The sequence below is a fragment of the Candidatus Kapaibacterium sp. genome, assembly GCA_023957315.1.
Classification (GTDB): domain Bacteria; phylum Bacteroidota; class Ignavibacteria; order Kapaibacteriales; family UBA2268; genus PGYU01.
Map to the genome: position 1 here is coordinate 57672 of JAMLHE010000012.1, position 41295 is coordinate 98966.

Consider the following 41295-nt stretch of genomic DNA (forward strand, 5'->3'; position numbering starts at 1 on the left):
GCCACCTGACCGCGCCATCATCACAAATTGGCAAGGACTTAATCATGCTGTAAGAATTGAATGGGATAATACATCTGAGATGTCACATGATATCTATGAAAAGGGTTTAGATTTTATGGGCTATAGGATTTATCGTGCTCGTAGAACAAATCTTGATTCATTTTTCACAGTCCCCGTACCACCTGCCGGTAGATTCCCGAGTGGTTTAGGTCCATTTGGTTGGAAACAAGTGGCACAATTTAATTTACGTACACCGTTTTATAAGTCTCAATACAGAGCAGGAACTGATGATGCCGATATGGCTATGCCACTGATTGATGATTTACGTATAGTTGGACCATATACCGATGCAAATGGTACTATAATTGATTCGATGGCTATTAGAGTTATGAGGATAGGTAACGGACTTTTTGCATATTCCGATTCTGCCGCAATGCGTAACAATTTCGGAAGTGTGACTCCTATTCTAATGGGTCTAGACACCTCTGCTTTTAGAGACCCTTGGGGTAAATACTGGGCTAAAGTAATTGCACGAGACCCGAATATAGGATTCGATGAAACAGGGCAGGTCTTTAGAGTTACTCCACAAGGACCAAGTTTGTTAACTTATGATCCGAATATCAGAAATGAATTATTCGACTCAATCTTAGTCGGAGTTGCATATTTAGATAGAGCATTACTTAAATTCAACCCATTACTTTTTAGTCGTTCTACATATAGTAAATCAAGAGAAGAAATTGACAGCGTTTTCAATTTATTCCCTGATGGTGTAGTCGGCCAATGGCGTAGAGTTTGGGACGATAACCTCCAAGACTCTGTAATTGAAAGATTGACAACAGACGCTATTTGGGTTAAAAGCTCTGAAAAATTAGCTAATATTGATGGCCAAGTCAAGAGAATAATTGATATTTGGCTACCTAAAGCCGCAAGTACGGTAATGAATGATTCAAATCATGTACAGCAAGCTTCCGATGCTCTTTATGCGTTCATTAAATTAGGCTTGGTCAAAATTGACTTTCCTGAATTTGAGCAAAGTTTAGAAGTCAGGCGTGATGTAATTGGTCCTTATATGGCAGGTATTACCAATAATAGGACTTTCTACGATGTAGGTGATGATAATAGAGATGGGTATATTTTACCGGATGCTGACCCGACAAAAACAGAAAAACTAATCAATAATGTTGATTATTTCTATAAAGTTTTAGCATATGACGAAGGAGATTATCAACAACCAACGCCTTCAAAGCTAAATACTTCCGCTCTCGGACTGACTAATATGGTTAAAACATTCCCTGCTGCTGCGCCTACAGGAGATTTGCCGTCAATTCAAATAATTCACGTTGATTCGAATCTGATAGGTGGCTTATATAACTTCAGATTCTTTGCAGTCGATAATGACAGATTGATTCAAAGATTTGCAGACGATGAACTTATTCTTAAATTCGAACCATATTGGTTTTTAACAGGTATTGCATTCGATTCGAAGGCTCCAACCGCCAGAACTGAATTTGGCTTATATCGTAATTTGATTACTTTATGGAGCAAAAATACTGGCGATACTCTATATCGAGGTTTTGCAAGCTATGAATCGAAACCATGTGATTTGAGTTTTTATGAATTTTTCACAGAAAACTCCGCTTCATATGTTCTATCTGATACGGCTGTTTACGACCGTGTAACTGATAGCTATATGGATTTTGGCTTGAGAACGGCTAAGGGAATTAAAACAAGAACCGGAAGATTTTCGTCCGGTGATTTTACTTACCCCAATTATTGCTATACCAACAGCTGGTTGCCAAATGCATATGGTATATTAGGATTCAGTTTTGATTTTACTATTAGTCAATATGCAGGACGTTTCCGTCCGGATTCTTTGACCTTAACTACCGCTTATGGTCCCGGTGTCAATGCAAATACTCCTGTCAATTTTAAAACTGATGATAACTTAAGTTCATACATCAAGCAACCTTCACAAGCAATTGTCCAGAGAACAATGCCTGTTGGTATTGATTTCAATACTCATAGCATTATATATGGTAGTTTCAATAATGGACCCGGTATTTATGAAGTTGAATTCTTAAACGGTGGCTCAGTCAGCGAAGAATTAGCTTGGCAAAATGGAGCAGCGTCAAACAATTTTAACATCGAATATTTGGATGTGAAAGTAAAAAACATCTTAGAATACAAGCGACCTGCTGTAGGTTCCGATTCTGTAATAGTTGATTTTCCGAACGAAGTGCAACATTTAGCTATTCAACCTGTCCAAAGTAAGACAAAATATGGCTTTAATTTAACAGGAAGTAACGATTTTGCCGGCATTTGGGGTGAAGATATTCTTTACCCAAATCCTGCTAATTTAGCTTATTATGGTGAATCAACCAACGATTTTATCGGCAAATTCAATATTCATGCTTATGGTTGGATATCTAATACTTCACTCAGAAGAGACCAAGCCTCAGGTTTGACTATTCCTAACCAAATTGCCCGACCAAAATCAGGTATTTTGAGTGGAAATGTACGATCATTTACAGGATTGCCTCAACAAAGCGATAATGGTTTAGGTAGATATTACAAAACTGCTATTTCTGTCAATGGTTCTGATACATTAGACTTTACTCATGTGGTAAATATTGGTGGCGTTCAATTTGCTTTAGATTATGCTAACAAAGGTAGAACAAACCAAGCCGGTGCAGAATGGGAACGTAAATCAGCGAATGACTATAATATCTGGAATGCCGTTGATTTCAAACCCGGTGATAAGATTTATCTCAGAACTTATGGAGGTGCATTAGGTTTACCGATGCCCGGAGCTACTGTTATTGCTAAAGTTGGTAAAAGCGCTCCTGACAACGAACAATATACAGATGGTCAGTTAGACGGTGTTAGTGTTGTTCCGAATCCCTACTATGTTTCGCACGAAGGTGTCAAATCACCATACGATTCGAAAATCTACTTTACTAAATTACCTCCACGTTGCACAATTCAGATTTATACTGTAGCAGGAGACTTAGTAAATACGCTCGAACACGATGAATACCAAAATGAAGGTGACGTAACAAGAAATGCAGTGCATGTATGGGATTTGCTTTCAAGCAATCTTCAACGTGTACAAAGCCAAACTTTCGTTGCTGTAATTACTACTCCAAACGGAGCTCAAACAGTGAAGAAATTCAGCGTTATCGTTGGTGGATTCAGAATAATTGAACAAAACTAATTTTAATAACTCCCGCTTCAGATAAAGCGGGAGTATTTAACGAAAAAATGGAGTTAGAAAACAATGAAAAAATTTATAATTATATTAGCATTATTCTCGTTGCCTGTTTTTGTTGCAAATATTTACGCTGTCGGTGATGTCAATCAAGGCACTACTGCTGGTGAAACATCGAAAGTTGGTGCAGCAGGCGGACAATTCCTCAAAATTGGTATAGGCGCCAGAGCTAATGCCATGGGCGGTGCTTTTTCTTCAATGGCTGACGATTTATCTTCAGTACATTGGAATCCTGCCGGATTGGCAAGTATCAAAAGCATGGCTGCAGATTTCTCTTATACTCAATGGTTCGCAGGTTTTTCGCATAATTTCGCTGCTTTAGCGATGCCGATTTCAGAAGATTTTACCTTTGCCGCAAATGTTACATCGTTCACAAGTGGTGATATCCCTATTACAACTATGTATCGTCCCGACGGAACAGGCTCAAGCTATTCGGTTAATGATATTGCTCTTGGTGTCAGTTTATCAGGATTTTTGACTAACGAATTCGCTTTTGGTATAACTGCTAAATACGTTCAGAATGCTTTCGCATCTGTCGCCAGTACAGGTATAGCCTTTGACATTGGTACTTTGTATGATTTCGGATATTATGGTATCAAATTAGGTTTTTCTATTCATAATCTTGGCACTCAGCAAGCTTATGACGGACAAGATTTGAGAACTACAAGGAAATTATATGACGCCATGCACTCAACACCCTTAGATGCAACTTATTTAGCATACCCATATAATTTACCGATAATTTTCCGTGCCGGAATATCTGGTGATGTTTTGAAATCAGGAGATAATCACTTACGTGTAGCCGCTGACTTCAATACTTTGACTGACGTCCCCGAACAATTTGCTCTTGGTGCAGAGTACATCTGGAATGATTTTCTTGCTTTCAGAGCAGGATACGTTCTTGGACATGACCAATTAGGTTTCTCCGGTGGTGTTGGCTTGAAATATTTTGGAGGCGGATTTGGCGGTCAAGTTGATTATGCTATCACACCTACCGTCAACTTAGGCTTACTTAACAGATTAAGTGTTTCCATGAATTTTGGTTCCTAATCTGCGTATGTTTATTATTCAATTGCCGTTAAGTTAATTATGCTTAACGGCAATTTTTATAAAAAAATAACAGGTATTACAATGAAAAATATTGTGCTTTTGTTAATTTTTGTTTCGTATGCGGCTTATTCTAATCCGCTATTTGTTGCGATTGACCATACATCTTTTATGGATGAATCCGGAAATTATTCTTGGGAATTGACATATTCATTTCAAAATAATATTTTAACTTATATTGACCAAGACAAGTTAGGATATTATTACGGAGAATTGTTTTTCGATATCGAAATCAGTAGCTCTACCCAATCTATTTTGACAGAACAATGGGTTGTGGCTTCAAAAGTTGAATATGTCAATAAAGACAAAGTTATGAATTTATTAGGTAGGAAGTCATTTCAACTCCAACCCGGACAGTACAAAGCTAAATTAAAAGTTCTCGATGTATATGATGATGAGAGGAATATCGAGACTGAAATTGTCTTTATAGTTGATAAAGTTGATGCTAATAATATTAATTTAAGTATGCCTGTTTTTGCTTATGATATTGATAATGCCGTCAACCCGAAAACTAATTGGGATATGATGTTTTTACGCGGGAACTACTACATATTGCCAAATTCGGCGTTGGAATTCGTTGGAGAATCTCATAATATTAAAGGTTTTTTCGAAGTTTATAATGCTGATAAATTCGCCCAAAGTGGCTATAATATTAGCTATCGTATTTTTGATGGTGCCAAACGTGGTTTGAAAAGTTTTAATGCTGAAATCAAAGATAACAAAACAGTTCAAATGATTCCATTTGATTTAGCTTTGGATACTGTTGCATCAGGTGTTTATTATTTGCAAATTGTACTTTCATATCCAATAGATTCTCCGGTTGATTCGATTGAAGTTGAAAAGAAATTCTATATTAATAATCCAACAAAACCACCTGTTCATAAGATTTACTTTACCGAAAATGAAATGTTCCAAAAAAGCGAATTTGCTACTTTAGATAAGTGGGCGGTAGAAGATGAATTCCGAAAAGCATCTGTTATTGCTGAACCGGCAGAAAAGGATCAATTTGAATCTCTTTCAACTTTACAAGCAAAGCAAAGATTTTTGTTTAGGTTTTGGTACATTCGGGATTCGGATACAACTACCAATATCAATGAAACGCTCATCGAGTTCAGAAGAAGAGAAGAATACGCCAACACTTACTTCAATACAGGCTATGTAAAAAATGGTTGGGGCTCTGACAGAGGTAAAGTATTATTAAAATATGGAATGCCTTCTCGTAGAGAACAATATGACGGGCATTTTGGTTATAATTCTTACGAAGAATGGATGTTCGAAAATGTTCAAGGTGGCGCCAAATTCTATTTTGTTGACCGAGTCGGAAATGGGCATTTTAGATTGGTACATTCTACAGCAAGAGGTGAAATTTATAATGAGAATTGGTATAATGATTACGTACCATCAACTCGTGATATAAAGTTAGATGATGCGCATCCAACACCGAGCCCTGTCAGATAATGAAGCGTTTAAATATCATAATTGATTACCTCATATTGTTAATTGTGATGTGCTTAGGCTTTATTTCAAGATTTTTGACTATTAAATCTCGGGGTAAATTCGGACAGTTCGTTGGTCGCTTTCTAATGATTTCGAGACGGCGAAAAAAAATCACTTTTGATAATATAAAGACTGCCTTTCCGGAATATACTGAAGAGCGGATTCAGGAAATTCTTGTCGGTTCATATCATAATCTCGGAATTACTATGATGGAATTATTGGCTTTTCCCTATCTCAAGATTGAAGGGTTGAGGCAATATATGAAATATGAAAATGAAGATTTATTCAGGCAAATCCACTCTTGTGGAAAAGGGATGATATTATTATCCGGTCATTACGGAAATTGGGAAATGTTGGCTTGCACTGCCGGTGCTTTCTCAAAAATCCCTATCACCATTGTTGTCAAACCACAGCGTAACAAATTTATAGACCATTACCTGAATCAATATAGGACTATGTACGGAAATTCGGTAGTTCCAATGTCTAAAGCTGCAAAAAGCATGATAAAGGCTATCAAAAACAACGAAGCTATTGCATTGCTTGTTGACCAGAGTGCTGATGCAAGTAAGGATATTTTTGTTGAATTTTTTGGAAGAAAAGCTGTTACTTACGAGGCACCGGCTTCGTTAGCTTTACGCTTAAATGTACCAATAATAATTGGATTTGCTGTAAGAACTTCTGATTTCACTTATAATGTAGAATTGATTGAATTGAAGCATGATGATTTGAGTAATGACAGCATAGGCATTGCCGAGCTCACCAAACGCCATGTAGCTATATTGGAGAATATGATTAGAAAGCATCCGCATCTGTGGGCATGGCAACACAATCGTTGGAAGCATAAAGTACCAAATTACGCAAATGAATAATCAGTTTCAAAATATTGCTGTATTGCAAACTGCTTTCCTTGGTGATGTTGCTCTTGCCATGCCATTGTGTAATGCTCTGAAGAGAATTTATCCTAATTCTCGGCTGACATTTATTACTACAAAAGCTGCAAGTCCAATTGCCGAAATTGTATCAAGTATTGATGAAGTCATCGAATTCGATAAACGAAATTCTCATAGTGGATTCAAAGGGACTCTCGCTTTTGGCAAATTTCTGAAAGTGTTCAAATTTGATTTATTCGTTTCCTTACATCGTTCCTTTCGTTCTTCATTGATTGCCAAACTTGCCAAAGCAGATTATTCGATTTCTTATGACACTGCTGTGCTATCATTTTTATTTGACAAAAAATGCAAGTATCGGCTGCACGAACATGAAATCAGAAGGAATCTGAATTTTTTAGGATGCATAGGCAAAGGTGAGTTCATTGATGAAAATGATAATCCCGCTGTCAATCTAAATTTCCCCGATTATGACACAAACTATGTCGAGCAATATCTAAATCAGATTGGCAAGAATTCTAATAAAATTGCATTAATTGCCCCAAATTCTGTTTGGGAAACTAAAAAGTGGACAAAAACCGGCTATATCAATTTAGCTGAAATTTTGACAAGTAGGGGATTCAATGTACTGATTATAGGCTCACATTCCGATAAGGCTTATTGCGATGAAATAGCTCAAAAAACCGGAGCTATAAATACTTGTGGCAATTTCACTATTCCTCAGACTATTTATCTGATGAAAAAATCTCAATTTTTAGTTTGCAATGATAGCGCCCCTATTCACTTTGCAGGGATGGTTAATTGTCCGGTTGTTGCCATTTTCGGACCAACATCTCCGTTGTTCGGCTTTTATCCACGCTCTCAGCAAAGCACTGTCATCGAAAGGGCGGAGCTTAATTGCAAGCCATGTGAAATTCATGGAAACAAAAAATGTCCCATAGGGACATTTGATTGTATGAATCTTATCAAAGCTGAGGAAGTAGCCCACGCTACGATGAACATCACTTCGACTCAGACAACTCAATAATTCGCTCATATTGTGCCATACTTAACGGCATCACAGATAATCGAGTATGCCTTATAAGAGGGACTTCGGAAAGCGACTTATCAGCTTTAATAGCTGTCAAAGTTACGTAATTTTTCAATTCTTTAACGAATGTTAGCTCAACTGCTACCCATCTGTCATCTTCAGCTGTCGTGTCCTTAAAGGCTTGTTTAGTAACTTTTGCAATTGCCCGAACGTCTTTATCTGTCTGGCTATGATAAATCAACACTAAGTCGCCGGTTTTCATCGAATTCAAATTAATCCGAGCTTGATGATTTGAATACCGTCCCAATTCGTTTTCTTTCTCTCTTCAGGTCATCAACTGAATGAGGTTCCAGGGTCACTTTTAACTAACCAATAATTCATAACTTATTCCAATTAATAATTTTTCAAAGCATCTTCTATGAATAATTCGACAGGGAAATTTGGGTTAAGTTCATATTCAATGGAAGTTTTTGTAAGCATTGTATCAGTTATCGAATAAATCGGCTGTCCATTTTTCAATATTATGAACGCCGGTAATTCATTCAATGTAAATAAATCTGAATAGTGATAGGCGTCTCTATTGGAACGCATGGAATAATACTCGATATTTGCATCTGGAATACCCGATAAATCAGCGCCTTTCACAAATGCAGGAAATAATTTGTGAGTTCCGGGACATGAACAAGCAGGTTTCAAAAACACAAGAAATTTGTGAATTTGTGGGTCGAAATTATTTTTGATTTCGTCCAACATTTGTTGATTTGGCTCATACGCATTGTATTCAATATCAAACCAACTATAACCCGGTGTGCGCACTAAATTATCTAATTGCATTAGTTGGGCAGTATGCTGAGTAGATGAATCCTCGCACGACATTATAAATGCAACAGAAAGCAAAATCAATATATATCTTTTCATAATTCTATCCGAAATTTTAATTAACAATTATCAAATTTACTAACGAGCCAAAACAAAATTCAATCTAAAATTTTAAACAAAAATTGTACTTAAATCTGTTCCGGGTTCAATTTCATACGGTTTTTTGCCAAATTTGAAAATACGAGCTTGTTTAGAACCGAGAAGTATATGTTTATCGCCATTCACATGAATGATACTTCCTTCTCTCAATCCAACAACGTATTTGTCATGATTCAATACCAAATATTCCTCAATTCGCTGCTCACGAGTTTCACCATGATGCCCTTCGGGATGAGCATCTAAATAATGAGGGTTTATTTGGTAGTCAACCAAATCTAATGCTGAGAAACTTCGAGGCTCTACAATAGGCATATCATTTGTTGTTCTAATTGTCGGGCACGCCAAATTAGCCCCCGCACTCCAACCGATATATTGGAAACCATTTTCTACTTTGTTACGAATCAAATCCAACAATTCATATTCGTAAACAGTTCTCAATAATTGAAAAGTATTCCCGCCACCTACCGCTATTGCATCTGAATTTTCGATAATATCTCTTGGATTGCCATTATGAATTGAATTGATTGAATAGCCTAATGAACTGAATACATTTGCAACTTTAGCTTCGTAATCGTCATGACTGAATGTCACTCCCGCATAGGGTATAAAAGCGATTGCTTTGTGGTCTTCTCCAAAAAAATCTTTGATAGATTCCAATGCATGTTCTAAATAGGTATAACCGTGAGTTGTTGAATTGCTAAGTAAAAGTAAGTTTTTCATGTTTTTTGCCATATATTGTTATTTCATCTTACAAATATCTGATTTTTTTCTCATTTTTTCAAGAATAATCCAATAAAATATTAAATCAAAAAAAAAGAGGCTGTTTCGAGCCTCTTGAGTATAAAAAATTTTCGCGTTTTTAGAAAAGCCCTTTGACAAGGTCAATCAGATAAGTAGGGAAGATGCCTAATAATATGACGAATATTGTCGAAATTACTAAAGTTAAAGTTGCTTTGCTGAATCCGAATTTTTCAGTCATTGGTGTTTCGCTATCTTTGAAATACATAAAGACAATCAAGCCGATGTAGAAATAAATTGAAATAATAGTCGAAATTACAGCCACAATCGTTAGCCATGTAAAACCTGATTCGATAGCTGCAATAAATAACATGTATTTCCCGGGAAATCCTCCAAATGGCGGTATTCCTGCTAATGAAAACATGAAGATACCCATCATTGCGGCAAGCATCGGGTTAGTCTTGGATAAGCCTGTGTAATCTTTCAAATCCATCCGACCATCATTTTTTTCTATTATACCGACTACAACAAAAGCTCCAATTTGCATAAACATGTAAGCCATCGAATAAAAAACTATACCACTCCAACCATTTATCGAATTGGATACTATACCCATCAATAAATAGCCCGCATGAGCTACTGAGGAGTATGCCAACATACGTTTAACATTCTTCTGCACTACAGCACTAATATTGCCTACAAGCATAGTTAAAGCGGAAATAATTGCTATTAACCATCTTGCATCGGATGTGAAGTCAGTCATTTCGATAATTTTATCAGATATAAGTGCAGGGTCGAAGTTCATAGGCAACATCGCTTTCGTAACCAGAATTAAAGCTGCCAAGGCGGCTGCTTTTCCGGCTGTACTCATGAAAGCCGTAGCCATAGTTGGTGCTCCTTGATATACATCAGGTGCCCATTGATGAAATGGAAATGCTGCAACTTTAAAAGATAGCCCAACAATAAGTAGAGCAAAGCCGATTTTCAAGTATAAGAAATCTACATTTCCGGTCAACATCTTGGCGCCGATAGCTTCAAAATCCAACAATCCTCCGGTCGCACCATAAATCAGTGCCATTCCGTAAATTAAAAATCCGGTAGCGAAAGCCCCGAGCAAGAAGTATTTCAAAGCAGCTTCGACTGAAGTAAAACGTTCGCGGAAAAATCCAGCCATGATGTAAAATGTTATGGACATTATCTCTATGCCGACAAATAATATCAACATATTGTTTGCATGAGCAATCGTGGACATACCGCAAACCGCAAATAAAATCAAGGAATAGAATTCCTTTCGCTCAACGTTTTGCGCCCTCATATAAGATTCCGAGGCGAATAAAGTCAATATCCCGGCTATTACAAATAATATATCAAAAACTGCCGAAACTCCTCCGTAGGCTATCATTCCGTTCGAGAATGCACCTTCGGGAAGCGGCTGTCCGTTCATATTGATGGTATAAGCTGACATAATGCCGACTGCTATCAGCGATACTAATGCGAAGTAAAAGGTTAAGGATTTGTTCTTTCCGGAAAAAGCATCAACCAAAATTATTATAATCGCCAAAGCGGCGGATAAATACACCGGCGAACCCATTAATAAATCATTCCACATCTTAGTCAAACCTGCTTGTTTGTTTACAATATTGTAATTGCATCCCTGTTATTCCGTTTCCTGCTTTTCAGCGGGGTTTTCATAACCGGGTAATTCATAAGTACTTTTACCAAATTTCAATAATTCTATTTTGTTTACTAATAATCTTGTCGAATTTTCTGAAATTTTCAGAAACGTTGAAGGATAAACACCAATCCAAACGATGAATATTACAATCGGGACCATCATAGTCCATTCGCGTTTGTTCATATCTTTCAAATTGTAGTTCTTGGGATTGTCATTTGTGCCGAACATAACTCTTTGGAACATCCACAACAAATAAACTGCTGCAAATATCACCCCTGTTGTACCAATGATTGTGTACCAATAGGAATTTAGAATCGGAGATTTGAATGCACCGATAAGAGTCAGATATTCACCCACAAACCCGTTCAAGCCGGGCAATCCCACCGATGCTAACATTGCAATTGCGAAAAACACAGTAAAGTTAGGCATTACACGCGCTATTCCACCATATTCGGAAATCTCCCTTGTGTGGCGACGCTCGTAGAGTACGCCAACGCAAAGGAATAACATACCTGTCGAGAGACCGTGATTTACCATTTGAATTACTGCACCTTGAATGCCCTCGACTGTCATCGAAAATATCCCAAGCACAACAAATCCCAAGTGAGAAACCGATGAATATGCCACAAGTCGTTTGACATCTGTTTGGACCATAGCTACTAATGCACCATAAATAATGCCTATGACAGCAAATACGGAAATAATAGAAGCAAAACTCATGGATGCTTGAGGGAACATTTCAAGATTGAATCTAATCAAACCGTAAGTACCCATTTTCAGTAGCACGCCTGCTAATATTACTGAACCAGGTGTAGGTGCTTCGGTATGAGCATCAGGAAGCCATGTATGCAAGGGGAATATTGGAACTTTTATCAAAAATGATAACGCAAATCCCCAAAAGAGCCATTTTTGTACATCATATGGTATTGCACTTCCTAAATCTTTAATAATCAGGAAATTGCTTGTGAAACCACTTTCCATTTGCAATATTTCCGAACCTACATAATAGCCCAAATAAACTACCGCCACAAGCATGAATAAAGAACCCACAACTGTGAACAAGAAGAATTTGATAGCTGCATACAGTTTGTCTTTTCCACCCCAAATACCAATGATAAAATACATCGGAATGAGTATGATTTCCCAGAAAATGTAGAATAAGAATAAGTCAAGTGCTACGAAAACACCTGTCATGGCGAACTGCAATAACAGTATCATGACATAATATTCTTTGTGTCTTTTTTCAATCGAGCCAAATGATGAGAGAATCGCGATGGGTGTGATGAAAGTTGTCAGCATGACCAAAAGCATGGACATACCGTCAACACCCACTCTGAATCCGGCGTCAAATGCCTGTATCCAAACCATTTCAACTACAAATTGAAATCCCGGATTTGCCGAATCGAATGAAAAGAAGAGGAACAGTGAAATTAGGAAAGTGAATAGTGAAATTCCCAACGCAGTATATTTGATGGCTTGTATATTGTCCTTTTTGAAGAACAATAGAAGCAAGGAACCTGCTAATGGTATAAAAAGTGTCAATAATAGTGTTGCCATACTTGATTATCTGCTTATAATACAAAACGTTGATTAATTAAACATGAGCCACGAGATAATCGAGATAATCCCGACCATCATCAAAATAGCGTAATTCTGAGCTATGCCTGATTGCATTAGTCTTATTCTTTCGCCAAATTGTTCTACGAATTTAGCACTTCCGTTAATCAGACCATCTATGATTTTAATATCGGTAAATCTCCAAAAGAAACTCTTGGACATTGAGTATATAGGGTCAATTATAGTTGCATAATAAAATTCATCTAATTTATATTTATTGAAAAGCAATCTGTGTATGCCTTTCATGCTAACAGCAATACTTCTCGGGGCGCTCCATTGCGGGTCTGAATACCATTTACGAGCCACGTACCACATGAAGAGACCAATTGAAGTGGCAATCGCCATCAGAATGTACATCATAGGTTCGATACCGTGAGCATGTTTGCCCATTATCATATTTGCATCCGCAAAGATTGGCTTTAACCAGCTTTTGAGCAATGGGTCTGCATGAGACCATGGTGCTAATGCCGGAGGCAAATTCAAAAATCCGCCGAATGCCGAAAGTATCGCCAATGCTATCAATGCAAATGTCATCGTCTTTGGTGATTCGTGTGGATGAATGTGTTTGTGGTCAAATCTTTCATTTCCGGTGAACGTCAGATAATACAATCTGAACATGTAGAACGCTGTGAATAATGCTGCAATTGCTAAAATAGCCCAAAGCCACCATCCACCAAGATGTGATGACCAAGCATACCACAAAATTTCGTCTTTGGACATAAATCCGCTAAAGAATGGAATCCCTGCTATCGCCAATGTACCGATGAAGAATGTTTTGCTCGTTATTGGCATATATTTTTTCAATCCGCCCATTACCTTGATATTTTGCTCGTTGTGCATCCCGTGTATAACACTACCTGCAGCCAAGAACAATAAGCCTTTGAAAAAGGCATGAGTCATAACGTGAAATATACCGATGTAGAATGCTCCAACACCGAGTGCAACAAACATAAATCCTAATTGGGAGACGGTGGAATATGCCAAAACTTTCTTAATGTCATTTTGGACAAGACCTATCGAAGCAGCCGTCAATGCAGTGATTGCACCAACTACAGCAACTACCATCATTGTACTTTCGGAAAGCGAAAACAGAACGGAGTTTCGCGCTACTAAGAATATACCTGCTGTGACCATCGTTGCGGCATGGATAAGTGCTGAGACCGGTGTTGGACCAGCCATCGCATCAGGGAGCCAAACCGATAGTGGCAATTGTGCCGATTTACCTGTGCAACCCAAAAACAACATCAGAGTGATAATCGTTACGATTGCCGAATTCATATAGAAATCGTAATTTGCAGCCGCAGTCTCGCTTACTGAAACATAATCCAAACTGTTGAATGTAACGAAAATCAAAAACATTGCGATTAGGAAACCAAAGTCACCAATTCTATTTACTACGAATGCCTTCATTCCGGCATCGCCATTCCAAGTGATTCTGACACCTTCAAACTTTTTGTCGTACCAAAAGCCGATTAAAAGGTATGATGCCAAGCCAACGCCTTCCCAACCAAGGAATGTAAGCAAATAATTGCTTGCCAAAACAAGGTTGAGCATCATGAAAATAAACAAATTCAAATAAGAGAAAAATCTGTAGAAACTTCTGTCCCCGTGCATGTATCCTATCGAATAAACATGTATCAAGAAGCCAATTCCGGTGATGATTAAAGCAAACGTCACGGAAAGTTGGTCTAATTGGTAAGACACGCTTATATCCAAAGAACCCGTAGCTATCCATGTGAAAACATGAACAATCTCGGGAGTTTGGCTACCGGTGCTCAATAAGTGATAGAACAACATTATTGATAGGATGAACGGGATGCCAACCATTAACGAGGCAAATCCACCTATTAACTTCTCATTTTTGATTTTTTTTCCAAAAATGCCTATTAATACGAACCCTATTAGTGGAAACAGAGGTAAAAACTTTATCAATTCTTGCATAATCCAGCTACCTTACTGACATTATATGATATTCAATATTTCTTAAAATTCAATCGTCAAAAATAACATTATTTTTTTTAAAGAGTGACAAAAAGTTTACTTTCGTGTCACTTTTGCAAAATTATATTCCAAACCAGGAATAACATTCACTTACCAAAATACGAAAGATTAACGTGTTTAACAACGAAAAATGTGAATTTTTTAAAATGTTTCTTATTTTTGTAATCAACTATGGAAATTAAATACAAAACATATAGATTCATTTCGGCTTCAAATATGCCTTCGGAGGTAGAAGAAGTCGTTGATGATGTGAATACGGATATTGAGCAACCCGCGAAAGTAATATTGTTCAATGATGAGTGGCACACTTTTGACGAAGTTATCAACCAGATTTTGAAAGCGGTGAAATGTACGCGTGACAAAGCCGAATTGCTTACACTCGAAGTCCACAATACCGGAAAGGCTTGTGTTTTTGAAGGAGAAATGTCTGATTGTCTTTCGGTAAGTTCAATTCTTGAAGAGATTGCTTTGCATACTCAAATCGAGTTTTGATTTTACTCAGTATCGTCCAATAATTTTCTGATATTCAGGCTTGGAACGTTCATCGGGGCGACTGAGCTATGGTCTTTGATGATTTGGGTTTGTTCGGCATCTGTCTTTTCATCATAATCAAATCTGATAAGCGTTTTCTCGCCACATTTGCAATAAACAACGATGTTTTCGATGTCACCCTCGGCAGAGCGAATAATTTCAATCGTCGAACTGTGGGTTTCGTCACCGAACGAGGTATCATCGCTTATCTCGACAAGTTTTTTCCTATCGTTGATATTTTCTTTTGGGATGAATTTTTTATCGAGCCCGTATTTATCCTTGCCGCTTAGCTTGGGTAATTGCAAAAAATCGTGGAAATGCTTGTTTAGATACTCGTTTCTTTCGCTTTGCTGTTCTTCACTTGACTCCTCAAAATCAGCTTTTTTGATTTCCTCTGATTGAATATTCAAATATGTTTCCAATTCTTTGGAACTGATAATTTCCTTTTGCAAGGGCGAATTTTTCTTGATGACATTTGAAGGACTGTCGGGCGGCGTAAAAATATTGTTGACTTTTTTATAAATGCGATGTTGATCATTGATTTTTGCAGATGAACTAAGCATTTCATTTACGTCGGATTTCTCAAAGAGTGGTTCGCTATCGGCTTGTTTGGAATCGTTCTTTTCCAATTCATCAAAAACGAAATTTTCTGATGATGAATCGTTGAATTCGTCATCTAATTCGTAAAAATCTATTTTTTTATCATCGGAAAGTGCCATTTTAATAAACCGTTGTTGATAATTTTCTTGAGACATCTTTTCAAAATCACGAATAATTTTGAAAAATGTTTAAAGAGCATACAGCTATTTTATTTCTTTGCCCGAAATATTGATGCCAAGCTGCTCAATTCTGTACCGCAGCTTCGCTCTTGAGATACCAAGCAACTTAGCCGCCTTAATCTGATTGCCGCCTGTGATTTTGAGTGTTTGAATCAATAAATCCTTCAAAACATTACCCATCGTAACACCGGTTTCCGCAATTTTCAGAAAATGCTCGCCATCGTTAAGATATATTTCGGCTTGATTGGACGAAACTGTAACTGTGTGGTTAATCTTGATGAAACTTAATGATTCCCGCGAGATAATTTCGTTTTGTTCGAGCAATACCACTCTTTCGATTACATTACGAAGCTCTCGGACGTTACCTTTCCAATAATATGTACGAATCAAATTGACGGCATCGGGAGTGAAACCTTTGATGCTTTTGTTGAATTTTTTGTTGAATTCGGTTACAAAAGCAGTTGACAGCCTCATTATGTCTTCACCTCTGTCACGAAGTGGAGGAAGGTGCAAACGTGCAACATTTAACCTATAGAATAAATCTTCACGAAACTTTTCTTCTTCTACAAGCGTTTCCAAATCTTTATTTGTAGATGCAATTACCCGTACATCCACGGAAATTTCTTTCGCTCCGCCAAGTCTGTAGAATCGCCTTTCTTGGAGAACTCTGAGCAACTTCACTTGGAGTTCCAAACTTAGCTCTGCAATTTCGTCCAACATGATAGTACCATGTTGGGCTTGTTCAAATTTTCCGGGTTTAATTTTTTCTGTGGCGCCTGTAAAAGCACCTCTTTCGTAACCGAAGAGTTCATTTTCAGCTAATTCTCTCGGGATAGCACCACAATTTATTGTTACAAAGGGACCTTTTGCTCGTGGGGAATTTTCGTGAATGTATCTCGCCAATAATTCCTTGCCTGTGCCCGTTTCGCCTAAAATCAAGACTGTTGTATCGTCTGTAGCGGAAATAATTTTAGCCATTTCAAGTGCCTTTTTCATCTCGGGTGAATTGCCCAAAATTTCACTTGGCTGCTCTTTTTTCAACTGTTCCGAAAGCAAATTGACTTGTCGTCGTAAATCAAAATTTTTCAAGGAACGTTCGATTGAAACTTCTAATTGCTCCAAATCTAATGGTTTGACTATGAAATCTTCTGCTCCGAGCCTCATGGCACGAACTGCCATTTTAATGTCCGAAAAAGCCGTCATCATAATCACCGGCATATTATAGCCCTGCTTACGGAGTTGCTCCAAAATATCCAGTCCGTTAGCATGACCCAAGAATATATCTAAAAGGACTAAATCCGGCGATAAAAGATGCAACTCATCTAATCCGCGAACGGGGTCGGTAAAAGTTTCTACACGAGAGTATTTGGACGATAAAATGCTCCTTATCGTTGTATTGACTAAAGGGTCATCTTCTATAACTACGATTGTGTAATTTTGTTTCGACAATTGTTTCCTTTGTTTTCATTTCGACTTATCACTCTAAAATATAAAAACAAATTGATATTTCACAATTTTATTTTATTTTATTTTTATTTTCCACGCGGAATTGGCAGTTTTACATAGATAGTTGAGCCTTTGCCCAAGGTGCTTTCAACATCAATTACTCCGCTATGCTGGTGCATTATCCGTTGTGTAATGGGCAAACCGAGCCCTGTACCGTCAGGTTTGCGAGTAAAAAAGGGGTTGAAAATTTTCGGCAAATCTTCCGGCGGTATTCCTGCGCCATTATCGGTTACCGAAATTACTGCATATTCACCATCGCCCTTCCGTGAGCCATGTTCAATATAGGTCCTAATCTGTATCAAACCGTATTGGCTTACTGCGTCTGATGCATTCGTGATTAGATTTATCAATACTTGTTGAATTTGTTTGGCATCAAGCGGGATTTTGGGCATCTTGTCTGCTAATTTCAATTCAATTTTGATTTCTTTGCGTTTCAACACTGAAGCAACAAGTTCCATCGAGGATGCTACAATAGTGTTTATGCTCGAATCCTGAATATCGGGCAAGGCAGGTTTGGAAAAGTTCAGCGTAACTTCTACTATCCGCGCAATTCGTTCAACGCCTTGTAATGCCGTGCTTATGTATTCGTATTCGGGAGTATCGGATTTGGTATTGCGTTTTAGTATTTGCAGATTTAGATTGATTGCAGCCAAAGGATTTCTGATTTCGTGAGTCACACCTGCGGAAAGTTGTCCAAGAAGGACAAGTTTGTCGGCTTGGACAAGTTTATCAGTCAATGCGTGCTGTTCACTAACGTCGCGTGCTATTGCCAAAATTAGTTCTTGATGTTCGTGATTCATGAAGCGGGCACTAACTTCGAGCATTATTGATTTTCCGGCTGAAACGTCAAGTGACATCTCACTTAGCACTATTGGAGAGGATGATTTGTTGAGTAATTTGAAAATGCGTCTAAATTGGGGTAGAATTATACCAAGAATATCCTCTTTGGTCGAATCCAAGAGTTGTGCAGCATAATCATTTGCATCTAAAACGCACCATGTTTCGGGTTGGACAACAAATACAGCATCAGTTGCGTTATCGAAAAAGGATTTGTACCATGAAAGTTGCTTTTCGACTTGGTGATACAATTCCAACAATTCGGATTTTTTCAGTTTATTGATTTCCATATTCTATTTTTAATGATTTTGAAATTTCTAATAGATTTCAGCATCATTCGGGAGGTTCAAATTTAATTACATTAGTTGTATCGGTCGGAGTTTCACCTTCTTCAGTTGGACTTAGCAATTCCATAGGAGACGTAGGCAGTTCGAAGTTTTTGATTACTTCTAAAGGATTTTGGATAAGCCCTTCGGGATTGTTCAAAATGCTCCCCGGGTCTCTCATTATTTGCATCGGGTCTAAGCCTTTGCGTTCCGGTATATCTAATTTTTGAGTAGGACGATTTTGCGGGTCTCTTCCTTTGACGGGCATAGGCACAGGGATTGGGTTTATAGCCTGCCGCTCTTTGAGCGAATCAGGTATTTCTTCACCGCTGCTCAGAACTAATTTATACGATACCCCAAGCCTAACGTCTTCCGCATATTCCGTTAATGGATAGTTGTCTATCAATAATTTGTAATAGTACAATGCCGAATCTGCCAATTCAAAATGCTTCTCGAATATCCAACCGATGGTATATAATGATTTTGGTGCATATTTCGAGCTTGGGTAAAAAGCAAAAACATTTGTAAATTGGTTGATTGCATATTTGAAATCGCGAACTCGCATCAGATTGACACCCGAAGAGTATAAATCTGCAACTGTGTCTATCACAAAGCTGTTTGTGTAACCCAACTGCAATTGTGCGTCTTTGCCGTATTCGGTTAGTGGGTGCGTTTCAACGATGACATCCAATAAGGAATCCGCCCTGAATGGGTCGCTCTCGCGTATTACTCTCGCATATGCATAAAGATACATTGCTGACCTGGACGAACTCAACGGAGCATTTTCAGCAGCATATTGATAATATGTGATGACTGAATCAGGATTGTTTAATTCTTCGTGCACTCTGCCGAGTTTGAAATAATTATCACACAATTCCACTTCTAAGGAATCCGCCGGAACTTTGACAGAATCAGCCGCCGCTTCAGCAGCACTAATTTCTTTTGTCAATCTATTCACTTTGGTATGAGCCAAATCCCAATTATTCATCAATTCGAACATTCTGTCCGCAGTTCTGAATACCGGTGTTCGCTTTACCTTAGCTTTGGCAAAATCTTGGCGAGCTTCTTTCCATTTATTATTATTGTAATTCAACACACCTTTTTCAAAGTGATGCGCTAACATCAATCCATTGCCCTGAAGTAGTGAATCTGCTAATTTTTCGGCTTGTACGAGTGGCATGCTTTCAAAATCAGTCGGTTTAAGAGGTGCCACATAAGTTGAATCATTATCACGCAAATGAGTCGCTACAGCCAATTGTGCAGCCGTGAATGCCTGCCATTCTTCATATTTCCCGTCATTGTATAGTCTATTCAACAAATCGAATGACTCGTCAAATCTACCAAGTCTGGCTAAAGAGCCTGCACGGTATAGGTGAGCTTCAAATCTTTGCAAATAATTTGGACTGAAGTCCGCTACTTTTCGGAATGCTTCTTCCGAACGGACAAAGTCTCCCTTTCTGTAGAGCAAAGCTGCCATATCTAATTGCCAGCGAGCTTTCAGTGCGCCCTCTTCAGATTGGACAATAGCTTGACGATATGGTCTGAGAGCCTTCTCCAAGTCATTGTTCATCAAAGCTAATTCGGCTTCGATTCGGAATGCTTCCGAAAGTATGTCGTATCGCTTCTTTTGCCAAGCAATATCAACGGTTCGGGATAGCATCAAGGCTCCGGCTTCATATTGACGTTGAATATGTAAATTTTTGGAATAAAGCAAATGTGCATCGGGGGAGAGTTCGCCATCTTGGAATTTATCTATCAATTCGCTGCATTTTACTTGCGAATTCAACCAATCCTCTTGATAAAAGAAAGTCTTTGCCATTAGCCATAATGAACCTTCGATATAGCTTCCTCTTGGCTTATGAGCTAATATTTTTGACCCTTTGATTACAATCGAATCAAGTTTGATTCGGACGGGTTGGCGTTGTTGTTTGTTGATTATGAATTCTGTCAAAAAGGGCGGAGGTCCCATCGTATATTCTTCTTGAACGTAGAATTCCGGTTGTGGAACGAATATTCGGGGTTCGATGCGTTTTTTGTCTTCTTGGAAATCAAATTCGTCCTCACATTCCCACATCAACCGCTCCATGTTGTAGAAGGTGTTGTAGTAGGTGGTGAAGTCAGAAAAGTTCGATACCTTAGAGCACGATGCGATTAGAAGCACCATCATTAGTGCAAGAGGTATGTGCAGATATTGACGAATTTTCATGTTTTATTTGTATTCCTGAATAAGAACATTATTCAAATATATTAAAAGCATTACAAATCGAAAAACATTTTCCGATAAATGTATAAACGGATTAAGGAGGAGAATGTTTCTATATGTCCGTTATTATTACTGTCCAATGAGTTTTGTTTTGTTATCGGCAAGTTTTTGTTTGATATAGGCTTTCAATTCGTCAAAAGTCATATTCTGAGTTTCAGAACTAATTTTGGTCCTGATTTCCCTCATCATTTTTACAGCATCAAACTGTTTCTCTTTTTTAGTCGTTTCCATAATTTACTAAGTCTTTAGGGCTTCTAATTTCAATCATTGAATAACCAAGTCGTAAATTCACAGAATTGTAGCCCTTAATTCTGTCAAGATTTACTATATGTTTAAAATTCCAACTTGCTAAAACATCCACTTTATGAATGGTCGCTAAAGCTATATGACGGCAGTCTTCCAAACTTGTTACACCAACTACTTTTTTGTCAATATATGCATCCGCTAGTTTTATAGCTTCTTCGGTCAGTTCCACTCTTTGAAATTTATCTGCCGAGTATTTTAATAGGTGTTCTCTTACTATTTTTGGTGCGTTAATTAATTCAAGGTCAAGTAAGTCGGAAATCACAAAAATAATTTCTTTGTTGTCGAGTCGCTCAAATAGCTTTATGGTCGCCTCTTTGAATTCTTCGTCAAAGTAACCGCCAACTACTGAAGTGTCTATGTATATTCTCTGTTTCATTTGTTTTCTGTCGTGTATTTTTGGGTTTTATTTTATATACCCAAAAATCCTGACCCGATTTCATTGCTTAGAAAAGAAATTTGGCGTCGTGTTTTCCCAAGAAAGAATTAGTTCGTTTTTTTAAATTTTAAAAAAGTTAAGATGAAATTGTTCATAATGCAAGAGATAGTATCCCTTTGGTAACGTAGAAATGTTTATCTCCTGATAGAATTCACCACCTAACATAACTTGTCCAAGAATATTTGTAATCGTAAATTTTCGTTGTCGCATCACAATATCTGAAACTGTTATGATTTCACTTGCAGGATTTGGATAGATGCGAGGGGATATTTCACTTTTTTTTCTGAGTACTTCTTCTACATTTGATGGCAATAGCACTCCACCTTCATTGTAAACTTCAAGAACATATTCATTGCCAGCAGCTTCATTTATATTAATTATCCATTTGTTATTATATTTATCAACTGATATTGAACGAACATCATTGGCTGTTAAGCCCGAATTTGAACTATTCAAGTTTGTCCAATTTTCACCATCGAATCTATATAATCCGCTGTAATAACTTCCTGTCCATATTATATCATTACTGTCAATGGCAAGCGCTACAAATTGGTGGTCAGAAATTTCCGAATTATGCTTATCATAGATAGACCAGACATCCCCATCATAAATAATCAATCCACCTAATGAATCGGATTGTCGAATTCCGGCAACAAACCACTTGTTTCCTTTAGAATCAATATCAATATCCCATGACCAATTGATACTTGTAATACCTGTATTTTCACCGTTATAAGGGGTAAACTCACCATTATTAAACTTGGCAATTATGTATGGGGAATAATGATTTATTACCCAGATTGAACCGTCTTTATCAATCGCCAAACGATAAATATATCCGTTGGTTTCAAGATGTTCAAAATGGTAAACCTCCCAATCAGTACCGTCATATTTTGCAAGTCCTTGTCTTGTAGCACACCAAATATTATTATTATTATCAACGGCTAAATCATAAACTCTGCTATCAGGAAGCCCCGAATTGCTTGAAGTAAAATTTTCAAGATTGCCATTTGAGTATTTGTAAATCCCATTGAATCTGGTTGACATCCAAATATTTTTCTCTTTATCATGTACAATGCCACTTACAGCAGAAATATGTGCTATTGTATCAATTTCTAAGTTTTCTAAATTGATTCTAATAACTCTATTATAGTCCTCAGTCAAATATATACTATTGTCAATTGCTGTAATTTCATCCGGATCCAGTATATCATGAAAATACATCCATTCAGGATTTTGGGACTTCATTTCCGGTGTGAATATAGATAAAAGACTTATCATGAAAATGATACAGATGTTTAGTATGCTTTTTTTCATATAAATACTCCCTAAAAAACTTTATAAAAATGTGGCACAATCCCAAACGGAATTTCCACTGTTCATACACTAAACACTATTCTATTTGTGTAAAGCCCTGTTTTTTAAACATAAATAATTTTTGCAAATCAACCAAATTTAAGCAAAAAAAAGCGGCTGCCCTTTTGGGACAGCCACTTTCACTAATTATAAATCCAAGTTTACACTCTCTCAGCTGCTTTGATTTCGTTCAATATCTGTGATACTTGTTGCGAAACGACGTTGCTGTAAACGCGGTCGTTGATTGTAACTACCGGAGCCAATGCACAAACACCGATACAACGAGTGCCTTCGAGCGAGAATAGCCCGTCTGAGGTTGTTTCGCCCATATCAATACCCAATTCGCTCTTGAAAGATGTCAAGACGCTATCTGCACCTTTGACGAAACATGCTGTCCCCATGCAAACGGAAATGGCAAATTGCCCTCTCGGTTTGAGTCTGAAGTAATGGTAGAATGTTGCAACTCCGTAAACGTTGGCTGTTGGCACTTGCAATAGATGCGCTACTTCGTCCAAATGTATTTCCGACAAGAATCCGTAAATCCCTTGGACTTTGTGCAAAATTGCAATCAAATATGATTCGGGATGTTCTTTGACCAAACATTCGTTGATATAGTCAACGATTTCATCACTTAGCGTATATTTTTTATTTGTACACATTATTTTATCCCCTTCGGCGATTTTTCTGAATAAGTTGTATGTAAAAGTTCGTGTGCAATATGGCTACCGGGCGCTTCTAAGAACTCCTTGTATAGCTCAAGAATTGCAGGGTTCTCGTGTGATTTGCGTAATGTTTTCGCTTCGTCAATCGAATATAGTGCTTGTTGGCGCTTTTTGACAAGGTCTTTATCCAATGGATAAATGAATTTGTTGACATGCGGAATCGGTTGACCGCCACCGTTGACGCATCCACCTGGGCAAGCCATGATTTCAATCAAATGGAATTGCTTTTCGCCCGATTTGACTTTTTCCAAGATTATCTTTGCGTTATTCAATCCGTTTGCCACAGCAACGTTGACCAAAGTTCCCTTAATGTCAATTGTCGCTTCTCGCAAACCTTCAACTGCTCTGACTTCGGTGAATGTTAAGTTTTCGATTGATTCGCCTGTGATTTTTTCGTAAGCTGTACGCAAAGCGGCTTCCATAACGCCGCCTGTTGCTCCGAAAATGTCACCTGCACCGGATGAAGTCCCTAATGGAACATCGAACTCATCTTCGTGCAATTTTACGAAATCAATTCCGTATGCTTTAATCATCCATATTAGCTCGCGAGTGGTTATCACAGCGTCTGTGTATGGGTAACCGTTTGGCGAAAAATGCTCGGGGCGTGTAGCTTCAAACTTTTTGGCTACACATGGCATTACCGCGACTACATAAATGTCTTTCGGGTCTCTATGAGTCTTTTCGGCATAATATGTTTTTGCTAATGTCGAAAGCATTTGCATCGGAGATTTGCAAGATGATACATTTGGCAATAGTTCAGGATAAAAATGTTCTACAAAATTTATCCATCCCGGCGAGCAAGATGTAATCATCGGCAAATTTTCGCCGCTTTTCAATCTTTCCATGAGTTCATGTGATTCTTCAATAATAGTCAAATCCGCTGTGAAATCAGTATCAAATACTGCATCAAATCCTAATCTGCGAAGTGCTGCGACTGTTTTGCCTGTCCAGCTTGTAGAATACGGCATGTCCCAACCCTCGCCGATAGCAGACCTAATAGCCGGTGCAGTCTGAACCACAACAAATTTGCTTGGGTCATTGATTGCTTCCCACACTTTGTCAGTTTCATCGCGCTCGATGAAAGCAGCCGTTGGGCAAACATTGATACATTGTCCGCATTTGATACAAACAGATTCATCCATGGGAGCCATAAAAGCCGGAGACACAACGGTTTTTACGCCTCTAAACATTTGGCTCAAATTATGAACACCTTGAACTTCGGAACATACTCGAACGCATCTTTTGCATAAGATACATTTTTCGGCATCACGAAGCACCGAAACGTTAGAATCATCAAATTTGAATTCTTTTCTCCAACCTTCGAACAAGCGTTCTCGGACACCTAATTTATACGATAAATTTTGTAATTCGCAATTGCCGTCACGTTCGCAAGTCAAGCAATTTTTTGGGTGATTGTCTAATAATAACTCGACCAAATCTCTGCGAGTTTCGCGGAGGCTTGGGCTGTTAGTTGTGATAATCATTCCGTCTTGAAGCTTAGTAGCACAAGCCGGTAAGTGATTATTATAGCCTTCTACATCAACAACGCAAATTCTGCAAGCGCCTTCAGTCGAGAGTACCGGGTGAAAGCACAATCTCGGAACGTGTGAGCCAATACTGTCAGCGGCTTCCATTATGGTTTTGCCTTCTTCAACCGATACCGATAATCCGTCAATAACTGCATTTATATATTTCATTTCATTTTCCTTCTTAATTATATTTTTTGAATAGCATCAAACTTGCATACATTAAAGCATTCGCCGCATTTTATACATTGTGATTGTATGATTTCGTGCACTTGCTTACGTCCACCTGTGATGCAAAGCACCGGGCAACGTCGGGCACACAAAGTACAGCCTGTACATTTATCCGCTATAACGTGATAGCTAATAAGTTTCGAGCATTTTTGTGTTGGGCATCTATGTTCTTTAATATGTATTTCAAATTCTTCACGGAAATTTTCGATAGCACTCAATACGGGATTTGGAGCAGATTGCCCGAGCCCGCAAAGAGATGTTTTCTTAATCATATTTCCGAGACGATACAATTTATCCAAATCTGCCATGACGGCATGTCCTGAGGTAATGCGCTCTAAGATTTCGAGCATTCTAAGCGTACCTTCGCGGCATGGGAGACACTTTCCGCATGATTCATCTTGAGTGAATTCGAGGAAAAATCTTGCAGTTTGAACCATACAGTCAGTATGGTCTAACACTATCATACCACCGGAACCCATCATAGAGCCGACTTCTTTTAGTGATTCATAGTCAATCGGTGTATCAATAAGATGCTCGGGAATACAACCACCTGATGGACCACCGGTTTGAACGGCTTTGAAATCGTTATCGCCAAATACGCCGCCGCCAATATCGAATATTACTTCTCTAAGTGTGGTTCCCATTGGAACTTCAATCAATCCGGTATTCTTAACTTTGCCCGCAAGAGCAAAAACTTTAGTTCCTTTGCTTCCGGCTGTACCGATTCTGTTGAACCATTCAGCGCCATATATAATAATAGGAGGGATATTTGCCCAAGTTTCGACATTGTTAATACAAGTCGGGTGTCCCCATAAGCCCGAAAGTGACGGGTATGGAGGGCGAATTCTCGGTTGACCTCTTAATCCTTCGATTGAGTGAATCAATGCAGTTTCCTCGCCACAAACAAATGCACCTGCACCAAGTCTGATTTCCAAATCGAAATCAAATCCCGAGCCTAAGATGTTTTTACCCAAAAATCCATATTCTCTCGCAATTTTGATTGCATTTTCAATTCTTGCAATTGCAAGCGGATATTCAGCTCTAATATAAAGGTAACCTTTGCTTGCTCCCATGGAAAAAGCACCGATTGTCATACCTTCAATAATCGAGAATGGGTCACCTTCGAGTGCACTTCTATCCATGAATGCTCCCGGGTCGCCTTCGTCAGCATTGCAAATCACATATTTAATCGGGTCTTGCTTCAATGTACGCGTATTGCGCCATTTTGCACCGACCGGAAATCCGCCGCCGCCTCTGCCACGCAGCCCGGATTCCAAAATTTCGGTTATAATCCATTCAGGGTCATTCTTTTCGAGTATTAAGGCAAGTGCCTTATATCCTTGTGCATGGATGTAATCTGTGATATTTTCAGGGTCAATTATGCCGCAATTGCGTAGCGTAATGCGTGATTGCTTGTTAAAAAATGAAACGTCACCGTAGAATTTCATGTATTCTTCGGTCAATTTTTCAGTATGAATGAGGTGTTTCTGGCTGATACTTTTGTCAATGATATGCTCTTTGATTATTTCATCCATTTCATCTACAGTTTCATATCTGTAAATCACATTTTCAGGGAAAACTATCATAATAGCATGTTGGTCATCATCTTCAAATCGAGATAAACCAATATTGCCGCCTTTCAAAACCCTGACGCGTTCATTGCTTATGCCGTGATGTGCTAAGCGTTCTTGGAATAATTCACTTAATTCTAAGTGGTCGGGTCTTTTTTCGTAATTCGTTTCACAAAAGGTTATAATGTGTTCGTAAATTATATTTGTGTTTTTGTCTAACATAAGCGAAACAACCGGAGTACCACCTAATACGTGGCTCTGAAAAATTTCTGCTACCTTGTCAACTGTTACTTGCTTGTACTTTACCGGAAAATTATCAGGTGCAAACACACCAACTATTGGTTCTTGTGAACATCTACCAGTGCATCCTGTTTGTTTGATGACGATATTATCTCTTCCGGAAGCATTGATAAGCTTTTGGAATTCAAATTTTACTGCTTCTGCTCCTGCAGCATTTTCACATGTTGCAGACCCAACTTGAATTACGGTAATACCGGTAGATTTCACATCAGTAGAGGCATAGTCGAGTGTCTCTTTGATTTTGCCATATTTTTTTAGAATTTCAGGCATGTTATCCTCTAATCATAATCTTAATATATTTTTAATAAATTCACGTATAATGATAATAAAATCACATAAAACTAAATATCATACTACAAAAATAGCGAAATGAAGTAATATAAAAAAGCAAAATCGTACAGAAGGAGCTATTTAATGCAGTTTATTGTTACATAAAATTAATATTTGTAGTGACTAAATTGTTGTAATAAAACTTATTCAATTTTATACATTATTATATGTGCCAAAGTCAGGCATTTAAGTTTTTTTATTAGTTTTGCTATTATTATTTTGTTGGAGTTTTCATAATGAAAGTTGGATTTGGTTACGATGTTCACAAACTAGCACCAAACGAATCATTTATACTGGGCGGAATCCCAATCGAGTCCGAAATAGGCACCGTTGCCCATAGTGATGGCGATGTGCTCGCTCATGCTATTATTGATGCAATACTTGGTGCTGCCGGTCTCGGTGATATTGGCGACCATTTCCCCGATACAGACACGAAGTACAAGGATTGCGATAGTATGGAATTACTCGCAAAATGTGTAGAATTGATTCGTACAAAAAATTATGCTATCGGCAACATTGACGCTACTATCAATCTCGAAAAGCCAAAGCTATACTTATATAAAGAAGCTATGAAAAATAGTGTTGCGAAGGTTTGCGAGATTGAACCGGCGAATATAAACATCAAAGCAACAACAAATGAAAAGATGGGTTTCGTTGGGCGAAATGAAGGAATTGCCGTATATTGCGTTTGTTTGATAATCGAACGTAGCTAACTTAAAATGAAGATGTATTACTTTATCATATTTTTGCTTTTATCAGCTAATTCGGTCTATTCAAATGACCGGATTTATCCTTTTAAGCTGGAAATTGGTGAGTTTTACCAATCAAGCGAACTAATTTCAAATGCTAATGGAGATTCAACTTCCGTTACTTTTCAAATCAAGTCTGATTTTGCCGAAGCTGACGAGATGATTTCCGTCTTGAAAAGTGCCGACAAATCTGAGTCACAAAGTATCACTCTCCAAAATCGTAGAATTATGAACAAAAAGTTGCTCGACGAGCATCTTTTTATGCTGACTATCTCCGATTTCCAATTCTCCTTAGTCATTATGAACAGCAATTTGGAATTTAATATTTATCCGATTTTTGATTTGCGAGAGGGCATTCAGTCTCAATTTAATACTGAAATTCTCGGGAAAATTGATGATGATTTGCTTTTTGTTTTTGCAGGGAGATTGTATCGTTTCAATTTGGGTTTAAATTCATTATCAAAAATTGAATCAGAAAGTGAATTCACTCAATCTTTTATATTATCTCCAAATGTACAAAATATTGAAATAGTAGGCGTAGTCAAAGAGCGAAACAGCGCCGATGCTCTTTACATCACCGGCACTGAAATACTTCAGTCGCGAAATAAGTTTGTTTCATTCGACGAAAATTTAGTTCTCAACAATAATCATCACCTTTATTTTATCAGCTCTGAGCATAATTCCAATCAAACTTTCATCCAATCCGTTGCTTTAGAATCTTTTGCGGCACTATCTGCATTTTGGGTGAATACTTCTATGCGGCTGCTAAATTTCAATTTTGATGAAGAGAATCTTCAAGTGACTTACGTTACGAACCAATCGGACAAATATGAATTTGTGATTTCAACAATCAATACCAATAATAATCTTACGGAAATTTCGCGAATCGAATTGCCAAGTTATATGTTATTCCCACGAGCTTTATTGAAAAGCCTTGATTCATATGTAGTACTTTTTGCGAATGGAATTGTAATGATTGATTCTTACGGAAAAATTATTTCAGTTGCCACATTCAATATCAAATTTCCTGAAAACGAGGAACTTCAACTTTATGATTACGGCAATCATTTCATAATTTCATCCAATTCACTATCGGTTGCTTTCAATATTAAAGAAAATAATTTATGGCTGTTCAATCGCGTTGTCGAAGGTGTGAAAGAATATCTTGTCGCTTTTTTGTTCATATTAACATTGATAATATTTGTACAATTATACAGGCATCAGCGCCGACTATTCCGCGAAATGATTGATTTGCCGGGTATCGGATTTATGATTTTTATTGACAAAAATGGCAAATTGGTATTATACAACGCTATGGCAAGGGATATACTTGGCATTACGAAAGCTACGCCTAAGAAAAAATATTTCGAATTCTATTTCAAAAATGAAAGCTATAAAGAGATTTCGAGTTTGCTGAATAGCAGCTTCGAATCTCGAAGCAACCTAACTGAACGCATTAACATCGAAATTGGCGCTGATTCTCGGGAATGGATGTGTAAGACGATTATTTTACGAAATATAGCCGGAAGATTCCGTGGCGTATTTTTCACAGGCGTTGACATCACTGAGCAACTACAACGCAAGAGGATTTCGAATTGGGCGCAAATTGCTCACGATATGCAAACGAATCTTTCGACCATAAAACTGAATGCGGAGCAAATCGAATGTGATGATTTCCCCGATATGGTCAAAAAGAAGACTCGGATTCTGCACCAAGTCAAGCTCTTGATTCATAGAGTTCGTGATATAGTAACTGTGGGTAGAAGCGACAAAGTCGATTACTCGAAGCACGACATAAATGTCATTTGCAACGAAGTTTTGAGCGAGTTCGATGATACAATGTTTCCAAATGTAACAATCGAAAATCACACTCCATCTATCATGTTTTATTGTGATAAAGCAAAAATCATCAGGGCAATTCGCAATGCAATCGAAAATTCTATCAAGGCTACCGATAGCAGAAATGGATTGATACAAATTAATGCAATTCGAATTAATGCAAATGTCGAAATCAGTATCAAAGACAATGGCAAAGGAATGACACCCGAAACTTTAGCAAAAATGATGATTCCATATTTCACCACAGGACGGAAAACAGGCGGAAGTGGCATCGGTACTATGATTATGCAACATGTTGTCGAATTGCATGGTGGAAAGCTCGAAATTAATTCCGAAATTGGAGTCGGGACTGAATGCAAGTTCATTTTCCCGATAATTCCCCCCAAAACATTACTAAAGCTAAATGAAAGAACAGATTAAGCCAAATATTATCGGTCACAGAGTCGCAGCGATTGATTTCGGTTTGAAACGAGTCGGACTTGCATATTGCGACGAACTCCATATCAGCATCACACCTTCGGATACTCTTGATTATACTTCGCCCAAATTTTGGGAGCTTTTGACTTCAAAACTTGCTGAATTGAAAATTAAGCATATTGTAGTTGGTGTTCCTGTTTGGCATACTCAAAATGAAAAATTCAGCAAAAAGTTATCGAACTTCATAAACAAATTGTCACAAAATACTGACTTTGACGTCTCTACGATTGATGAATCTTTTACTTCACAAAGAGCTACAGAAACTATGATTGAAATCGGAAAAAAGAAAAGCACTCGCAGTGAGAAAGGACAAAAAGATAAAATTGCTGCTGCTTTAATTTTACGAGATTTTCTGGATGAATACGGAGCATAATAATGAAACTTATAATAAGCATAATATCAATAATATTTTTATTCCAACTGCATATCAATGCCCAGGGTTTTTCCGATAGGAGCACATACTATTCATACGGTACGAAAATGTATGCTGAATCATTCTATCAACCTATCGCAGGCAATGATTCGATTGAAATAACATTGATGTTCAAAATCGTTCATCATACTCTTAGCTTCGTCAAAGCAACTGAGAGCGATAGAGAGAATCAATTTTCTGCTACTCCTTCAATTGAAATAATCATGAAGGATTCTGATGGTATTATCAGAAACAGAATCCGATGGAAAGATACCATATATGTAAATCGTTATGAGGATACCGAATCGAAGGATAAATTTGCTGTCGGCTTTGTGCTATTCAACATGATGCCCGGAATTTATAACACTCAGATTACATTATTAGATGCCTATGACAAAAAAACTCATGCAGTTGATTTAACATTGAATCCTGAAGACTTTTCAAGAAAACCACTGATTTCTAAACCCGTATTTGTTACTAAAAATCCCGGAATTAGTGAGTTCATCTATTCTCCCTTCATTTTGGGTGGCAACGTTGCCTTCTCTGCTGATAATTCTACTATTTTGATACCATTATCCTATGCAAATGAATTCGACAGCTTCAATTTTATTCTCCAAAGTAAGGCTGATTCGGAAATGCTTTATAATGTTGATGATTTCAAATTGAGTGGTAGAATGGAATTGATTCAGTCTGACGGGCTTGTCATAAACGAAGAACCAATTTTCATTAGAGTAGCAGGATTTACCGAAAAAATGTTCGATTTGAATTATGGAATGTTGCGACTTGAATTGCCCGAACAGTCCTTATTGCCGGGTGATTATACCTTAGCAGTTTATAAAGATGGTTCTCGTGATACTTCACAAATTGAGTTTAAGGTGCTTTGGCATGATATGCCCTTAGCATTGCGCGATTTGGACTATGCCATAAATTCGACATTTTATTTGTTGAATGATGAAGATTTTGAAGCCATGAAATCCGGAAATAAGGAGGAAAAGCGGAGAAAATTCCTCGAATTTTGGAAATTGAAAGACCCGACACCACTGACACCATACAATGAGGCTTTGACGCAATACTTTAGCAGAGTTGATTTCGCATTTTTCAATTTCCAAACTATAACACAACGAGACGGCTCCAAAACCGATAAAGGCAAAATTTATATATTATTTGGTGCACCCGACAATATCAAAAAGGAACTGATAAATGCCAAAAGCTTCGATGTTTGGCGATATACAGCTTTGAATAAGACTTTTTATTTCGAGTCCCAACCGAAAGGCATTTTCAAATTGACGAAAATCGTAGAGTAATTTTAGTATGGTTCCCAGCTTTCACCTTCGCAAGGAATGTAGTCTTTGCTCACGTGTTCATCATAAATATTGCAACTTTGGGCTCCTTTGTTGAAGTGTTTACACGAGCCACAAAGCGTTTCTTCGGCGAAATTTTCGATTCGTTTAGCATATTTCTCATATTGACGGTATGCCGGAAAGGCTACAAATGCCCAAATGAAAAACAGAGAAACCCACCAATAGTCGTTGCCTCTGATAGAATCCATCAAAAAGAAGAAAGCAATCAATACTATTGTCGCACGTAGCAGCACACCCCAAACTATAGAGCCTGTGGTTATTATTGGTGCTCTTGAGTTGCTGTCTTCGTCAGAACCTTCTCTGAACATTAAGACATCAACTGTTTTATCATATATACTTTTCATATTATTCTCTTTTAATAAAATATGACGATTTTGGGAACTATTGTTTTAATTTGTTATTAACCTGATATTTGCAAAAAGTGGAAGACTTGTGGAAAACGATATTGTAATTATAGGTAAATTTAAAGGTTGGAAAATTACATAAAAATATTACCGGATTTCATTGCCAACCAAATTGCGGCAGGTGAAGTCGTTCAACGACCCGAATCTGTAGTCAAGGAATTGGTCGAAAACTCTATTGATGCAGGTGCTGATAGTATCGGTATATTTGTCAAGAATGCCGGAAAATCACTCATCCATATTATTGACAATGGCAGAGGAATGTCCGAAACAGATCTCGCCTTGAGTGTTCGCCGCCATGCTACAAGCAAAATTCTATCAGTCAGCGATTTGGACGAAATACGCACATTCGGGTTTAGGGGAGAGGCACTCGCTTCGATTTGCTCGGTTTCTCATGTAGAAATCAAAACTAAGCGTGAAATTGACAAATTCGGCTACAAACTCATTGCCGAACCGAATTCCGAAATAGTAATCGAACCTGTGAATTGCGACAAAGGCACTCAGATTATAGTCCGGAACCTGTTTTTCAATGTTCCCGCTCGACGCAAATTTTTGAAATCAAATCTCACTGAATTCAGGCATATTTCCGATACTATTACGAAAATCGCTTTAGCTTACCCCGAAATTCGATTCACTTTTTATGACGATGATAATTTGATTTTCGATTCTCCCAAGCAAGGCGATATCGAGCGAATTGCGCAGATATTGGGTGAACACTATGCCGCCGAAGTTATTCCACTCAATTTCAAAAACGATTATATCAGCTTTGAAGGGCATATCGGCAAGCCATCACTATCTCGGCAAAATCGCTCGGGACAATTTCTATATCTAAATCGCCGACCAATATTTTCGCCATCACTCAATCATGCAGTGTTTTCTGCATATGAACATCTGCTTGAAAAAAATCAAAAGCCGCTCTTCATCATTAATATGACGATTGATTTTTCGAGAGTCGATGTCAACGTCCACCCACAGAAGCATGAAGTCAAATTTGAAGATGAGCGATACATATATAATTTATTGATGAATTCTGTGGCAAACACATTGTCCGATAATGATTTAGCACCAGTATTTGTGCCGGACCTTGTGGCTTCACATTCACCTTTTATCAGTACCTCAGACTCTGAAAAAGGTGCGAAAATATTGGTGAATACAGTTACCGGAGAAATAATAGAAAATCATAATCGGCAGTATCATGATTTCCCGGCAAGGAAGGATTTCGTGTCTCACGGCTCAATTTCCGGCTCAAATTGGCGTTCTGCGTACGATGAAATTTTCGAGCGAAAAAACGGAGATAGTGTACTACAATTGGATTTAAATGCAAATTCGGAACAAAAATCCTTCGGCAAAACTATGCAAATTGACGGAAAATTCATCTTGGCTGACTTCAATGGCGGCTTGTTCATCTTAGACCAATCTCGTGCATCACGAAAAGTCATCTTTGAAAAAATCCGGAAAGCTGCTTCAAATTCCGCTTCACGTGCAGTACAAATACTAATTTTCCCGCTTGTTGTCTCGCTCACTCCCATAGAAATGGGCATTGTAAGCAAAATCCGAAAGGATTTGAACACTATCGGATTTGAATTTGATATAGAAGGCGACATACTTAGCATCAATTCAGTACCGCAATACATAGTTCAAGGCAGAGAATCTATCATCTTTAAAGAGCTAATCCACGAACTAACAGAAGAAAAAAGCCTCAGTTCTGATAAACAATTCGAACAAGTCCTGATAAAGTTTGCAAAAAAATCTGCAATTTCGTATAATACTATACTTAGCGAATCAGAGCAAACGCAATTGGTCTCGGATTTGCTGAATTGCGAAAACCCGCTATTCACCGCTGACGGTCTCAAAATTGGCATTATAATAAAAAGCGAAGATATACTTCATAAGCTCTTTGAAATATATTAGTCAATCATTGTTGAAAAATAATTTTTGTCAGTTCAACTAATATTATTATTTTTGTAAACTGTATTGATTGTGATTTATTTGGAGATTTAAGTGGTACCTTCAGCAAAAATGACGAAGTCGTTACGTAAAGAAGACGTAACAAGAGATTGGTGGGTAATTGACGCATCCGAGCAAACTGTCGGTAGGTTATCTACACAAGTTGCAATTTTATTGCGCGGCAAACATAAGGCAACATTCACCCCTCATGTAGATAATGGTGATTTCGTCGTTATTTTAAATGCAGAGAAGATAATGTTGCAGGGTAAACGCCCGGAGCAAAAAACTTACTTTAGGCATTCGGGCTATCCGGGTGGTGTGAGATTGGACACTTTCAAAGATGTAATGAATACAAAACCTGAAAGAGTTCTCGAACATTCCATCAAAGGTATGTTGCCCAAAAATAGACTTGGCAGACAGATTATCAAGAAATTGAAAATCTATGTCGGTAATGAGCATCCGCACGAAGCTCAAAAGCCAAGAAATTTAGAATTGAAATATAAATAGTAATAGAGGGATAATAATTTATGAAAGCACTCACAGCAACCGGAAGAAGAAAAACATCCGTAGCGCAGGTTAGAATGGTTACTCCCGGAACAGGAAAAGTTTCTGTGAATAAGCGAGAATTCGACACTTATTTCCCGGTTGACCTAAATAGAATTGAAGCAGTTAAACCGTTCATGGTAACAGGCACCGAAGGCAAATTTGACGTTAGCGTCACTGTCCGCGGTGGTGGTATCTCCGGTCAAACAGGAGCTATCCAACTCGGTATAGCAAGAGCATTGGTCGAATACGACGAAGAAATGCGTTCGCCACTCCGCCAAGCCGGTCTCATGACTCGTGACCCGAGAATGGTTGAACGTAAAAAATACGGTCAGAAAAAAGCTCGTAAACGCTTCCAATTCTCTAAACGTTAAGACAATTTCAACAATTTCCCGCTGTTATGCGGGTTTTTGTTAATCAGATTTTTAAGATAGAATATAATTAATCATGTCGTTGGACTTGTTAGGTGTGGCAAATGCTGAATAACAGGGATGAAAGCGACAGAAGTACAACACTCATATATTTTGGAGTTCATTAATGGAACATTCAGTATCAATCGAACAACTCCTCGAATCTGGAGCGCATTTTGGTCATCTTACCCGTCGTTGGAACCCTAAGATGGCTCAATTCATTTTTACCGAACGCAACGGTATTCACATCATTGACTTGCGTAAAACTCAAGTGCTTTTAGATTTAGCTCGTCAAGCAATTTACGACATCACTTCACGTGGTCGTTCGGTGCTTTTCATCGGAACTAAACAACAAGCCAAACTTGCTATCGAAGAATCAGCTAACAAAGCCGAAATCAACTACGTTTCCGAAAGATGGTTGGGCGGTATGTTGACTAACTTCACCACTATCAGAAAAAGCATCAAACGCCTAAATACCATTGACAAGATGGAAACTGACGGCACATTTGAAAAAATCACCAAAAAAGAAAGATTACTTCTCGGTCGCGAACGCGACAGACTTCGCAAAGTCTTTGGCGGTATCGAATCTATGACAAAACTCCCCGGAGCATTGTTCGTTGTTGATACTAAGAAAGAACACTTGGCGATTAAAGAAGCAAAAATCTTAGGTATTCCCGTAATCGGAATCGTTGACACTAATGTTGACCCCGAAGAAGTAGAATACCCAATTCCGGCAAACGACGATTCAATCAAGACTGTAGAACTCGTTGCTGGTATATTAGCTGATGCAATTATCGAAGGCTCGCGCATTGCCAAAGTTAAAATGGCAGAACTTGCTGCTGACGGCGAAAGAATTGACAAAGAAACTGAAGTTGACACCGAAGACGATCCAAAGGTAAGACGTAAATTAAGAGAAAGAAGACCACCGGCTCGTACTGGACAAGCAACTCCAAGATATAACGCTCCGCAAAAACAGGCTTCAGACGCTCCGGCTGTTAACGCTCCACAGAAACCAGCTTCAGAAGCTCCGGTAGCTAACGCTAACCAATCTGACGCTGCAACAACTGAAAATTAATATTTTGTTAAAATAATTGAGATAATTTAAAATCATGGCAGAAATTTCAGCTCTTATGGTTAAAGACCTTCGCGATAAAACAGGCGCAGGTATGGCTGATTGCAAAAAAGCATTGGTCGAAGCAGATGGCGATATCACGATTGCTATCGAAGTTCTTAGAAAAAGAGGAGCGGCTTCGGCTGCTAAACGTGCAGACAAAATTGCTAACGAAGGTATGATTGTTGCTATTTCCAAAAATGACAACAAAAACGCTGTTATGGTCGAAGTGAATTGCGAAACCGACTTCGTTGCCAGAAATCAAGAATTTGACGATTTTGTAAATATAGTAGCTAATGCTTTACTTAATAACAATATTACAAATGTTGATGATTTGATGAAAGTCAGCGTAGATGGCGATTCTGTCGAAGGACTTTACAATAGTATTTTGTCTAAATTCAGCGAAAAAATTGAAATCAGAAAATTTGAACATTGGACTTCAGAAGGCTTCATTTCTACATATATTCATGCCGGAAACAAGCTCGCAGTCTTATTAGACGTTGCAATCGCAAATGTCAATGACAAAGCTGTAGCTTCAATTCGCGACATTGCAATGCAAATTGCAGCGATGAATCCTCAGTTCATTGACAGAAGCCAAGTTGACCAATCGACATTGGAAAAAGAACTCGAAATCTACAAGCAACAAGCAATTGATTCGGGCAAAAAACCTGAAATCGCCGAAAAAATTGCACAAGGCAAACTCGATAAATTCTTTACTGAAAATTGTCTTATCGAACAAGCTTTCGTCAAAGACGGCAGCATTTCGGTAAACGACGTAATCAAACAAATTTCCGAACTCACAGGCTCAGAAGTTAAAATCAATCGTTTTGCAAGATACGCACTCGGCGAATCCTAATCAATAAAAAAAAGAACAATACAAATGATAGCTTTCAGTAGAATACTTCTTAAATTGAGCGGCGAAGCCTTGATGGGCGAACGCCAATTCGGAATTGACCCGACAGTGCTAAAAGTATTTGCCGCAGAAATTGCCGAAATCTATAATTTGGGAGTTCAAATTGGTATCGTAATCGGTGGCGGGAACATCTTCAGAGGTGTTCAAGCCGCCGCTCACGGCATCCACAAAGTTTCCGGTGACCAAATGGGTATGCTGGCGACTGTCATTAATTCCATAGCATTCCAAAATGCTCTCGAAGAGTTGGGTGTCCAAACTCGTCTGCAGACTGCAATCAAAATGGAACAAATTGCCGAACCGCTCATCAGACGTCGCGCCATTCGCCACCTCGAGAAAAATCGAGTAGTGCTTTTCGGTGCCGGTACAGGCAATCCTTACTTTACAACTGATACTGCCGCTGTGTTACGTGCTATCGAAATCGAAGCACAAGTCATAATCAAAGCAACTCGAGTGGACGGTGTTTACGACAGCGACCCCGAGAAAAACCCAAATGCTGTAAAATTTGACGAAATTACATACCGCGAAGTTATAGAAAAAGACCTTAGAGTCATGGACCACACAGCAATCACACTATGCCACGAAAATCATCTGCCCATGTCAGTCATCAATATCAACCAGCGTGGTAATTTGAAAAGGCTGATTCAGGGCGAATTAATAGGTACATTAGTCAGAGATAAACAATAGAGGTCAAAATGTTTAACCAAGAATTAGTAGAAGAAATTAAAGCCAATATGATTAAATCTGTAGATTTTTTCAAACAACAATTGGCAAAAGTCCGCACAGGCAGAGCATCGTCATCATTGATTGATGGCGTAACTGTTGACTATTACGGCACTCCAACGCCTGTGTCACAAGTGGGTGGCGTATCGGCTCCCGATGCCCGAACCATACTCATTCAGCCATACGACCGCTCAATCATCCAAGATATTGAAAAAGCGATTCGCTCAGCTGACCTCGGATTCAACCCGCAAAACGACGGCACAGTCATTCGTATTCCGGTACCGCCACTGACAGAACAACGCAGAAAAGACTTCGTCAAGATGTGCAAAAAGTACGCCGAAGAAGCTCGTGTAGCAATCCGCAGCGTTCGTCGCGACGGAATTGATGCACTCAAGAAAGCCGAAAAGGACAAAATTGTCACCGAAGACGACCGCAAACGCGGCGAAGAGGAAATTCAAAAACACACCGACGAATACGTCAAAAGTGTTGATGTACTGCTCGAAGTCAAAGAAAAAGAATTGATGGAAGATTAAACTCTTTCGGACAGAAAAAAAAATCGGGGCTGTTTCATAATGATTCAGCTCCTTTGTTTTAAATATGTAAATTGATGATTATTGTTAGAAAATTATACTTCTAAAAATGGAAAAATCGAAAGCAATTGAAACAATCAGCCTGAGTAAAAATTACGGCAAAACAATCGGAATTAAAAATTTGGATTTAACAGTCGAGCGTGGTGAAATCTTCGGATTTATCGGTCCCAATGGTGCAGGCAAATCAACTACAATCAGATTATTATTCAATCTCATTTTCCCCGATTCCGGCACCGGGAAAGTTCTCGGTTATGATATACTCAAACAGTCTAAAGAAATCAAATTCAAAACCGGATATTTGCCTGCCGAAGTAAATTACTACTACAAAATGACTGTGAAAGAACTCCTCGAATACTCCCAAAGATTCTACGGAGTAAATGATAGCAAAAGATTAAATGAACTCGCTGACGATTTGGACCTCAAGACAAATCTGAAAATCAGAGACTTATCATTAGGCAACAAAAAAAAGGTATCATTAATTCAATCACTGCTTCATAAGCCGGAACTATTGATTTTAGACGAACCGACAAGCGGACTTGACCCATTAATCCAATCAAAAGTTTTTGAATTATTCAAAAAGGAAAATGAGCGAGGATGCACCATATTTTTCTCTTCTCATGTCTTGAATGATGTGCAGAAAATTTGCTCAAGAGTCGCAATTATTCAAAAAGGTTCGATAATTAAATTGGAAAGCATTGATGCATTACGCAAAAAAATGCTCAAAAAAATATCCGTTTCCTTGTCCGATAATCAAAATATTAATCCGGATTTACCCGCGATTGTTGATTTTAAAAGAGTTAATAATCATATGAATTTTTTATTTAATGGCGATATGAACGAATTGATTAGCTATCTCGCCAATCTCAAAATCGAAAATATAAGTATCGAAGAGCCCACTTTAGAAGAAATATTTCTACATTATTACCAAAATGCGGAGTCCGGCAATGAATTATAATCTATTCAAAATGGAATTATATCGTTACAAAAACTCTATGTTAATATGGTTAACACTCATTTGCGGGTTAATAGTACTCAATATGGCATTATTCGAAATCTTTTTGGCAGAAGGTATTCTCAAAAATATTGAACCGCTTTTGAATCAACCCTTTTTGGCGCCTATGCTCAAAGGCTTCGGGCTGGAAATTGAGAAGCTCTCCAACATATTAGGATTCTATGTCATAAGAAATAGCCCGCTGATTATTTTACTAACGGGAATGTTTTCCATACTCACGTCAATATCCTTATTTGCAAATGAAGAATTTGAAAAAACAGCAGAGTTTCTATACACGCGTCCCATGACTCGCACCGAAATATTCGGAGCCAAAGTTCTCGCCTGCATAACTCTTATATTTATAATGAATACTGTGGCAGTATTGACCGGATTTGTAAGTATGGAAGTCTTCAAAACCGATGATTACGAAAAAACTCCTTTTTTTATCCATTCAATCTACGGATTTTTGACATCACTTACATTTGCTTCAATCGGATTTGTTATTTCCGCAGTGGCTAAACGTGGACGGGGATTGTTCGCATTGTCGGTAGCAATTGTAATGGGAACATACTTTTTGGATTTGATTTCCAAAGTATCCGAATCAACAGCCTATATTGGATTCATAAGCCCATTCAATTATGTTGACAACGATGTTTTAGTCCCCGATTATACACTAAATATGCTCTACACAGGCATTTTTGTTGCCACAATCCTAATTCTAACACTCTTTTCCTACCTATATTTTCTGAAGAAAGACATTCTGAATTGATAGATGGGTTTATGATTTCATTGGTTTTTGTATGGACAGAACAGCGTTCTGTCCATATTGTTTGAAATTTGTTTGGTTTTTGTAGGGACAGAACATCGTTCTGTCCATTTTTGTATTAAATTTCATTGTTTTTTGTAGGTACAGAAGAGCGTTCTGCCCATTTTTGTATCAAATTTCATTGTTATTTGTAGGGACAGAAGAGCGTTCTGCCCATTTTTGTATCAAATTTCATTGTTATTTGTAG

36 protein-coding genes (1 of these 36 cut by a window edge) are annotated in these 41295 nt (G+C 38.1%); 19 read left to right on the forward strand and 17 right to left on the reverse strand.

The window, feature by feature from the left end; translation table 11 throughout:
* The 5 genes from M9949_11785 to M9949_11805 form a co-directional block, all read left to right on the forward strand.
* On the forward strand, positions 1-3214 hold the 3' portion of the coding sequence (locus tag M9949_11785; GenBank protein ID MCO5252081.1) for a hypothetical protein. Its footprint begins 1595 nt before the window's first position; the window shows 3214 of its 4809 coding nt (coding positions 1596-4809); its start codon lies off the left edge, out of view; its stop codon occupies positions 3212-3214.
* A 63-nt stretch (positions 3215-3277) separates the two neighbouring features.
* Positions 3278-4318 (forward strand): PorV/PorQ family protein, encoded by a 1041-nt coding sequence (locus M9949_11790; protein ID MCO5252082.1) that lies wholly within the window; start codon positions 3278-3280, stop codon positions 4316-4318.
* Between the two features lie 81 nt (positions 4319-4399).
* Positions 4400-5833, forward strand: a complete 1434-nt coding sequence (locus tag M9949_11795; GenBank protein MCO5252083.1) for a GWxTD domain-containing protein — start codon at positions 4400-4402, stop codon at positions 5831-5833.
* Entirely contained in the window at positions 5833-6741 is a 909-nt protein-coding gene (locus M9949_11800; protein ID MCO5252084.1) for a lysophospholipid acyltransferase family protein, read from the forward strand. The genes M9949_11795 and M9949_11800 overlap by 1 nt, the downstream gene beginning before the upstream one ends.
* Positions 6734-7786, forward strand: coding sequence for a glycosyltransferase family 9 protein (locus tag M9949_11805; GenBank protein MCO5252085.1), 1053 nt, complete (start codon positions 6734-6736; stop codon positions 7784-7786). Before M9949_11800 ends, M9949_11805 begins: the two co-directional genes overlap by 8 nt.
* On the opposite strand, the gene M9949_11810 is transcribed toward M9949_11805, so the two are convergent.
* From M9949_11810 to nuoL, 6 genes are all read right to left on the reverse strand, one after another.
* Positions 7761-8096, reverse strand: coding sequence for an EVE domain-containing protein (locus M9949_11810; protein MCO5252086.1), 336 nt, complete (start codon positions 8094-8096; stop codon positions 7761-7763). The genes M9949_11805 and M9949_11810 overlap by 26 nt on opposite strands.
* 86 nt (positions 8097-8182) lie before the next feature.
* Positions 8183-8707 carry a hypothetical protein gene (locus M9949_11815; GenBank protein ID MCO5252087.1) on the reverse strand — a complete coding sequence of 175 codons (525 nt, stop codon included), beginning with the start codon at positions 8705-8707 and terminating at the stop codon, positions 8183-8185.
* Between the two features lie 72 nt (positions 8708-8779).
* Positions 8780-9487, reverse strand: coding sequence for a dipeptidase PepE (gene pepE / locus M9949_11820; GenBank protein MCO5252088.1), 708 nt, complete (start codon positions 9485-9487; stop codon positions 8780-8782).
* Positions 9488-9626: 139 nt separating this feature from the next.
* Positions 9627-11114 carry an NADH-quinone oxidoreductase subunit N gene (locus M9949_11825; protein MCO5252089.1) on the reverse strand — a complete coding sequence of 496 codons (1488 nt, stop codon included), beginning with the start codon at positions 11112-11114 and terminating at the stop codon, positions 9627-9629.
* Positions 11115-11162: 48 nt separating this feature from the next.
* Positions 11163-12737, reverse strand: a complete 1575-nt coding sequence (locus M9949_11830) for an NADH-quinone oxidoreductase subunit M (protein MCO5252090.1) — start codon at positions 12735-12737, stop codon at positions 11163-11165.
* Between the two features lie 33 nt (positions 12738-12770).
* On the reverse strand, positions 12771-14738 hold the full coding sequence (gene nuoL, locus M9949_11835; GenBank protein ID MCO5252091.1) for an NADH-quinone oxidoreductase subunit L: 1968 nt from the start codon (positions 14736-14738) through the stop codon (positions 12771-12773).
* 231 nt (positions 14739-14969) lie between these two features.
* Between nuoL and M9949_11840 the strand changes: the two genes are divergently transcribed.
* Positions 14970-15290, forward strand: coding sequence for an ATP-dependent Clp protease adaptor ClpS (locus M9949_11840; GenBank protein MCO5252092.1), 321 nt, complete (start codon positions 14970-14972; stop codon positions 15288-15290).
* 2 nt (positions 15291-15292) lie between these two features.
* On the opposite strand, the gene M9949_11845 is transcribed toward M9949_11840, so the two are convergent.
* The 10 genes from M9949_11845 to M9949_11890 form a co-directional block, all read right to left on the reverse strand.
* Positions 15293-16048, reverse strand: coding sequence for a hypothetical protein (locus M9949_11845; GenBank protein MCO5252093.1), 756 nt, complete (start codon positions 16046-16048; stop codon positions 15293-15295).
* An 84-nt stretch (positions 16049-16132) separates the two neighbouring features.
* Positions 16133-17557, reverse strand: coding sequence for a sigma-54 dependent transcriptional regulator (locus tag M9949_11850; GenBank protein MCO5252094.1), 1425 nt, complete (start codon positions 17555-17557; stop codon positions 16133-16135).
* 83 nt (positions 17558-17640) lie between these two features.
* On the reverse strand, positions 17641-18741 hold the full coding sequence (locus tag M9949_11855; GenBank protein ID MCO5252095.1) for an ATP-binding protein: 1101 nt from the start codon (positions 18739-18741) through the stop codon (positions 17641-17643).
* A gap of 43 nt (positions 18742-18784) precedes the next feature.
* Positions 18785-20983, reverse strand: coding sequence for a hypothetical protein (locus M9949_11860; GenBank protein ID MCO5252096.1), 2199 nt, complete (start codon positions 20981-20983; stop codon positions 18785-18787).
* Between the two features lie 126 nt (positions 20984-21109).
* Positions 21110-21271 (reverse strand): hypothetical protein, encoded by a 162-nt coding sequence (locus M9949_11865; protein MCO5252097.1) that lies wholly within the window; start codon positions 21269-21271, stop codon positions 21110-21112.
* Entirely contained in the window at positions 21258-21722 is a 465-nt protein-coding gene (locus tag M9949_11870; GenBank protein ID MCO5252098.1) for a PIN domain-containing protein, read from the reverse strand. Before M9949_11870 ends, M9949_11865 begins: the two co-directional genes overlap by 14 nt.
* 120 nt (positions 21723-21842) lie before the next feature.
* Positions 21843-23099, reverse strand: coding sequence for a T9SS type A sorting domain-containing protein (locus tag M9949_11875; GenBank protein ID MCO5252099.1), 1257 nt, complete (start codon positions 23097-23099; stop codon positions 21843-21845).
* 200 nt (positions 23100-23299) lie between these two features.
* Positions 23300-23797 carry an NADH-quinone oxidoreductase subunit NuoE gene (gene nuoE, locus M9949_11880; protein ID MCO5252100.1) on the reverse strand — a complete coding sequence of 166 codons (498 nt, stop codon included), beginning with the start codon at positions 23795-23797 and terminating at the stop codon, positions 23300-23302.
* Complete coding sequence (locus M9949_11885) at positions 23797-25557, reverse strand: NADH-dependent [FeFe] hydrogenase, group A6 (protein ID MCO5252101.1); 1761 nt, start codon at positions 25555-25557, stop codon at positions 23797-23799. The genes nuoE and M9949_11885 overlap by 1 nt, the downstream gene beginning before the upstream one ends.
* Positions 25558-25574: 17 nt before the next feature.
* A complete protein-coding gene (locus M9949_11890; GenBank protein ID MCO5252102.1) occupies positions 25575-27065 on the reverse strand; it encodes a 4Fe-4S binding protein in 1491 nt (496 codons plus the stop codon).
* Between the two features lie 989 nt (positions 27066-28054).
* Here M9949_11890 and ispF point away from each other — a divergent pair.
* From ispF to M9949_11910, 4 genes are read left to right on the forward strand one after another with little or no spacing between them, the layout of a single operon-like run.
* Complete coding sequence (ispF, locus tag M9949_11895) at positions 28055-28531, forward strand: 2-C-methyl-D-erythritol 2,4-cyclodiphosphate synthase (protein MCO5252103.1); 477 nt, start codon at positions 28055-28057, stop codon at positions 28529-28531.
* 6 nt (positions 28532-28537) lie between these two features.
* On the forward strand, positions 28538-30826 hold the full coding sequence (locus M9949_11900) for an ATP-binding protein (protein MCO5252104.1): 2289 nt from the start codon (positions 28538-28540) through the stop codon (positions 30824-30826).
* Positions 30810-31256 (forward strand): Holliday junction resolvase RuvX, encoded by a 447-nt coding sequence (ruvX, locus tag M9949_11905; GenBank protein MCO5252105.1) that lies wholly within the window; start codon positions 30810-30812, stop codon positions 31254-31256. Before M9949_11900 ends, ruvX begins: the two co-directional genes overlap by 17 nt.
* A 2-nt stretch (positions 31257-31258) precedes the next feature.
* On the forward strand, positions 31259-32599 hold the full coding sequence (locus M9949_11910; GenBank protein MCO5252106.1) for a GWxTD domain-containing protein: 1341 nt from the start codon (positions 31259-31261) through the stop codon (positions 32597-32599).
* Between the two features lie 2 nt (positions 32600-32601).
* Here M9949_11910 and M9949_11915 read toward each other — a convergent pair whose 3' ends face one another.
* Entirely contained in the window at positions 32602-33000 is a 399-nt protein-coding gene (locus M9949_11915; GenBank protein ID MCO5252107.1) for a hypothetical protein, read from the reverse strand.
* Between the two features lie 126 nt (positions 33001-33126).
* Between M9949_11915 and mutL the strand changes: the two genes are divergently transcribed.
* From mutL to M9949_11960, 9 genes are all read left to right on the forward strand, one after another.
* Positions 33127-34968 carry a DNA mismatch repair endonuclease MutL gene (gene mutL / locus M9949_11920; protein MCO5252108.1) on the forward strand — a complete coding sequence of 614 codons (1842 nt, stop codon included), beginning with the start codon at positions 33127-33129 and terminating at the stop codon, positions 34966-34968.
* A 108-nt stretch (positions 34969-35076) separates the two neighbouring features.
* Entirely contained in the window at positions 35077-35511 is a 435-nt protein-coding gene (gene rplM, locus M9949_11925) for a 50S ribosomal protein L13 (GenBank protein MCO5252109.1), read from the forward strand.
* A 20-nt stretch (positions 35512-35531) separates the two neighbouring features.
* The gene (gene rpsI / locus M9949_11930; GenBank protein MCO5252110.1) at positions 35532-35921 is read left to right on the forward strand and encodes a 30S ribosomal protein S9; all 390 of its coding nucleotides are present in this window, start codon (positions 35532-35534) and stop codon (positions 35919-35921) included.
* Between the two features lie 163 nt (positions 35922-36084).
* Positions 36085-37032, forward strand: coding sequence for a 30S ribosomal protein S2 (gene rpsB, locus M9949_11935; protein MCO5252111.1), 948 nt, complete (start codon positions 36085-36087; stop codon positions 37030-37032).
* A gap of 34 nt (positions 37033-37066) precedes the next feature.
* Positions 37067-37924 (forward strand): translation elongation factor Ts, encoded by an 858-nt coding sequence (gene tsf, locus M9949_11940; GenBank protein ID MCO5252112.1) that lies wholly within the window; start codon positions 37067-37069, stop codon positions 37922-37924.
* A gap of 27 nt (positions 37925-37951) precedes the next feature.
* Positions 37952-38665: a UMP kinase gene (gene pyrH, locus M9949_11945; GenBank protein MCO5252113.1), complete on the forward strand. Its 714-nt coding sequence runs from the start codon at positions 37952-37954 to the stop codon at positions 38663-38665.
* Between the two features lie 8 nt (positions 38666-38673).
* Entirely contained in the window at positions 38674-39234 is a 561-nt protein-coding gene (frr, locus tag M9949_11950; protein ID MCO5252114.1) for a ribosome recycling factor, read from the forward strand.
* A 106-nt stretch (positions 39235-39340) separates the two neighbouring features.
* Positions 39341-40246, forward strand: a complete 906-nt coding sequence (locus M9949_11955; GenBank protein ID MCO5252115.1) for an ABC transporter ATP-binding protein — start codon at positions 39341-39343, stop codon at positions 40244-40246.
* Entirely contained in the window at positions 40236-41051 is an 816-nt protein-coding gene (locus M9949_11960; GenBank protein MCO5252116.1) for an ABC transporter permease, read from the forward strand. The genes M9949_11955 and M9949_11960 overlap by 11 nt, the downstream gene beginning before the upstream one ends.
* Positions 41052-41295 lie beyond the last annotated feature (244 nt).

Coding starts and splice junctions, on each gene's coding strand:
- M9949_11865 (MCO5252097.1), bottom strand. CDS start 21,271: ATGGAAACGACTAAAAAAGAGAAACAGTTTGATGCTGTAAAAATGATG.
- M9949_11805 (MCO5252085.1), top strand. CDS start 6,734: ATGAATAATCAGTTTCAAAATATTGCTGTATTGCAAACTGCTTTCCTT.
- M9949_11900 (MCO5252104.1), top strand. CDS start 28,538: ATGAAGATGTATTACTTTATCATATTTTTGCTTTTATCAGCTAATTCG.
- rpsI (MCO5252110.1), top strand. CDS start 35,532: ATGAAAGCACTCACAGCAACCGGAAGAAGAAAAACATCCGTAGCGCAG.
- rpsB (MCO5252111.1), top strand. CDS start 36,085: ATGGAACATTCAGTATCAATCGAACAACTCCTCGAATCTGGAGCGCAT.
- M9949_11870 (MCO5252098.1), bottom strand. CDS start 21,722: ATGAAACAGAGAATATACATAGACACTTCAGTAGTTGGCGGTTACTTT.
- tsf (MCO5252112.1), top strand. CDS start 37,067: ATGGCAGAAATTTCAGCTCTTATGGTTAAAGACCTTCGCGATAAAACA.
- rplM (MCO5252109.1), top strand. CDS start 35,077: ATGACGAAGTCGTTACGTAAAGAAGACGTAACAAGAGATTGGTGGGTA.
- nuoE (MCO5252100.1), bottom strand. CDS start 23,797: ATGTGTACAAATAAAAAATATACGCTAAGTGATGAAATCGTTGACTAT.
- M9949_11815 (MCO5252087.1), bottom strand. CDS start 8,707: ATGAAAAGATATATATTGATTTTGCTTTCTGTTGCATTTATAATGTCG.
- M9949_11960 (MCO5252116.1), top strand. CDS start 40,236: ATGAATTATAATCTATTCAAAATGGAATTATATCGTTACAAAAACTCT.
- ispF (MCO5252103.1), top strand. CDS start 28,055: ATGAAAGTTGGATTTGGTTACGATGTTCACAAACTAGCACCAAACGAA.
- M9949_11830 (MCO5252090.1), bottom strand. CDS start 12,737: ATGGCAACACTATTATTGACACTTTTTATACCATTAGCAGGTTCCTTG.
- M9949_11915 (MCO5252107.1), bottom strand. CDS start 33,000: ATGAAAAGTATATATGATAAAACAGTTGATGTCTTAATGTTCAGAGAA.
- M9949_11855 (MCO5252095.1), bottom strand. CDS start 18,741: ATGGAAATCAATAAACTGAAAAAATCCGAATTGTTGGAATTGTATCAC.
- M9949_11845 (MCO5252093.1), bottom strand. CDS start 16,048: ATGGCACTTTCCGATGATAAAAAAATAGATTTTTACGAATTAGATGAC.
- ruvX (MCO5252105.1), top strand. CDS start 30,810: ATGAAAGAACAGATTAAGCCAAATATTATCGGTCACAGAGTCGCAGCG.
- M9949_11875 (MCO5252099.1), bottom strand. CDS start 23,099: ATGAAAAAAAGCATACTAAACATCTGTATCATTTTCATGATAAGTCTT.
- M9949_11790 (MCO5252082.1), top strand. CDS start 3,278: ATGAAAAAATTTATAATTATATTAGCATTATTCTCGTTGCCTGTTTTT.
- M9949_11890 (MCO5252102.1), bottom strand. CDS start 27,065: ATGAAATTCTACGGTGACGTTTCATTTTTTAACAAGCAATCACGCATT.
- nuoL (MCO5252091.1), bottom strand. CDS start 14,738: ATGCAAGAATTGATAAAGTTTTTACCTCTGTTTCCACTAATAGGGTTC.
- M9949_11955 (MCO5252115.1), top strand. CDS start 39,341: ATGGAAAAATCGAAAGCAATTGAAACAATCAGCCTGAGTAAAAATTAC.
- M9949_11800 (MCO5252084.1), top strand. CDS start 5,833: ATGAAGCGTTTAAATATCATAATTGATTACCTCATATTGTTAATTGTG.
- M9949_11885 (MCO5252101.1), bottom strand. CDS start 25,557: ATGAAATATATAAATGCAGTTATTGACGGATTATCGGTATCGGTTGAA.
- M9949_11910 (MCO5252106.1), top strand. CDS start 31,259: ATGAAACTTATAATAAGCATAATATCAATAATATTTTTATTCCAACTG.
- pepE (MCO5252088.1), bottom strand. CDS start 9,487: ATGAAAAACTTACTTTTACTTAGCAATTCAACAACTCACGGTTATACC.
- frr (MCO5252114.1), top strand. CDS start 38,674: ATGTTTAACCAAGAATTAGTAGAAGAAATTAAAGCCAATATGATTAAA.
- M9949_11860 (MCO5252096.1), bottom strand. CDS start 20,983: ATGAAAATTCGTCAATATCTGCACATACCTCTTGCACTAATGATGGTG.
- M9949_11840 (MCO5252092.1), top strand. CDS start 14,970: ATGGAAATTAAATACAAAACATATAGATTCATTTCGGCTTCAAATATG.
- M9949_11795 (MCO5252083.1), top strand. CDS start 4,400: ATGAAAAATATTGTGCTTTTGTTAATTTTTGTTTCGTATGCGGCTTAT.
- M9949_11825 (MCO5252089.1), bottom strand. CDS start 11,114: ATGTGGAATGATTTATTAATGGGTTCGCCGGTGTATTTATCCGCCGCT.